General features: G+C 67.8%; 41 protein-coding genes (1 of these 41 cut by a window edge). 21 read left to right on the top strand and 20 right to left on the bottom strand.

Translation table 11 applies throughout. From position 1 onward, the window contains the following. Window positions 1-640: 640 nt before the first annotated feature. Genes GWI72_RS17015 through GWI72_RS16995 form a run of 5 tightly spaced genes read left to right on the top strand, consistent with a single transcriptional unit; the run spans window position 641 to window position 5,498 of the window. Entirely contained in the window at window positions 641-1,798 is a 1,158-nt protein-coding gene (locus GWI72_RS17015) for an extracellular solute-binding protein (RefSeq protein ID WP_161709432.1), read from the top strand. A gap of 4 nt (window positions 1,799-1,802) precedes the next feature. Next, a complete protein-coding gene (locus GWI72_RS17010; protein ID WP_161709431.1) occupies window positions 1,803-2,681 on the top strand; it encodes an ABC transporter permease in 879 nt (292 codons plus the stop codon). Next, a complete protein-coding gene (locus GWI72_RS17005) occupies window positions 2,681-3,511 on the top strand; it encodes an ABC transporter permease (protein ID WP_161709430.1) in 831 nt (276 codons plus the stop codon). The genes GWI72_RS17010 and GWI72_RS17005 overlap by 1 nt, the downstream gene beginning before the upstream one ends. A 13-nt stretch (window positions 3,512-3,524) precedes the next feature. Then, a complete protein-coding gene (locus GWI72_RS17000) occupies window positions 3,525-4,583 on the top strand; it encodes an ABC transporter ATP-binding protein (RefSeq protein ID WP_161677049.1) in 1,059 nt (352 codons plus the stop codon). A 27-nt stretch (window positions 4,584-4,610) separates the two neighbouring features. Then, window positions 4,611-5,498, top strand: coding sequence for a glycerophosphodiester phosphodiesterase (locus GWI72_RS16995; protein WP_348272706.1), 888 nt, complete (start codon window positions 4,611-4,613; stop codon window positions 5,496-5,498). A gap of 5 nt (window positions 5,499-5,503) precedes the next feature. On the opposite strand, the gene GWI72_RS16990 is transcribed toward GWI72_RS16995, so the two are convergent. Together GWI72_RS16990 and hydA are read right to left on the bottom strand one after the other, a co-directional pair. Continuing rightward, the gene (locus GWI72_RS16990; RefSeq protein ID WP_390806838.1) at window positions 5,504-6,349 is read right to left on the bottom strand and encodes an inositol monophosphatase family protein; all 846 of its coding nucleotides are present in this window, start codon (window positions 6,347-6,349) and stop codon (window positions 5,504-5,506) included. Between the two features lie 108 nt (window positions 6,350-6,457). Next, on the bottom strand, window positions 6,458-7,906 hold the full coding sequence (gene hydA / locus GWI72_RS16985) for a dihydropyrimidinase (protein ID WP_244314374.1): 1,449 nt from the start codon (window positions 7,904-7,906) through the stop codon (window positions 6,458-6,460). A 274-nt stretch (window positions 7,907-8,180) separates the two neighbouring features. Here hydA and GWI72_RS16980 point away from each other — a divergent pair, with 274 nt between their 5' ends. The 12 genes from GWI72_RS16980 to GWI72_RS16925 all read left to right on the top strand — a co-directional run bounded on the left by GWI72_RS16980 (window position 8,181) and on the right by GWI72_RS16925 (window position 20,332). Further along, complete coding sequence (locus tag GWI72_RS16980) at window positions 8,181-8,834, top strand: GntR family transcriptional regulator (protein ID WP_161709429.1); 654 nt, start codon at window positions 8,181-8,183, stop codon at window positions 8,832-8,834. 120 nt (window positions 8,835-8,954) lie between these two features. Continuing rightward, a complete protein-coding gene (locus tag GWI72_RS16975; protein WP_161677052.1) occupies window positions 8,955-9,353 on the top strand; it encodes a VOC family protein in 399 nt (132 codons plus the stop codon). Window positions 9,354-9,456: 103 nt separating this feature from the next. Next, a complete protein-coding gene (locus GWI72_RS16970) occupies window positions 9,457-11,004 on the top strand; it encodes an ABC transporter substrate-binding protein (RefSeq protein WP_161709428.1) in 1,548 nt (515 codons plus the stop codon). Between the two features lie 108 nt (window positions 11,005-11,112). Further along, window positions 11,113-12,078, top strand: coding sequence for an ABC transporter permease subunit (locus GWI72_RS16965; protein ID WP_161709427.1), 966 nt, complete (start codon window positions 11,113-11,115; stop codon window positions 12,076-12,078). A 1-nt stretch (window position 12,079) separates the two neighbouring features. After that, window positions 12,080-12,955: an ABC transporter permease gene (locus GWI72_RS16960; protein WP_161677055.1), complete on the top strand. Its 876-nt coding sequence runs from the start codon at window positions 12,080-12,082 to the stop codon at window positions 12,953-12,955. Next, window positions 12,952-13,998 carry an ABC transporter ATP-binding protein gene (locus GWI72_RS16955; RefSeq protein WP_161709426.1) on the top strand — a complete coding sequence of 349 codons (1,047 nt, stop codon included), beginning with the start codon at window positions 12,952-12,954 and terminating at the stop codon, window positions 13,996-13,998. The genes GWI72_RS16960 and GWI72_RS16955 overlap by 4 nt, the downstream gene beginning before the upstream one ends. After that, window positions 13,995-15,017: an ABC transporter ATP-binding protein gene (locus tag GWI72_RS16950; RefSeq protein WP_161677057.1), complete on the top strand. Its 1,023-nt coding sequence runs from the start codon at window positions 13,995-13,997 to the stop codon at window positions 15,015-15,017. The genes GWI72_RS16955 and GWI72_RS16950 overlap by 4 nt, the downstream gene beginning before the upstream one ends. Before the next feature lies 1 nt (window position 15,018). Then, window positions 15,019-16,470 carry an ABC transporter substrate-binding protein gene (locus GWI72_RS16945; protein ID WP_161709425.1) on the top strand — a complete coding sequence of 484 codons (1,452 nt, stop codon included), beginning with the start codon at window positions 15,019-15,021 and terminating at the stop codon, window positions 16,468-16,470. Beyond that, window positions 16,467-17,942, top strand: coding sequence for an amidohydrolase family protein (locus GWI72_RS16940; RefSeq protein ID WP_244314373.1), 1,476 nt, complete (start codon window positions 16,467-16,469; stop codon window positions 17,940-17,942). Before GWI72_RS16945 ends, GWI72_RS16940 begins: the two co-directional genes overlap by 4 nt. Beyond that, window positions 17,939-18,598 carry an aspartate/glutamate racemase family protein gene (locus tag GWI72_RS16935; protein WP_161677059.1) on the top strand — a complete coding sequence of 220 codons (660 nt, stop codon included), beginning with the start codon at window positions 17,939-17,941 and terminating at the stop codon, window positions 18,596-18,598. The genes GWI72_RS16940 and GWI72_RS16935 overlap by 4 nt, the downstream gene beginning before the upstream one ends. Before the next feature lie 21 nt (window positions 18,599-18,619). Beyond that, on the top strand, window positions 18,620-19,543 hold the full coding sequence (locus GWI72_RS16930) for a dihydrodipicolinate synthase family protein (protein ID WP_161709424.1): 924 nt from the start codon (window positions 18,620-18,622) through the stop codon (window positions 19,541-19,543). A gap of 12 nt (window positions 19,544-19,555) precedes the next feature. Continuing rightward, window positions 19,556-20,332 carry an SDR family oxidoreductase gene (locus GWI72_RS16925; protein ID WP_161709423.1) on the top strand — a complete coding sequence of 259 codons (777 nt, stop codon included), beginning with the start codon at window positions 19,556-19,558 and terminating at the stop codon, window positions 20,330-20,332. 346 nt (window positions 20,333-20,678) lie between these two features. On the opposite strand, the gene GWI72_RS16920 is transcribed toward GWI72_RS16925, so the two are convergent. From GWI72_RS16920 to GWI72_RS16900, 5 genes are all read right to left on the bottom strand, one after another. Continuing rightward, entirely contained in the window at window positions 20,679-21,668 is a 990-nt protein-coding gene (locus GWI72_RS16920; RefSeq protein ID WP_161677062.1) for an ABC transporter ATP-binding protein, read from the bottom strand. Then, window positions 21,661-22,644, bottom strand: coding sequence for an ABC transporter ATP-binding protein (locus GWI72_RS16915; protein ID WP_161677063.1), 984 nt, complete (start codon window positions 22,642-22,644; stop codon window positions 21,661-21,663). Before GWI72_RS16915 ends, GWI72_RS16920 begins: the two co-directional genes overlap by 8 nt. A 3-nt stretch (window positions 22,645-22,647) precedes the next feature. Then, window positions 22,648-23,562 (bottom strand): ABC transporter permease, encoded by a 915-nt coding sequence (locus tag GWI72_RS16910; protein WP_161709422.1) that lies wholly within the window; start codon window positions 23,560-23,562, stop codon window positions 22,648-22,650. A 128-nt stretch (window positions 23,563-23,690) separates the two neighbouring features. Continuing rightward, a complete protein-coding gene (locus GWI72_RS16905) occupies window positions 23,691-24,674 on the bottom strand; it encodes an ABC transporter permease (RefSeq protein WP_161677065.1) in 984 nt (327 codons plus the stop codon). A 68-nt stretch (window positions 24,675-24,742) separates the two neighbouring features. After that, entirely contained in the window at window positions 24,743-26,344 is a 1,602-nt protein-coding gene (locus GWI72_RS16900; RefSeq protein WP_244314372.1) for an ABC transporter substrate-binding protein, read from the bottom strand. A 485-nt stretch (window positions 26,345-26,829) separates the two neighbouring features. Between GWI72_RS16900 and GWI72_RS16895 the strand changes: the two genes are divergently transcribed. Continuing rightward, window positions 26,830-27,423: a histidine phosphatase family protein gene (locus tag GWI72_RS16895; protein WP_161709421.1), complete on the top strand. Its 594-nt coding sequence runs from the start codon at window positions 26,830-26,832 to the stop codon at window positions 27,421-27,423. Here GWI72_RS16895 and GWI72_RS16890 read toward each other — a convergent pair. Continuing rightward, the gene (locus GWI72_RS16890) at window positions 27,377-28,327 is read right to left on the bottom strand and encodes a LysR substrate-binding domain-containing protein (protein ID WP_179956203.1); all 951 of its coding nucleotides are present in this window, start codon (window positions 28,325-28,327) and stop codon (window positions 27,377-27,379) included. The two genes, GWI72_RS16895 and GWI72_RS16890, sit on opposite strands and share 47 nt — an antisense overlap. Before the next feature lie 97 nt (window positions 28,328-28,424). Here GWI72_RS16890 and GWI72_RS20030 point away from each other — a divergent pair, with 97 nt between their 5' ends. Further along, window positions 28,425-28,622 carry a hypothetical protein gene (locus tag GWI72_RS20030; protein WP_161677067.1) on the top strand — a complete coding sequence of 66 codons (198 nt, stop codon included), beginning with the start codon at window positions 28,425-28,427 and terminating at the stop codon, window positions 28,620-28,622. A 370-nt stretch (window positions 28,623-28,992) separates the two neighbouring features. On the opposite strand, the gene GWI72_RS16885 is transcribed toward GWI72_RS20030, so the two are convergent. The 7 genes from GWI72_RS16885 to GWI72_RS16855 are packed head-to-tail and all read right to left on the bottom strand — an operon-like array spanning window position 28,993 to window position 35,188. Beyond that, window positions 28,993-30,258: an ABC transporter substrate-binding protein gene (locus GWI72_RS16885; protein WP_161677068.1), complete on the bottom strand. Its 1,266-nt coding sequence runs from the start codon at window positions 30,256-30,258 to the stop codon at window positions 28,993-28,995. 23 nt (window positions 30,259-30,281) lie between these two features. Next, window positions 30,282-31,235: a branched-chain amino acid ABC transporter permease gene (locus tag GWI72_RS16880; RefSeq protein ID WP_161709420.1), complete on the bottom strand. Its 954-nt coding sequence runs from the start codon at window positions 31,233-31,235 to the stop codon at window positions 30,282-30,284. Further along, window positions 31,232-32,146: a branched-chain amino acid ABC transporter permease gene (locus GWI72_RS16875; RefSeq protein WP_161709419.1), complete on the bottom strand. Its 915-nt coding sequence runs from the start codon at window positions 32,144-32,146 to the stop codon at window positions 31,232-31,234. Before GWI72_RS16875 ends, GWI72_RS16880 begins: the two co-directional genes overlap by 4 nt. Then, window positions 32,143-32,889, bottom strand: a complete 747-nt coding sequence (locus GWI72_RS16870; RefSeq protein WP_161709418.1) for an ABC transporter ATP-binding protein — start codon at window positions 32,887-32,889, stop codon at window positions 32,143-32,145. The genes GWI72_RS16875 and GWI72_RS16870 overlap by 4 nt, the downstream gene beginning before the upstream one ends. Continuing rightward, complete coding sequence (locus GWI72_RS16865; RefSeq protein ID WP_106751243.1) at window positions 32,882-33,655, bottom strand: ABC transporter ATP-binding protein; 774 nt, start codon at window positions 33,653-33,655, stop codon at window positions 32,882-32,884. Before GWI72_RS16865 ends, GWI72_RS16870 begins: the two co-directional genes overlap by 8 nt. Beyond that, window positions 33,648-34,736, bottom strand: coding sequence for an aldo/keto reductase (locus GWI72_RS16860; RefSeq protein WP_161709417.1), 1,089 nt, complete (start codon window positions 34,734-34,736; stop codon window positions 33,648-33,650). Before GWI72_RS16860 ends, GWI72_RS16865 begins: the two co-directional genes overlap by 8 nt. After that, entirely contained in the window at window positions 34,733-35,188 is a 456-nt protein-coding gene (locus tag GWI72_RS16855) for a TIGR04076 family protein (protein ID WP_161709416.1), read from the bottom strand. The genes GWI72_RS16860 and GWI72_RS16855 overlap by 4 nt, the downstream gene beginning before the upstream one ends. Before the next feature lie 176 nt (window positions 35,189-35,364). On the opposite strand from GWI72_RS16855, the gene GWI72_RS16850 reads away from it, so the two are divergent. Beyond that, the gene (locus GWI72_RS16850; protein ID WP_161709415.1) at window positions 35,365-36,018 is read left to right on the top strand and encodes a GntR family transcriptional regulator; all 654 of its coding nucleotides are present in this window, start codon (window positions 35,365-35,367) and stop codon (window positions 36,016-36,018) included. Between the two features lie 44 nt (window positions 36,019-36,062). Beyond that, window positions 36,063-37,559 carry an aldo/keto reductase gene (locus GWI72_RS16845; RefSeq protein ID WP_161709414.1) on the top strand — a complete coding sequence of 499 codons (1,497 nt, stop codon included), beginning with the start codon at window positions 36,063-36,065 and terminating at the stop codon, window positions 37,557-37,559. Between the two features lie 255 nt (window positions 37,560-37,814). Here the strand turns inward: GWI72_RS16845 and GWI72_RS16840 are convergent, their stop codons facing one another. The 5 genes from GWI72_RS16840 to GWI72_RS16820 form a co-directional block, all read right to left on the bottom strand. Beyond that, window positions 37,815-39,545 carry an ABC transporter ATP-binding protein gene (locus tag GWI72_RS16840; protein ID WP_161709413.1) on the bottom strand — a complete coding sequence of 577 codons (1,731 nt, stop codon included), beginning with the start codon at window positions 39,543-39,545 and terminating at the stop codon, window positions 37,815-37,817. Between the two features lie 314 nt (window positions 39,546-39,859). Continuing rightward, window positions 39,860-40,384, bottom strand: a complete 525-nt coding sequence (locus GWI72_RS16835; RefSeq protein WP_161677077.1) for a cyclic nucleotide-binding domain-containing protein — start codon at window positions 40,382-40,384, stop codon at window positions 39,860-39,862. Between the two features lie 21 nt (window positions 40,385-40,405). Then, a complete protein-coding gene (locus GWI72_RS16830) occupies window positions 40,406-43,060 on the bottom strand; it encodes an NHLP bacteriocin export ABC transporter permease/ATPase subunit (protein ID WP_161709412.1) in 2,655 nt (884 codons plus the stop codon). An 11-nt stretch (window positions 43,061-43,071) separates the two neighbouring features. Further along, window positions 43,072-45,258: an NHLP family bacteriocin export ABC transporter peptidase/permease/ATPase subunit gene (locus GWI72_RS16825; RefSeq protein ID WP_161677079.1), complete on the bottom strand. Its 2,187-nt coding sequence runs from the start codon at window positions 45,256-45,258 to the stop codon at window positions 43,072-43,074. An 8-nt stretch (window positions 45,259-45,266) separates the two neighbouring features. Further along, window positions 45,267-45,898, bottom strand: the 3' portion of a protein-coding gene (locus GWI72_RS16820; protein WP_161709411.1) for an NHLP bacteriocin system secretion protein. The gene runs 691 nt beyond the window's last position; the window shows 632 of its 1,323 coding nt (coding positions 692-1,323); the start codon falls outside the window, past its right edge; it ends in the stop codon at window positions 45,267-45,269.

The following is a 45,898-nucleotide window of genomic DNA, read 5'->3' as shown; positions in this document are numbered from 1 at the left end:
AGAAAGTAGCGTACCTGCCGTAACTCTTGCTCCGCGCCAGGCCCCTCTCGAGACCCAGCCGCGCAAGAACAACGCCGGCCACGCTTCCCTTCCTTCAAAATCCTAATTGTCAAAGAACCTAACCAATCTCTCGGTTAGCCGTCCGAAGAACGAGGCCGCCTTATCCGGGTTTTCACGCCGGCAGTCAAGCCGCATTTTCCAGAAATTTCGGAGCGCAAGGCCCCGTCGCCAGCGACGTTGCCGCCGTCGATGAGCCAGCTTATAGGGGGCCAAACCCCAATCCGTCAATCGACAATTTTGAAAAAGTTCGACTTTCGACGGGCCTGCTCCCGCCCCTCTGTGGATAAGCTTGAGGCAAGCTCCGCAGACGCCGCAGAATTCCGCCGGTTTTTTCAATTCTTCAATATCAACAGGGTGTTAGGATGAATTTTCGTTAACCATGTTTGGTTGGCCGGCTCAGGTGATCACCCCCTCCTGGCTGATGTTTGGGCAGGCTTTGCCCATTTGCGCGGCAGCCGAATGCCGTCCGTCCACGCCGCCGTCACCCAAGCGTCACGGCACGTCCACAAAACTGCAGCGCAGTCAGACTAAGACCCCGGCATCTCGAACCGCCGTGCACCGGCAACCGGGGAGCAGCACCATGAACCGCCGCGAATTCCTGTCTCTGAGCAGCCTTACCCTCGGCACGACGCTTCTGGGCGGCCTCGCCCTGCCGCGTCTCGCCCTCGCCGCCGATGGCACCGTCTTCGTCTACACCGGCTCCGACCAGAACATCTCCGACTTCTGGACCAACATCGTCTTCCCGCGCTTCACTGCCGCCCATGGCGGCCTGGTGAAGATGGTCGACGCCGGCGACAATGCGGGCCTGCGCGCCATTGCCGACCGCACGCTGGCCGCGCTTGCCACCGGCACGGATCCGCAGATCGAGATCTTCGAGGCCTTTGACCCGCGCTTCCCCGCAGACGGCATCGCCCGCAACCTCTGGGTCAACTTCAAGGAAGCCGGCCTTGCCAACTATGGCAAGATCAACCCGGCCGCGATCGACAGCGACTTCTCCCTGCCCTATCGCGGCAGCCAGGTGCTGCTCGCCTATGATGCGACCAAGCTGAAGGCCGCTGACGCTCCCACCACCTGGGCCGACCTCGTCACCTGGATCAAGGCCAACCCGGGCCAGTTCATCTACAACCGTCCCGACAAGGGCGGGTCGGGCGGCAATTTCGTCCGCCGCGCCATCCATGAGGTGAACGGCCGCGACCCCAAGGCCTTCACCATCTCCAACTACACCGCCGAAGCGGGCGACAGGATGCTGCTGCCGGCCTGGGAGGTGCTGAAGGATCTCGCCCCGTATCTCTATGACAAGGGCGCCTACACCGGCGGCAACAGCCAGTCGTTGCAGATGCTCGGCCAGGGCGTCGTCACCATGGTCCCGGTCTGGTCCGACCAGGTGCTGCAGGCCATGGCCCAGGGCGTGCTGCCGGAGACCACCGGTCTGGTCCAGCTCAAGGACCTGGCCTTCTGCGGCGGCTTCTCCGCCATGACCATCCCGACCAACGCCGCCCAGCGCGACCGCGCCCTGCTGCTCGCCAACTTCATGCTGTCGGAAGAGATCCAGTCGCTGATCATTTCCGACCTCGGCGGCTTCCCGGGCGTGTCCTGGGACCATGTGGCCCCGGCGCTGCGCGAGAAATACGCCGCCGTCGTTCCGAACGAGATCCCGGTGTTCCCGTCGGGCGACTGGGCAACCGCCATCAACGATGGCTGGTACCGCAATGTGGCCCCGACGCTGACGCGCGGCTGACCGGATGACCGTCGCCGGTGCCACGGTGCCTGCCCGCCTGTCCGTCCAGAGGAAGAGGCCAACCGGCCTCCTCCTCGTCCTCTTTCCGGTCGGACTGCTGGGCTGGCTGATTGTCTATCCGATCCTCAATGCGCTGGTGACGACGCTGACGCTTCGGACCGACGAGGGGCTCGTGCTCTCGCTCGACAGCTATGTCGCGTTCTTCTCCGATCCCTACAGCCTCAACAACCTGGCCCTCACCTTCTGGACCACGGCGGTCTGCGCCGTGCTCCTCCTGGTGATCTGCCTGCCGATCGCCCTCTATCTGCGCTTCTCGCGCGGACCGCTCTCGGCCTATGTGCAGGCGCTGGCCATCTTCCCGCTGTTCGTGCCCTCGGTCATTCTCGCCTATGCACTCATCCGCACGCTGGGGCCGAACGGCATGGTCGACATCCTGCTCAACGCCGCCGGTCTGCCGAAACTGCCGAGCCCCTACCTGACCCCGTGGGGGCCGGTCATCGGCCTCGTCTGGGACAACATTCCGCTGACAGTGCTGATGCTGACGGCCGGTCTTGGCCAGGTCTCGGACAATGCGGTCGAGGCCGCGCGCGATGCAGGGGCAAGACCCCGCCACCTGCTCCTGCACATCATCCTGCCGCAGATCGTCAATGCGCTGCTCGTCGCGCTGGCGTTTGCGGTCCTCGGGATCTTCTCGTCCTTCACCCTGCCCTATGTGCTCGGCCCCGCTTCGCCGGAGCTGATGGGCCCCTACATGCAGCGCACCTTTGCCGACCTGATGCAGCCGCGCATGGCCATCACCCAGGCGGTCATCACCTTTGCCATCTGTGCCGTGTTCGGCGCCTTCTACGTGCGCTCCGTCATCCGCAGCCGGGAGGTGCGCTGATGCAGCCCCAGCCCGTCTCCCGGCCGCGGCCGCACACGGACTGGACCGGCATCGGCCTTGCCGTGCTCCTGTCCCTCGTCATCCTGGTGCCGCTGATCGTCGTGGCCATCTGGGCCTTCGCCGAGGTCTGGCGCTACCCCGCTTTGCTGCCGCAGAGCGTGGGCCTGCGCTACTGGGAGGCAACGCTGGCCCGCCAGGATGTCTGGAACGCCCTGTTCCTGTCCCTGCGCCTCTCGGCAACGGTCACGTTCCTGTCCGCGCTGATCTGCCTGCCGGCCGCCTATGCCTTCGCCCGCATGGACTTCCCCGGCCGCCAGGTGCTGCTCCTGTCCTTCCTCGCCACCCAGGCCTTCCCGAAGTTCGGCCTCCTGATCGCCGTCGCCGGCATCTTCCTCAGCCTCGGGCTGATCGCCACCTTCTGGGGCGTGGTGCTGATCCAGCTGGTCAACACCCTGATGCTGATGATCTGGGTGCCCGTCGCCGCGTTCCAGGCGGTCGACCGGCGGATGGAGGAGGCCGCGCGCGATGCCGGTGCCGGACCCTTGCGCGTGTTCTGGTCGATCACCCTGCCCCAGGCGGGACCGACGCTCTTTGCCGCGATCCTGCTCACCTTCATCAACACCTTCTACGAGACCGAGGGCGCCTGGCTGATCGGCGCGCCGATGCTCCAGACCATGCCGGTGCTGATGATCATCTTCATCAACAACCAGATGGTGATCCAGTATGGCGCGGTGCTGTCCGTGCTGCTCTGGGTCCCCTCCTTCCTTGTGCTGCTGTTCTCGCGCCGCCTGATCGGCTCGCAGAGCTTCGCCAGGGGCTTCGGCGTTTGACAGGAGACGGTGCATGGCACGACTGACGTTGTCCGGACTGACCAAGTCCTTTGGCGGGCTCGACGTGGTGAAGGCGGTGGACCTTGAGGTCACCGACGGCGAACTGGTCTGCCTTCTCGGCCCCTCCGGCTCGGGCAAGTCCACGATCCTGCGCATGATTGGCGGCTTCGAGGGTCCGAGCGGCGGCGCGATCCGCATCGACGGCGAGGACGTCACCGCCGTGCCGCCGGAACGCCGGCCCACCGGCATGGTGTTCCAGTCCCATGCGCTGTGGTCGCATATGGATGTCTTCGCCAACATCGCCTTCGGCCTGAAGCTGCGGCACCTGCCGCGCGCCGAGATCCGCAGCAAGGTCGAGGCCGTGCTGGAGCTGGTCGGCCTTGCCGGCTACGGCAGCCGGCGGGTCTGGCAGCTCTCGGGCGGTCAGCAGCAGCGCGTCGCCATCGCCCGCTCGCTGGTGCTGGAGCCGAAGATCCTGCTCCTCGACGAACCCTTCGCCAGCCTCGACCAGCATCTGCGCGAAAGGCTGCGCGAGGAAGTCCGCGACATCCAGCAGCGCCTCGGCATCACCACCCTCTTCGTCACCCACGGCCAGGACGAGGCACTGGCGCTCGCCGACCGCATCGTGGTGCTGAAGGACGGCGCCATCGAACAGACCGACCGCCCGTCCGCGCTCTACCGCCGCCCGGCGACGCGCTTCGTTGCCGGCTTCATCGGCCACATGAACCTGGTGCCGACCGAGTTCCGCGCCGGCCGCTCGACCCGGCCGGAGTTCGCCCTTGCCGCCGAGGTCAGCGACGGACCGGCGGAGATTGCCTTCCGCCCCGAGGCGACCGGCGTGCGGCCTGCGCAAGGGGCTGGCCATGCGGTGGTCTACCGCGTCACCGATTTCGGCACCCACCTGACCCTCGACCTGGACCTTGAGGACGGCACACGGATCAAGGCGCATGGCGCGGGCTCCATCGCCTGGTCGCCCGGACAGCGGGTGGAGGTGACCCCGGCCGAAGTGCTGCTCTACCGCGACGGCGTGCTGCTCTCCACCGAACCCCGAACGGCAGCGGCCGCCGCCTGACTGCTCAGCTGAAAGAAGACATCCATCGTGACTGACGACACACACGACACCCTCGATACGGGCATCAGCCTCACCGCCGCACGGGCGGCCGTGGCGCTGGAGCGGAACGGACACCGCACCTGGCTGAAGTGGCACCGCGGCCGCATCCAGCCGCTCGACGCCGAGTTCGGCCCGGCGCGCATCAGCCTCGGCATGCGGCTCGGGGCGAGCGTGGAGATCGACCTCACCGCCCATGCCGGCGGCGGCTTTGCCGTGCTGCATGACGAGACGCTGGAGCGCAGCACCACCGGCTCCGGCCGCGTCCGCGACACGCAACCCGACGCCCTGCGGCAGCTGTTCCTGCGCGATGGCAGCGGAGCAGCCACCGACCAGAACGTCATGCTGCTGTCGGACCTTGCGGCGCTGGTCGCCGGCGAAACGGCGCATCCCGACGCGGTGCTGCAGCTGGACATGAAGGACACCTCGGCAACGATCACGCCCGCCGACATCGACGCCTTCGTGCGCGACGTGGCCCCTGTTGCGAGGCACATGCTTCTGTCTGGCGGCGATCCGGTTGCCATTGCCGCGCTGAGCGAGGCGATCCCGGAGCTCGGCATCGGCCACGACCCCTGCCATGACGCGGTCATGCTGGATCTGCTTCGGGGCGGCGACTATCGCCGCTTCGTGGCTGACGCGCTCGCCGCCAGCCCGCGCTCGACCATGATCTATCTGGACCACCGTCTGGTGCTGGCCGCCGCCGACCGGGGCGAGAACCTCGCCGCCCGGTTCCAGGACGCCGGCCGCAAGGTCGATGCCTACACGATCCGCGAGATCGGCCCGGACACCCGTCCGCTGGTGGAGCGGCTGCTGGCCCTCAAGGTGGACCAGGTCACCACCGACGACGCGCTTGCCCTGTCGGCGGCCTTTGCCGGCTGAACCGGCTACTCGGCCAGCCCCTCGCGCAGCCAGCCGGCCAGCCACGGCGTTGCCACCAGCACATCGCCGGCCGGGCCGACAGGCCCGCCGGCAAAGCCGCCGATCACGCCGCCGGCCTCCCGCACCAGCAGGGCGGCCGCGCCATAGTCATGCAGCGACAGGCCGTCCTCGAAGAACCCGTCGAGCCGGCCGCAGGCGACGTAGCTGACAGACAGGGACGCGGAACCCAGGCGGCGCACGCCGGCCGTCGTCGCCATCGCCCGGCGCAGCGCGGCGTGGTAGGTCTCCTCGCGCACGCTCTTCACCTGTCCCGGCACGGGAAGGCCCGCGCCGATCAGCGCGTTTTCAAGCTCCGCCGCCGGGGCCACCGCCAGCCGCTCGCCGTTGAGATAGGCGCCCTGCCCGGCCTCGCCCGCGAAGAGTTCCCCCTGCATGCAGTCGAAAACGACACCGCAGGTCACCTCACCCGCCTCGACAATCGACAGCGCGATGCCGAAATGCGGGATGCCCCAGGCATAGTTGGTGGTGCCGTCGATGGGATCGATGAGGATGCGCGGCCGTCCCTCGACGCCGGCCCGGTCGGCAGCCTGTTCCTCTCCGGAGATGGCGTGGTCGGGGAAACTGGCAGCCAGACGCCCGGCGATCTCGGCCTCCACGGCCACATCAACCTCGGTCTGGTAATCACGCGGCCCCTTCAGCACCATTTCAGCGGCCGACCGCCGGCGCAGGCGCGTCCGGGCAATCACCCCGCCGGCAAGGGCGGCCATCGCCAGCGCGCGCAGGCGGGGCGAGGCCATTCCCGGCAACAGGGCATCAAGCGACGCATCGGTGGCATCAAACGAAAGGGACATGGCTGGCTCCGGACCTGACTGGACGCCTGCCTAGTCCCGTTTCATGAGCCGGACATGACAGTCGGGCGAAACACCCGGATTTTTCACCGGACCTGAGCCCATGGCCCTTCAGGCCTTCGGCGTCCAGGTCGCGGGTGCGACCGGGCGCATCGCCGGGCTGACGTCCATCACCACCCGGCGCCCGCGCCCCGGCGTGCCGACAAGCTGGCCCTCGTCGACGATCACCTCGCCGCGCGCGATCACCGTCTTCGGCCAGCCGACGACCTCCCGGCCGGCGAAAGGGTTGTAGCCGCAGTTGTCGTGCAGGTCGTTGGTCCCGAACACCCGCCGCGCCGCCGGGTCCCACAGCACCACGTCGGCATCGGCCCCCGGATCGAGCCGGCCCTTGCCCGTCAGGCCGAACAGCCGCGCGGGCGCGGTCGAGGTGACCTCGACGAACTTCTCCGGTCCCAGCCGCCCCTTCGACACCATGGCGTCGAACATCAGCGGCAGCCGCACCTCCAGCCCCGGCAGGCCATTGGCGATGCGGTTGAAGGGCGCGGTCTCGCCATTGGCGAACTTGCCGCTCGCGTCCATGCGATAGGGGGCGTGGTCCGAGGTGACGAGCTGCAGGTCGCCGCGCTGCAGGCCGGCCCAGAGCGCCTCCTGATCAGCCGGCTGGCGCTGCGGCGGGCTGCACATCACGGCGGCCCCTGCCATGCCCGGCTGGTCCAGCACCTCTTCGGTCATGAACAGGTAATGCGTGCAGGTCTCGGCAAAGACCGGCGCCCCACGTCCCCGCGCCGCGCGCACGATCTCGACGCCCTCGCGGGTGGAGATGTGGAACAGCATCACCGGCTGGCCGGTCGCCTCGGCGAAGCGGCACATGCGCTCCAGCGCCTCCAGCTCGGCAAGGCGCGGATGCGACGGCGCATGGTAGCGCGGCGCGGTCAGCCCGGCGGCCAGCAGCTTTTCTACCGACCAGCGGATCAGCCCGTCGTTCTCGGCGTGGAAGCAGACCAGCGCGCCATTGTCGCGCGCCGTGTCCAGCACCTTCAGGATCGACAGGTCGTCGAGGCGCACCTTGTCATAGGTCGTGAAGATCTTGGCCGAGCGGTGCCCGGCGCGCATCAGCGCCGCCAGCTCGTCGAGGTTCGTGCCGGAAATGTCGGCGACGATGATGTGATAGGCGTGGTCGATCAGCGCTCCGCGGTCGGCCAGCACCGTGTAGTCGGCCATGACCCTGGCGAGCGACATGCCCGGATGCTGCGCGGCGAAGGACACGGTCGTGGTGGTGCCGCCGAAGGCCGCCGAGCGGGTGGCCGTCTCGAACGTGTCGGCGTTCATGATGCCGGCGCCCGACAGCTGCTCGATGTGGCAGTGGGTGTCGACGCCGCCCGGCATGACCAGAAGCCCGCTGGCGTCGATTTCCTTGCGCCCTTGCGCCAGGCCGCTGCCCAGCGCGGCGATGCGGCCGTCCCGGATGGCGATGTCGCCGGAGAAGCGCGCCTGCGCCGTGACGATCTCCCCGCCGCGAATGACAAGATCAAAGCCCGTGCCGGTGCCCATATCGGTCATGCCTCATGTCCCCGTTTGTTGTCGATCTGATATACACAGTGTATACCGTAGATGACAACGGCGCGTTTGCCTGCGCATCACCCCGGACCGGAGCCGCAGCCGCAGGCGGTCCGATCCGCGACACCCGGATCCATGACGGCCGGTGAAACGTATGAAAACGCGACGGAAAGTCACGTTCCGCCTTCAACAGCGGGCGCGCTTGACGTAAACACTTGGGCGCGTCCGGCAGCCGGACGCAAGGCCGAACTTGGGCAAGCAAGCCGGAAGGCGACGAATGACACTGCAGGACCAGACCCAGACGCTTGGCGAAAGCACCTACGAGCAACTGCGCCGCATGATCGTCAGCGGCGAGCTGTCGGCAGGCACCCGGCTGCAGGAAAAGCCCTTTGCCGACCGTCTCGGCGTGTCGCGCACGCCGGTGCGCGAGGCAATCGCCCGGCTGGTCTCGGAAGGCCTCGTCACGCGCGCCCAGGGCGGCGTGCCGGTCGTCAACAAGATCTCCATCTCGGAAATCATTGAAATCCTTCACGTTCGCCGCCTGCTCGAGTGCGAGACCGCCCGTCAGGCTGCCTCGGTCCACGTGCCGGTCGAGGCCATCCTGTCGCTGCGCGCCCGCACCGAACAGCTGTTGCAGCGCGGCCGCTCGTCGATCTCCGAACACGCGGATCTGGACGAGGAGTTCCACACCACGATCGCCCGGATTGCCGGGTCCAAGCTGCTCGCCGACCTGGTGCAGAACCTGAAGCAGAAGACCCGGATCTTCGACAAGGGCTTCATCCCGGACCGGTTCGAGCCCGGCCTCAACGAGCATATCGAGATCCTGGACGCCATCCTCGCCCGCGACCCTGCCCGGGCCGAGGCCGGCATGCGCCGCCATCTCGACAATGTGCGCGAGTCGATTCTCGCCTCGATCCACCGCCTCTACTGATCCCGCCGCAACCCCAGACCCTGAGCCGGCGCATTTCGGCGCTGTGATCACAGTTGCCCGTTGACTCTGCATTCTGACGGTATACCATCGGCATGCATTCAAGCGGGAGACTTCCCCTCCATGACCGAACCGACTGCCGTGCGGCGCCCCGAGGGCGACCCGCTGCTGACCGTGACCTTTCTGTATTACCGCGACCTGCCCCGGGCGATGGCCTTCTACGAGCATGTGCTCGGCGTCGAGCTGGCCATTGATCAGGGCTGGTCGAAGATCTACCGCCTCGGCGGAACCGCCCATGTCGGCCTCGTCGACGAGACCCGCGGCTCGCATCGCGCCGCCGACCCGAAGCCGGTGCAGGTCTGCCTGCGGGTGAGCGATGTCGACGCCTGGCATGCCTGGGCCGCGAGCTGCAACGTCACCGGCCTCAGCGCCCCGAAGGACAGCCCCTCGCTCGGCATCCGCGCCTTCGTCTTCAACGATCCGGAAGGTTACCAGATCGAGATCCAGTCGGTTCTCGCCTGACGCCTTGCGTTTGCCCCGGCCCCGCGCGGGCCGGGCACCTGGCCCCCGCCAGACCCAGAACGAGGGCACCAACCGCCCCGCACCCACCAGTGGAGATCAGCCAATGACCATCAATGCCAACATCCGGAGGCTGCTTGCCTCCGCCGCCATGATCGCGCTCGCCAGCTCGGGCGCCCTCGCCAAGGACATCACCATCGGCCTGACGTCGGACGCCGTCCACATGGACCCGCAGGCCGGCGAGGAGCTCAGCTCCAACATCATGTACTACCACCTCTACGATCCGCTGGTGCGCCGCAGCGCGGATCTGGAGTTCGGTCCGGGCCTCGCCGAGAGCTGGAAGCTGGCCGATGACACGACCTGGGTCTTCACCCTGCGCGACGGCGTGAAGTTCCATGACGGTGACACGCTGAAGGCCTCCGACGTGGTCTTCACGCTCGAGCGCCTGAAGAAGTCGCTGATGGCGAACCTTGCCGCCAACATCGAGAGCTTCCGCGCCATCGACGACCGCACGGTCGAGATCAAGACCTTCCGCCCCTATGCGGCCCTGCCCAATGATCTGGCCGCGATCCTGATCATGTCGGAAGACCATGTGAAGAAGGTCGGCGACGCCATCGACATCCAGCCCGTCGGCACCGGCCCCTACAAGCTCGGCGAGTGGGTCAAGGAAGACCGCATCGTCCTGGAAGCCTTCGACGGCTACTACATGGGCGAAGCCAAGGTCGACAAGGTCACCTTCCGTCCGATCACCAACCCGGCCACCCGCACGGCGGCGCTCCTGACCGGCGAGCTGGACATCGTGCAGGATCTGGCCGTGCGCGACGTCGCCCGCGTCAAGGAAACCGAAGGCTTCGAGGTCGTGACCCGTCCGAGCCTCCTGAACCTGGTGCTGGCCCTCGACATGCGCGAGAAGAGCCCGACCATCGAGGGCAAGAACCCGATGACGGACCAGCGCGTGCGCGAGGCGATGGCCCGCGCCATCGACGTCACCACCCTGTCGCGCGCCATCATGAACGGCCTGTCGACGCCCTCGGCCCAGTATGTGCCGGCGAGCCACATCGGCCATCTCGACGGCGCCGACTTCCGCCAGATGTATCCCTTCGACGTGGAGAAGGCCAAGGCGCTGATGGCCGAGGCCGGCTACCCGAACGGCTTCACGCTGACGCTGGACGCCACCAACAACCGCTATGTCAACGATGCCCAGATCGCCCAGGCGCTGGCCTCGATGCTCGCCAAGATCAACGTCACGGTGAAGCTGAACCTGATGCCGAAGTCCAACTTCTTCGGCTACATCCGCGTGCCGTCCGACAACTCCAGCTTCATCATGTCCGGCTGGGACGTGCCCTCGGGCGACGCCGGTTCCATGTACAGCGTCATGTTCTACAGCCGCGGCAAGAAGGAAGGCTACGGCCAGGTCAACCGCGGCTCCTACTCCAATCCGGAGGTGGATGCCCTCATCGACAAGGCCGACAGCACCCCGCGCGTCGAGGAGCGTGACGCCCACCTGCAGAAGGTGACCGAGCTTCTCCTCAAGGACATCCCGATGATCCCGGTCCACTACGAGCAGGACATCTACGCCGTCCGCAACGGCGTCGACTTCAAGCCCCGGACCGACAAGTTCATCTGGGCCTACGAGCTCGACGTGAAGGACTAAGCCGCGTCAGGCTTGTCCGGTCCGGCAGGAGGCGGCTCCACACGCCTCCTGCCCCCTTCCTGCCCTTCCCTGCCCTCCCGGCGCCCTGCCGGATGAAGGAACTGGCGCGTGCTTGGCTACACCATCAAACGTCTGTTGCAGATGATCTTCGTGCTGTGGATCGTCTCGGTGATCGTGTTCCTGATGATGAGCTTCACCGGTGATCCGGTGTTCATGGTCATCCCGATCGACTCCACCGAAGCCGAGATTGCCCAGGCGCGGGAAATCCTCGGTCTGAACCGCTCGCTGCTCGAGCAATATCTCATCTTCCTGAAAGGCATCCTGCAGGGGGACTTCGGCCGCTCCTATGTCTATCGCCAGCCCGCGCTGGACCTGATCCTCGAGCGTCTGCCGGCCACCTTCGAGATCGTGCTGGTCGCCATCGTCCTGGCTGCCGTCGTCGCCATTCCGCTCGGCGTCTACGCCGGGGCCAATCCGAACCGCGCCAGCTCGCGGGCGATCATGTCGGCCTCGCTCCTCGGCATCTCGCTGCCCAGCTTCTGGGTCGGCATGATGCTGATCTTCCTGCTCGCCGTGCAGTGGCAGATGTTCCCCTCCTCCGGCCGGGGCGACACGGTCGATCTCGGCTGGTTCCGCACCTCGCTCCTGACCGGTGACGGCTGGCATCACATCCTTCTGCCCGCCCTCACCCTGTCGCTCGGCACCATGGCCATCATCCTGCGCATGACGCGCGCCGGCATGATGGAGGTGATGCGCCAGGACTATATCAAGTTCGCAAGGGCCAAGGGCGTGTCGCGGCGCGGCATGCTCTACGGCCACGGCCTGCGCAATGCCATGATCCCGGTCGTCACCATCTTCGGCCTGCAGCTCGGCGACCTGATCGCCTTCGCCACCATCACGGAAACGATCTTCGCCTGGCCGGGCCTCGGCAAGCTGCTGATCGATTCCATCTACCGCGCCGACCGGCCCGTCATCGTCGTCTACCTGATGCTCGTGGCCGTGCTCTTCGTCGTCATCAACTTCCTGGTCGACATCATCTACACGTGGATCGACCCGCGCATCACGGTGAAATGACATGGCAGCGGGCTTCCTCTCCTCCGAATTCGTTCACAACTACAAGCGCAATGCCTCCGCCATCGCCGGCAGCCTGATCCTGGTCGTCTTCGCGCTGATCGTCGTCGCCGGACCGCTGATGGTGGCGCAGAACCCCTACGACATCGCCCAGCTCGACCTGATGGATGCCTTCAAGCCGCCCATGTGGCTGGAGGGCGGCGAGGCCCGCTTTCCCTTCGGCACCGACGGCCAGGGCCGCGACGTGCTGGCCGGCATCCTCTATGGCACCCGCGTGTCGGTGCTGATCGGCCTCAGCGCCATGGCCATGTCCTGCGTCATCGGCACCACCCTGGGGCTGCTCGCCGGCTTCTACGGCGGCCGGCTCGATGCGGTCATCATGCGCATCGCCGACATCCAGCTGTCGTTTCCCTCGATGCTCATCGCCCTGTTCCTGATGTCGGCCTTCGGCACGGGCATCGACAAGGTGCTGATCTCGCTCACCGCCGTCGGCTGGGTCGTCTATGCCCGCACGGTTCGCGGCTCGACCCTGTCCGAGGTGCAGAAGGAATACATCCAGGCCGCCCGCGTCGCCGGCCTGCGCGACGGCAAGATCATCCGCCGCCACATCCTGCCCAATGTCATGACGCCGCTGATCGTGGTGGCAACCGTCCAGGTCGGCACCTTCATCCTGATCGAGGCCAGCCTGTCCTTCCTCGGCGTCGGCGTGCCGATCACCGAACCCTCGCTCGGCCTCCTGATCAAGAACGGCTTCGACGTGCTGTTCTCCGGCCTGTGGTGGACCTCCGTCTTCCCCGGCATCGTCATCATGGCCCTTGTCTTCGGCATCAACCTGTTCGGCGACTTCCTGCGCGACGAGCTCAATCCGAGGCTGAAATGACCGCAACACCTGCACTTGAAGCGGTCTCCCCCAAAGAGACACATGGCGAGATCCCCGCAAGGACCGGCGCCCCGCTGCTGGCCGTCGAAGGGCTGCGCACCTGGTTCCACACCTTCTCCGGCACGGTGAAGGCCGTCGATGGCGTCAGCTTTGCCCTCCGCCCCGGCGAGATCATGGGGCTCGTCGGCGAGAGCGGCGGCGGCAAGTCGGTCGTCGGCTTCTCGATCCTCGGCCTGATCGACCCGCCGGGCCGCATCGAGGATGGCCGCATCCTGTTCGAGGGCCGCAACCTTGCCGGCCTGTCCGAGGCCGAGCTGCGCCAGATCCGGGGCCGGGACATCGCCATGGTGTTCCAGGACCCGATGACCTCGCTCAATCCGCTGCACACGGTCGGCCGGCAGATGGACGAGATGCTGCAGCTGCACACCGGTCTGGACGCGGCCGCGCGCCGCGCCCGCTGCATCGAGATGCTGGAAAGCGTCGGCATTTCCCGTGCGGCCGACCGTCTGTCGGCCTATCCGCACCAGTTCTCCGGCGGCATGCGCCAGCGCGTCGTCATTGCCATCGCCATGCTGGCCCGGCCGAAGCTTGTCATCGCCGACGAGCCGACCACGGCGCTCGACGTCACGATCCAGGCGCAGATCCTGAAGCTCATGCGCCGGCAGATCCGCGACAACGGCACGGCGATGATCCTCGTCACCCATGACCTTGCCGTCGTTTCCGAGATGGCGGACCACATCACGGTCCTCTACTGCGGCAAGGTGGTGGAACGCGGCCCGACCGATGACGTCATCCGCCGGCCGGCGCATCCCTACACGCGCGGCCTGATCGATTCCATTCCCGACCCGGCCCATCGCCAGCCGCGGCTGAAGCAGATCCCCGGCGCGGTGCCGGACATCCGCAAGCTGCCGAAGGGCTGCAGCTTCAAGGACCGCTGCTTCCGCGCTGAGGCCCTGTGCGGCGAGCGGGTGCCGGAGCTGGTCGTTCAGGGCGACCGCGCCCATGCCTGCCACTTTCCCCTGACCGAGGGAGACAGCCGATGACGGCGATGCTCGAGGTCGAGAACCTCACCCAGGAATTCCGGCTCGGCGGCTCGCTGCTAGAGCGCATGCGCTTCGACAAGGGGCGCCTCTCCTTCCCCGACAAGCGGGTGAAGGCCGTCAACGGCGTCAGCTTCCGCATCGCCAGGGGCGAGGTGATGGCGCTGGTGGGCGAGTCCGGTTGCGGCAAGTCCACCGTCGCCAAGACCATCGCCCGCATCTACCGCCCGACCGGCGGCACGATCCGCATCGAGGGCGAGGACATCGCCGGCTATGGCGTCCGCGAGCTTTTGCCCGTGCGCTCGCGCATGCAGATGATCTTCCAGGACCCTTACGCCTCGCTGAACCCGCGCCAGCGCGTCCGCGACATCGTCGCCGAACCGCTTCTGGAACAGACGACCGGCGCCGCGGCCCGCCGCGAGGTGGCCGAGCGCACGCTGGCGCTGCTGGCCAAGGTCGGCCTCAACACCGAACACGCCGGCCGCTATCCGCACCAGTTCTCCGGCGGCCAGCGCCAGCGCATCGGCATCGCCCGGGCGCTGTCGGTCAACCCGGGCCTCATCATCGCCGACGAGCCGGTCTCCGCCCTCGACGTGTCGATCCAGGCGCAGATCCTCAACCTGATGATGGACCTGCGCGACGAGTTCGGGCTCGCCTATCTCTTCATCAGCCATGACCTGTCGGTGGTGCATCACATCGCCGACCGCGTCGGCGTCATGTATCTTGGCTTCCTCGTCGAGACCGGCCCGCGCGAGCACATCTTCTCCGCCCCGCGCCATCCCTACACGCGGGCGCTGCTCTCGGCCGCGCCCTCCATCGAGAAGACCCGCAGCCGGCCGGAGATCGAGCTGAAGGGCGAGGTGCCCTCGGCCCTCGACCTGCCCTCGGGCTGCTGCTTCCGCACCCGCTGCCCGCTCGCCTTCGAGCGCTGCCGCCTCGAGCGGCCAACCCTGAAGCCCGTCGGCGGGGGCGCCGAGGTTGCCTGCCATCTCACCGACGAACCGGATCGCGACAGAGCCTGACATGACCACGACCATCGCCCTTCCCCGCCTGCCGCTCGGCGACCCGCACGACTGCACCGATGCCAACGACGAGCTGACCCTCTATCAGGCCTTCTACGACACGCTGGTCCGCCGCACGGACACAGGCTATGTCCCGCATCTGGCCGAGACCTGGTCCGTGGAGCCGGATGCGCGCACCTGGACCTTCATCATCCGCCCCGGCGTCCGCTTTCACGATGGCAGCCCCTGCGACGCGGCGGTCGTCGCCGCCTCGCTGGACCGCATGGCCCGCGAGGACAAGGGCTACACGCTGGGCTCGCCCGCTGTCTGGCGGCAATATCTCGGCGGGGCACGCCTTCACGCCGAGGGCCAGATCCTGACCGTGCATCTTGCGCGCCCGATGGCCGACCTTCTCGATGTGCTGGTGCAGGGCTTCATCGTCGCGCCTTCGGCCTTCCCGCGTCTGGATGCCGGGGACCGCACCGCGATCTGCGGCACCGGCGCCTACATCTGCGAGAGCATCGGCGAGGGCGAGGTGATCGCCCGCCGCAATCCCGACTGGTTCGGAACGCCGGCGAAAAACGCGACCCTGCGCTTCCGGCTGGAGGCGGATCCCGTGCGCCGGCTGGCCATGGTGGCCGATGGCCGGGCCGCGCTCGCCAATTCCATTCCGCAGCCGCTGGTCAATGCCAGGCCTCCGGCGGGCGTGCAGTTCAAGCGCTTCACGATCCCCGTCTGCATCATCTATCTGCTCAATGCCGCCAAAGGCCCGCTGGCCGACGCAAGGGTGCGGCGCGCCCTGTCGCTGGCCATCGACCGCACCCGCATCATCCGCGAGGTGGTGCCCGATGCGGCCACGCCCCTCAACGGCTTCGTCAGTCCCCTGCATTTCGGCGCCGGGCGCGCGCCGGTCGAGGGGCCGGATCTGGCAAGGGCCCAGGCGCTGCTGGCGGAGGCCGGCCACGCCGACGGGCTGACGCTCGCCGTCGATTGCCCGACGCGCCTGCCCGATGAAGCCGAGCGGCTGACCGCGATCCTGGGAAGTGAACTGGCCCCGCTCGGCGTGCGGCTTGACGTCCACTACCACACCGACCGCGAGGCCTATGCCCACATGGTGCGGCGCAAGGAGATCCGTGATCTCTGCGTCTTCGATTCCAGTCCCCTCTCCACCTTCCGCATCCTCTACGAGAAGATCGACAGCCGCGTTGCCGGCGCCTGGTGGGAGGGCTACCGCAACCCGGCCGTGGAGCGCCTGATCGACGCCGCGCGCACCGAGACCGATGATCGCCGCCGCCAGCACATCCTCGAAGAGGCCTATGCCGAGCTGCAGCGCGACCCGCCCTGGCTCACGCTCTACAACCCGATCCGCACCATAGCGCTGCGCGGCGCGCACCCCGGCTTCATCATGCCCGAGGACGGCGTGATCGACCCGGCCACCCTGCCGCTGCTGCCGGAAGACGGAGCGCCGGCATGAGCAGGACCATGACCGGGGGCAGCGAGGCCGACCTGATCCTGACCGGCGGCTGGGTCATCCCGATGGACCCGGCCCGCCAGATCATCGAGAACGGTGCCGTCGCGATCAAGGATGGCCGGATCCTGGCCGTCGGTCCAGCGGCGGACATCGCCGCGACCTGGACGGCGGAGCGGATCATCGACACCGCGGGCAAGGCCGTCCTGCCCGGCTTCATCGACGCCCACGCCCATGCCGGCCACGGCCTGATCAAGACCATGGCCATGGATGGCGGCGACCGCTGGGAGGAGATCTGCGGCGAGGTCTACACCACGGGCTCGACGCCGGAATTCTGGTATGCCGAGGCGCGGCTGGCCGCGCTCGAGCGACTGCGCTTCGGCGTCACCACCGGCGTCTCGCTGCTGGGCGGCGGTGACACGATCCTGCGCAGCGACGATCCCGTCTATGGCAGCGCCCACATCGAGGGCGTGCTGGAGGTCGGCACCCGCTCCATCGTCGCCGTCGGGCCGACCCGCGCCCCGCATCCGCGCCTCTATGCCAACGGCGACCGGGATCCGAAATCCATCGACTTCGCCACCCAGCTCGCCACCTCGCAAACCTTGCTGGCCCGCTGGCACGGCGCGGGTGACGGCCGCATCCGGCTGGCCCTGATCTATCCGGTGCTGCGCGACGAGCATGCGGACAAGATGTCAGCGGCCGACTTTGCGGACGCCTGCGCTCAGGCACAGCGCACCCGGGCCCTGTCGCGCGAGGCCGGGGTTCTCTTCACCCAGGATGGCTACACCCGGGGCGCGGTCCTGCGCGCCGAGGCACTTGGCCTCCTCGGCCCGGATGCGCTGCTGTCCCACGCCACCAACCTGACGGACGAGGAAATCGCCATCGTCGCGGCGACCGACAGCCGGATCGCCCACAATCCCTCGGCCATTGCCTCGATCCTTGGCCGCTGCCCTGCCATCGAACTGATGCAGGCCGGTGCTACGGTTGCCATCGCGTCGGATGCGACCGCCCCGGACCGCTCCGGCGACATGTTCCGCCACATGCAGCAGGCCATGCACTATCATCGCCGCCATTTCCGTGATCCGCTCGTCCTGCCGCAGGGCAAGGCGCTGGAGATGGTCACCATCGACGCCGCGCGCGCCGTCGGCATGGAGGCCGAGATCGGCTCGCTCGAGCCCGGCAAGCGCGCCGACATCATCACCGTCAACCTCGACCGCCCGCATCTGGCCCCCGCCAACATGGTTGTTCACCGCCTCGTGTGCTTCGCCAATGGCAATGATGTGGACACGGTCATCGTCGGTGGTGAACTCTGCCTTTCGGGTGGCAAGCCGCTGAAGGTGAGCGAGGACGCGATCATCGCTGACGCCAACCGCGAGGCCGAGGCCATGATCGACCGCATCGGCGCCCGCGCCGATCTGGCCCTGCCCGCCCATTTCTGGGGCACCCCGCGCCCCGCCATGCCGGAGACCGTCGCATGACGCTGCATATCCTCAATCCCAACTCGTCGCGCGTGGTCACCGACGGAATCGATGCCGCCATCGACCCGATGCGCGCCGTCAGCCCGGTGGAGATCCGCTGCCACCTGCTCGCCGAAGGCCCGGCCGGCATCGAGACCCAGGCGCATGTCGACGGGGTCGTGCTGCCGCTGCTCGCCCAGGCCCGCGCGCTGGAAGACGGCGCCTCCGCCTTCGTCGTTGCCTGCTTCTCCGATCCCGGCCTTGCCGCCCTGCGCGAGCAGAGCCGCAAGCCCGTGCTCGGCATCGGCGAGAGCGCCTATCTGACCGCGCTGACGCTCGGCCAGCGCTTCGGCATCCTGTCGATCAAGCGCGGTTCCGTGGCCCGCCACATCAAGACCCTCGGCGCGATGGGCCTTCTCGACCGGCTGGCGGCCGACCGTCCCATTGACCTCGGCGTTGCCGAGCTCTCCGACAGGGCCCGCACCTTTGCCCGGCTCACCGAGATCGGCACGCGTCTGCGCGACGATGACAGCGCCGATGTGCTGATCCTCGGCTGTGCCGGCATGGCAAGCTATCGCCTTGACCTTGAAAACACCCTCGGGATACCGGTGGTCGACCCGTGCCAGGCGGCCACCGCCATGGCCATTGGCCGCATCGCCCTTGCCCGTTGTTCCTGATCCTGAACCGGAAGCCTGAAAATGACCCGACTGACTGAAACGGCCCGTGGCGTCTATGTCATTGCCGCCACCCCCTTCACCGACAGCGGCGAGATCGACTTCGACAGCTGCGACCGCATGGTCGACTTCTACCTCGACGCCGGCGCGACGGGCCTCACCGTCCTCGGCATCATGGGCGAAGCCCCGAAGCTGACGACGGACGAGTCCTCGACCATCGTCGCCCGCATCCTGAAGCGCGTGAACGGCCGCGTGCCGGTCGTCGTCGGCGCCTCCGCGCCGGGCTTCGCCCAGATGCAGGACCTCACCCGCCGGGTGATGGATGCCGGCGCGGCCGGCGTCATGGTCGCCCCTCCAGGCTCCCTGCGCACCGACGACCAGATCGTCACCTACTACACCCAGGTGGCCGAATTCCTCGGCGACACGCCCTTCGTCGTGCAGGACTTCCCGCTGACCACCGGCGTGCAGATGGCCGTTCCCGCGCTTGCCCGCATCTTCAACAGCCTGCCCACCGCCGTCTGCCTGAAGCACGAGGACTGGCCGGGCCTGGCCAAGATCACGGCGCTGCGCAAGGACGGCACGCTGAACCGCCGCATCTCGATCCTCTGCGGCAACGGCGGCGTCTTCCTGCCGGAGGAGATGGAACGCGGCGCCGATGGCGCGATGACCGGCTTTGCCTATCCGGAGATGATGGTCTCCGTGGTCGAGCACCACGCCAAGGGGGACATGGAGCGCGCCCGCGACCTGTTCGATGCCTATCTGCCGCTCGCCCGCATGGAACAGCAGCCCGGCGCCGGCCTTGCCATCCGCAAGTACATCATGTTCAGGCGCGGCATCATCGCGAGCCCGGCGCAGCGCAAGCCCGGTGCCAACCTCGATGCCCTGTCCCGCGCTGAAATCGACACGCTGATGGCCCGTCTCGACCGCCGTCTCAAGGAACTCGCATAAGGAACCGCTCCCATGGATCTCGGACTGAATGGCAAGCGCGCCCTCGTGCTGGGCGCGAGCCGCGGCCTCGGCCGCGCCATTGCCGAAGTGCTGGCGCGTGAAGGCGCGCATGTCATCGCCGCCGCCCGCACGGCCTCGGCCATCGACGAATGGGCCGCGGCCCTGCCCGGCGCGAAGGTCACCGCCCTGCCGCTCGACCTGACCGACCTCGCTGCCATCGACGCGGCGCTCGACAAGCTGCTCGCGGAAGGCGGCGTCGACATCCTCGTCAACAACATCGGCGGCCCGCCCCCGGGCCCCGCACTCACCACCGACCGCGCGCTCTGGATCGCCCAGTTCGAGGCAATGGCCGCCAACCTCTTCCACCTGAGCGGCCGGCTGATCCCGGCGATGCAGGCAAGGAAATGGGGCCGCGTCATCACCATTGCCTCGTCGGGCGTCGAACTGCCGATCCCCAATCTGGCGCTGTCGAACGGCATCCGCTCCGCCGTCGTCGGCTGGTCAAAGACGCTGGCGTCCGAGGTTGCCCGCGACGGCGTCACCGTCAACGTGGTCCTGCCCGGCCGCATCCACACCACCCGCATCGACGAACTGGACGCCGCCGCCGCCAGGCGCAGCGGCAAGACCGTCGAGGAAACCGCAAAGGCCTCGGCCGAGTCGATCCCGATGGGCCGTTACGGCCGCCCGGAGGAATTCGCCGACATGGTCGCTTTCCTCGCCTCGGAACGGGCCGGCTACGTCACCGGCAGCATGATCCGCATCGACGGCGGCGCCACCCGCAGCCACTGACGGCTGACCGGTCCAGAAGGCCCTCCCTTGCCGCCGTCCCCTCTCCCCCCTTGAGGGGGAGATGCCCCCGTCAGGGGGCAGAGTGGGGTAACCGACCTCTCGGATCACAAGAAAGCGGTTCCCTTGCCGCGATGCTGCACACCCCCCTCTGTCTGCTGACGCAGACATCTCCCCCTCAAGGGGGAGAGGCGTGCAAGCTGCATGGCACAGCACAGACCGTGCTCACCCTCGTCATGTCGGCCAAGGCGTAGTGCCGCACCGAACACTGGAACCCGCTTCGGTCAAAGAAAAAAGGCCCCGCCGGTTCGCCCGGCGGGGCCTTTCGTGTTCAGCAATCAGCCGCCGGTCAGGCCGGCTGCATCTCGAGGGCGAAGCAGGCGGCGCGGCCGATCGGCGTGTCGCGATCCTTCGGCGCCTCGACCTTGCAGCGGTCCATGGCGACCGGGCAGCGCGGATGGAAGGCGCAGCCGGAGGGCGGGTTGATCGGGTTCGGGATCTCGCCCTCCACCGGCTTGCGCCGCCGGCCCGACATGGCAAGGTCCGGCACCGCGTCGAGCAGCATGCGCGTGTAGGGATGCTGCGGCTGGCGGAACAGCGACTTGCCCTCCGACACCTCGACGAGGCGGCCGAGATAGAGCACGCCGATCCGGTTGGCCATGTGGCGGACCACCGACAGGTCGTGGCTGATGAACAGGTAGGTCAGCCCCAGCTCATCCTGCAGGTCGCGCATCAGGTTGAGGATCTGCGCCTGCACGGACACGTCCAGCGCCGAGGTCGGCTCGTCGCAGACGATGAACTCCGGCCGCGACGACAGCGCGCGCGCGATGGCGATGCGCTGGCGCTGGCCACCGGAGAACTCGTGCGGATACTTCTCCGCATCCTTCGCCGACAGGCCCACCGTGTCGAGCAGCTTGCCGACCTGGTTGGCCGCATCCGCCCCGCTCGCCAGGCCGAAGGTATGGATCGGCTCGGCGATGATGTCGCCCACGCGCCAGCGCGGGTTGAGGCTGGCGAAGGGATCCTGGAAGATCATCTGGAACCGCCGGCGAATGGCGCGCATGTCGGCGCCCGTCGTTCCCGTGACGGGGGTGCCGTCGAACAGGATGCGGCCGGAGGACACCGGGATCAGCCCCACCACCATCTTGGCGATGGTGGACTTGCCCGAGCCGGATTCGCCCACGAGCGCAAAGGTCTCGCCCTTGCGGATCTCGAAGTTCACATCGGCCACGGCGGTCAGGAACTGACGCTCCTCCCGCTCGATGACGCGGTTCAGCCAGGGCTTGGAGACGTCGAAGCGCCGCCACAGGTTCTCGACGCGGATCAGGGCGTCAGACATGGCTCATCTCCTTCTTGTACAGCCAGCAGGCCACCTGCCGTCCGCCGGGGCGGTCGATCGGATCAGGCCGTTCGGTGTGGCAGCGGCCGAACACGTCCGCGCAGCGCGGGTTGAAGGCGCAGCCCTTCGGGATGGCGTTGAGACGCGGCATCGCACCGGGGATCTGCACCAGCCGGTCGGTTTCCTGCGTCAGGGTCGGGATCGACCCCATCAGGCCGCGGGTGTAGGGGTGCTCGGCGCGGGTGATCACGTCATGCACCGGGCCGATCTCGGCCAGGCGCCCGGCGTAGAGCACCGCCACCCGGTCGGCCGTCTCGGCGATCACGCCCATGTCGTGGGTGATCAGCATGACGGCTGCCCCGCGCTCGCTGCACATCTCCTTGATGAGATCGATGATCTGCGCCTGCACCGACACATCCAGCGCCGTTGTCGGCTCGTCGGCGATGACGAGTTCCGGCTCGGCCGCAAGCGCCAGGGCAATCACCACGCGCTGGCGCATGCCGCCGGAGAAGTGATGCGGATAGTCGTCGATGCGGCGGGACGCGGCCGGAATGCCGACCCGGTCGAGCAGGGCGATCGCCCGCTGGCGTGCCTCCGCCTTCGACACCGGCATGTGCGTCAGGATGGTCTCCGTCAGCTGCTGCGCGATGGTGTAGAGCGGGTTGAGGCTGGTCAGCGGATCCTGGAACACCATGCCGATGCGGCGGCCGCGAACCTTGCGCATGCCTTCGGGCGACAGGTTGTCGATGCGCTCGCCTTTCAGGCGGATCTCGCCGCCGGCCACACGGCCCGGCGGTTCGAGCAGGCCGATGATGGCGGCGCCGGTCAGCGACTTGCCGGCCCCGGATTCACCCACGACTCCGAGGACTTCGCCGGCGTGGATGTCGAAGGAGACCTTGTTGATGGCGGTCAGGGTGCCGCGACGGGTGGGAAACTCCACGACCAGATCGCGGACGGACAGGAGAACGTCAGCCATGGCTCACCTCAGGCGCGGGTTGAGCGCGTCGCGCAGCCAGTCACCGAGCAGGTTGACCGAGAGCGCCAGCGCCAGGAGGGCAATCGACGGGAACAGCAGGATCCACCACTCGCCGGAGAACAGGAAGCCCTGGCCGATGCGGATCAGGGTGCCCAGCGAGGGCTGGGTCGGCGGCACGCCGACGCCGAGGAAGGACAGGGTCGCCTCGGCGATGATCGCCAGCGCCAGGTGGATGGTCGCGATGACAAGCACCGGTCCCAGCACGTTCGGCAGGATGTGGGAGACCACGATGCGGGTCGGATGCACGCCGATGACGCGCGCGGCCTGCACGTATTCCTTGTTCTTCTCCACCATGGTGGAGCCGCGCACGACGCGGGCGAAGGGCACCCACTCCGACAGGCCGATCGAGACGATCAGCACCCAGATCGCCAGATCCTCGCGCATGTCCTGCGGGATGAAGCCGCGGGCGACACCGAAGATGAGCAGCGCGATCAGGATCGAGGGGAAGGACATCTGCACGTCGGCAATGCGCATCAGCAGGCTGTCGACCCAGCCGCCGCGCCAGCCGGCGAGGAGACCGAGGCTGATGCCGAGGATCATGCCGAACAGCACCGCCGAGAAGCCGACGAACAGCGAGATCCGCGCGCCGTAGAGGATTGCGGACAGGATGTCACGGCCCTGGTTGTCGGTGCCGAGCAGATAGACATTGCCGGTGAAGGCATTGGGCTCGCCCGGCGGCGTGAAGCCGTCCATCAGGTTCAGGCTGGCCGGATTGAACGGGTCATAGGGGGCGATCCAGGGGGCAAGGACCGCCGGAATGATGATGGCAAGGGACACGATCGTTGCCAGGATGGCAACGGGCGAGCGGCGGAAGGAATAGGCAATGTCGCTATCCCACGCGCGGGCGAAGCTGTTCATCGGTTACCTCCCAACGGGGTGGCCACGGCCGGCTCCAGGCCCGGACGGGACCGGAGCGGGCGGGCATCGCTGGAAAAAGGGATCTCGGGGGTGGCGTTCGGGCAGCCGTCCATGACGCGGGCCTCGTCTCAGTGACGGGCCGACGCGCGGTCGACGCGCAGCCGGGGATCAACGACGTAGTAGAGCAGGTCCACGATGAGGTTGATCACCACGAAGATGAAGGAGATCAGCAGCAGGTAGGCCGCCATCACCGGAACATCCACGAACTGGACCGAGTTGATGAACAGCGCACCGACGCCCGGCCACTGGAACACGGTCTCGGTGACGATCGCGAAGGCGATGATCGAGCCGAGCTGCAGGCCGGCGATGGTGATCACCGGAACCAGCGTGTTCTTCAGCGCATGGCCGAAGTTGACGGCGCGGTTGGTCAGGCCGCGGGCCCGCGCGAACTTGATGTAGTCCGTGCGCAGGACTTCAAGCATTTCCGCCCGCACCAGCCGCATGATCAGCGTCATCTGGTAGAGGCCGAGCGTGATCACCGGCAGCACCAGCGAGGCCCGGCCGGACTCGGTCAGGAAGCCGGACGTCCAGCCCCCCAGGTCCACGGTCTCGCCGCGCCCGAAGCTCGGCAGCCACTGCAGCTCGACGGCGAACACCCAGATGAGGAAGACGCCGATGAGGAAGGTCGGGAGGGACACGCCGATCAGCGAGGTCGACATGATGGTTGCGGAGGCGAGGCCGCGGCGGTTGAGCGCGGTGTAGACGCCGAGCCCGACGCCGGCCGCGAAGGCCACGATCCCCGAGACGAAGGCCAGCTCGAGGGTGGCCGGCAGCCGCGACAGGATCAGCTCCATGACAGGCTGCTGCAGACGGTAGGAAATGCCGAAATCGCCCTGCACCGCACGGCCGACAAAGCCGAGGAACTGAACCAGGACTGGATCGTTGAGGCCAAGCTGCTCGCGAAGCGCCTCGCGGTCGGCGATGGAGGTTTCCTGCCCGACGATCGCGGCAATCGGATCGCCGACGTACCGGAACATGGTGAAGGAAACCAGTGAGACGACGAGCATCACGAGAACGGACTGGACCAGCCGCCTCAGAATGAATGCAATCATGATGAGTCCCCGGAAAAAGCAGCCGGAGCCCCCTTCTTCGTGGGGCTCCGGCATCATTCAGGTCAAGATCACTTGAACTTGACGGTCGTCAGCTTCGGCTGGTTTTCCGGATGGACCTCAATGCTGATGTTGTCACGCGTCGCATAGGCGAGGAGCTGGTTGTGCACCGGCAGGAGGACGCGGTCCTTCTGCACCTGGTCCCAGATCTTTGCGATGGTGGCGTTGCGGGCATTGTTGTCGATCTCGGTCGCCAGCGACTTGATCATCGCATCGACTTCCGGGTTCAGGTACTTGGTCGCGTTCCAGCCGCCACGCGCGCCTTCCGGCGAGTGGATCAGGAAGTCGAACACGTAGGCGCTGTCGAAGGTCGGGACGCCCCAGCCGAGCATGTAGAAGTCGGTCTCGAACTTCTGGATCAGCGGGAAGTGCAGCGTGCGCGACTGCGACACGAGGTTGGCCTTGATGCCGATGCGGCCGAGCATGCCGACATAGGCCTGGCAGATGGCCTCGTCGTTCAGGTAGCGGTCGTTCGGGCAGTTCAGGTCAACCGAGAAGCCTTCCGGATACCCGGCTTCGGCGAGCAGCGCCTTGGCCTTGTCGTAGTCCGGCTTCGGATAGGCGTCGAGTTCCGGCGACCAGCCGTTCACGAAGGGCGGCATGGCGACGCCGGCCGGCAGGGACTGGCCGCGCATCACGACCTTCATGATCGCGTCGCGGTCCATGGCGAGGTGAAGCGCCTCACGCACCTGCGGCTTCTTGAAGGGGTTGTCCGGCGTGTTGGCCGAACGCAGCTTGTCCGAACCCTGGTCGTAACCGAAGAAGATCGAACGGTTTTCCGGGCCGGTGGTGACGGCAACGCCCGCCGTGCTCTGCAGGCGCGAGATGTCCTGCACCGGCACGTCCTGGACGAAGTCCACCTCACCCGACAGCAGGGCGGCGACGCGCGTCGCGGCTTCCTTGATCGGGGTGTAGACGATTTCGGTCACTTCCGGCTTGGTGTCCCAGTGGCCGTCGAAGTACTGCAGCACGGTGCGCACTTCCGGATCGCGCGACACGACCTTGTAGGGGCCGGTGCCGTTGGCGTTGCGGACGGTGTACTTCTCTTCCGCGTTCTTGCGGTCCTGCGGCATCTCGACGCCATGCGTCGCGATCCAGCCCTTGTCCATGATGAAGAAGTTGGTCAGGTTCTGGACGTAGAGCGGGGACGGGCCGCTCATCTTCACGCGCACGGTGTAGTCGCCGACGGCTTCCGCGCTGACGACTTCGGTATGCAGGCCCTTGAAGTCCGAGGTTTCCTTGCGGACGCGCTCGAGCGAGGCAACCACGTCCTCGGCCGTCATCGCGGCGCCGTCGTGGAACTTCACGCCCTCACGCAGCTTGAACACCCAGACGGTCGGGTCGAGCGGGTCGATGCTCCACTCGGTGGCCAGACCGGGCTGCAGGCTGCCGTCGTTGGCGCGGGTGACCAGCGTCTCGTAGATGTGATGCAGCAGGGTCGAGGTGGGGCCTTCGTTGGCCGAATGCGGATCCAGTGTCAGCGCGTCGCCGACACGCGCCCAGCGCAAGGTCTTGGCCTCAGCCGGCGCAAACGTCAGCGCCAGCGCAGCGCTGGCGAGCAAGGCGGCAGTCGTCCGGCGCAGCAGCGCCGACCGCATCAATCCGAAACCCATGGAATGCTCCTTCCACTTTTCCTGTTGTTGCTGTCCTCGGGATCAGGCAGCCGTATTTTTATTCCCCTTAGCTGACCCAGGAGGAATTTCCTTCCTCTCTCAGCGGACACTCAACAAAGAGCACCCCCGCCAGAGCCAAACTTAGGTGATATTACTTATCAGGAGGGGAACTTCAAGCTTCAATCAACGGAATGGATTGGAGTTCAAGCTGTTGCGCCGCACCCAGGGGGACAGGGGCAGGAGAAGGCTCCGAAAGCGGCGGTCGTCCTCGCTTTCATCTTGATGGACGCAGCGTAATTCAGTTTGCACGCCAAGTGTATACCTGTCAAAAATAACAGAGATTTCGCGGGCGCGACCCGCCTCCCCGCCGCGCTGGCGGATTGAATTTTTTCTCGCTTTTTCCCGCAAGCGACGGCTGCGACGGTGATCCGCGTCGCATTCCGGCGCGTTTGTCTGGCGAATCGCCCTCGTTGCGGAGCCTCGCCATGCCCCTCTCCCGCCGCGCCGTCCTTGCCCTGTCCCTGGCCCCTGCGCTCGCAGCCCTCGCCGGGCCTGGTCCGGCCCCCGTCCGGGCCGCGCCCGCCCATCCCTGGGTGCCGCAGCTGAAGGACGGAACGGTGGTGGGGCTGCTGCGGCACGCGCTTGCCCCCGGCACCGGGGACCCGGCCGGTTTCCGGCTTGGCGACTGCAGCACCCAGCGCAACCTCTCGGCTGAAGGGCGCGCCCAGGCGCAGGCCATCGGCGCCGCCCTGCGCGGGCTTGGCCTTGACGGGGCACGGGTCTACTCCAGCCAGTGGTGCCGCTGCCTCGACACGGCGCGTCTGCTGGCGCTTGGACCGGTGGAGGAACTGCCCGCCCTCAACTCCTTCTTTGCCGACCGGGACCGGGAGGGCGAACAGACGCGGGCCCTTGAGGACTGGCTCGCCGGCCAGACGGCGGCGGGGCCACTGATCCTCGTCACCCATCAGGTCAACATCACGGCGCTCACGGGGATTGTCCCGGCCAGCGGCGAACTTGTCCTCGCCACCCGCCTCAGGACGTCCGCCCCCCGGCTGGTGGCGCGGGCGACCCTGGGCTGACGGCCGGCGCATCGGTGCCCGGCTCGGTCTGGAGCGCTGCGAGGATCCACTGCCGGAAGGCCCGGATCTTCGGGCTGTTGCGCCGTGCGGGCGGGTAGCACAGCCAGTAGCCGCTGCCGTCGTCGCAGGTCAGGGCAAAGGGCTGGTAAAGCCGCCCCCGCTCGATCTCGTCGCGGTAGAACCACGGCGTCAGGATGGCGACGCCCTGGCCGGCGGCCGCGGCATTCGCCTCCAGGATCTGGGCCCCGAGCCGGGTCTGCGTCCGGCTGTCGAGATCGGTGCAGGTGACACCGGCCATGGCAAACCATTGCGGCCACCAGGGGTCGGACGGATCGATGATCTTGAGCTTCAGCAGGTCGGCCGGCTCGCGCACGCCGCCGATGCTGGCGGCCAGGTCCGGATGCAGCATGGGCGTGAAGCGGGCCGGCAGCAGCAGATGCGCCGTCAGGCCCGGCCACTGCCCCTTGCCCGAGCGGATGGAGATGTCGACGGTGTCCCGGGCGAAGTCGACCAGCTGTCCCGATGTCTCCACCCGCACGGCCAGCCTCGGCTGCAACAGCTGGAACGCGCCCAGATGCCGGGCCAGCCACTGGGTGGCAAAGGTCGCCACACAGCTGATCGTCAGGGCACCTTCCGCCTGCGCCCGCACGCCGGCAAAGGCGTCGCGGATCAGGTCGAAGGCCTCATGCACGGCTGGCGCCAGCTGACGGCCCAGATCCGTCAGCTCCACGTGCCGCGCGGCCCGCCGGAACAGGGGCCCGCCGCTGCGCTCCTCCAGCAGCCTGATCTGATAGCTCACCGCAGCCTGGGTCATGCCCAGCTCCTCGGCCGCGCGTGTGAAATTGCCGAGCCGGGCAGCGGCGTCAAAGACCCGGAGGGCGGCGAGCGGCGGCAGGTCAGACATCAGCGCTCCTTATGCCTTGGCCGGCACGTTTGATTGGTTTCAGGTCCCGATGTCGGACTAGCTTGGCCTCAGACACAGCAACATGAAATGCCCCGCCATGACAAGCCTCGCTGCATCCTTCTGGAAACGTGGAGTTTTCTCCCTGTTCAGAGCCGTTCCGGAAACACCTGCCCGCAAGCCGGAGATCGCGCCCCACCACGACAGGCTCCGCGCGATCGATACAAGGAGCTTATCGGTCTCGCTGCAACACGACATCGGCCTGCGCGACGGCCGTCCTGTGCGCAAGGGCTCCTGACGCCCCGCCACCACCCACCATCGCTCCGGGAGCGGCCGAGAGCTTGCAGACTGGTCATGGAGGTTCGACGGTTCTCCGTCATTCCGGACAAGGTGAGCGCCAGCGAACCACAGATCCGGAACCGAGCGCATCTGTGCGAGCGCGAGCGAGCCCATTACCAGACCAGTCCGACACCGCTCGCGCCTGATCCCGTGTGTCGCGCTTCGCGCGGCTGATATCTGGATCCCGGGTCAGGCCCGGGACAGGCCCCGGCTCTGCGCTTCGCTGAACGCTCAGCCTGGCCGGGCTGACTTCGGGTCACCATCCGGACACGCAAACGGCCGCCCCCTTTGCCCGGGGGGCGGCCGTGTGTCATGGCCTGTCGGACTGCCTATTTCATCGAGGCAACGAACGCATCCACCTCTTCCAGCGGAATGTAGGTGTCTTCCTTGGTGCCCTCGTTGGTGAAGCTCCACACCACGGCCGGAGCCGAGACATCGCCGTTGGCATCGAACTTCACGTTGCCGGTCGCGCCCTGGTAGAGCACGGTGCCGCCGCCCGCGAGGATCTTGGCGGCTTCGGCAAAGCCGGCCGCGTCCGCCGTCACCGGCGTGCCCTTGGGATCGGTCACCTTGGCCACCATCGCGGCAATCTGCGGACCCTTGGCGTCCTTGCCGGCCGCCTGCATCGCCAGGAGCGCGATCATGGTCGCGTCATAGCTGTTGGCGAGGCCCGGGCCGTTCGGCTGGCTGCCGAACTTCTCGACATAGCGCGTCACGAAGGCTTCTGCCGACGGCGTGCGCGGCGAGGCGGTGTCGGTGCCGACTGCGTTGCCGAGATACTCGATGCCGACATTCTTGCGGAAGTCGTCGGACTTCAGCGAGTTGGTCAGGATCATGTTCTGCGTGCCGCCGAGCGACAGCCATTCGCGCACGGCCGCCGTCCCTTCGGTCGGGTAAAGCGCCAGGTAGACGGCGTCCGGCTGGCCGGCCAGCGCCTCGGTCACTTCCGCCCGGTAGGAGGGCTGGGCGTCGTTCAGCGCCACCTGCGCGGTCACCTTGATGCCGAGCTTCTCCAGGTTGGCGGCAACGATCTTGCCGATGTCCTGGCCCCAGTCGTCGTTCTTGTAGAGGATGGCGACCGACTTGTAGCCCTTGTCGCGCGCCACCATGGCGCCGACGGCCGCCTGCACGCGCGAGGTGGCGAAGGTGCGGAACCACAGGCCTTCGGTCTTGCCCTGTTCGGCGAGCTTGGTGAAGGCGGTCGAGGACGAGCAGCAGGACATCTGCATCACCTTGCCCGGCACGGTCACCGAGGTCAGGATCGGCATCGACACGCCGCTCGACACCGATCCGAGCAGCACCGGCACCTGGTCGATGTCGACGAGCGCCTTGGCCGCGTCCACGCCCACCTTCGGATCGGTCTGGTCATCGCGCAGCACCAGCTCGATGTTGCAGCCGGCAACGCCGCCGGCGGAATTGACCTGCTCGACCACGAATTTCGCCGTCTCGGCGATGGGACGGCCCCAGTCGACCGAGATCGGCAGCACCGCGCCGATCTTCTGCGTGCAGGACTGTGCCATGGCCTCTCCCGCCACGGGCACCAGCCCCAGTCCGAGAACCAGCCCAAGCCCGGCTGTCTGGACACTCCGCTTCATCGTCATCTTCTAGTCCCCTCTGCTCAATGTCCGGGTTTTCCCGATTGCGATACGACCAGCCGTTCCGGAAACAGTCCTTGCGGACGCCAGAGCAGCATGCCGACGATGACCAGACCGATCAGGATGAACTGGATCGAACCGGTATAGAGTTGCGCCTCGACGGGCGCGAAACGGGAGAGGGCCCAGCCGCTGGCGGTCCAGGCGCCCCAGATCAGGAAGGCCCCCGCAATGGCGCCCCGGTTGTTGCCCGCGCCGCCGACGATCAGCATGGCCCAGATCTGGAAGGTCAGCGTGGGGAGCACGTCCTGCGGGCTGACGAAGGCATAGAAGGTGCCATAAAGGCCACCGGCCAGCCCCATGATCGCCGAGCCGGTGACAAAGGCGGTGAGACGGATCCGCGCCGGGATCTTGCCAAGCGAGCGGGCCGCGTCCTCGTCCTCGCGGATCGCCCGGAGCAGCCGGCCGAAGGGCGAGGCCGCCAGCCGCTGCAGCACCCCGTAGACCAGCACGAGAGCCACCAGCACCACCGTCAGGAACGCGATGTTGTAGGTCAGCCCGTCGCCGAGCAGGTCCCGCAAGGGCCGCTCGAAGCCGCGCAGGCCCTTGGCCCCGCCGGTCAGCCACTCCGCATTGCGCATGACGTTCTCGAAGGCGACCGCAACGCCGAAGGTGGCGATCGCCAGATAGTCATGCCTGAGTTTCAGCGTCAGCCGGCCGACGATCCAGGCGAGCAGCCCCGCCGCCGCGATGCCGCCGGCCAGCGCCAGCAGATAGGGCAAGGCAAAGCCGCCCAGATGCTCGTCCTGCGGCTGGCCGCCGAGGATCAGCGTGACATAGGCCCCGGCCCCGAAGAAGGCCGCGACGCCGCCGTTGAAGAGGCCCGTGTTGCCCCACTGCAGGTTCAGCCCCAGCACGGCGATGGCCAGGATCGAGGCCAGCGTGGCGAAAAAGACCAGATAGGACAGCACCCCGATCATGCGCGCACCTCGCCGAAGAGACCGTTCGGGCGCACCAGGAGCACCGCGAGAATGATGAGGAAGGGAACCGAGGGCGAGTAGCCGGAGGGCAGGATCAGCAGCGCGAGGCTCGAGGCGATGCCGACGATCATGCCGCCCAGCGCCGCGCCGTAGATGCTGCCGATGCCGCCGACGATGGCCGCGGCAAAGATCGGCAGCACCAGGTCGCGGCCCATCACCGGCGACAGGTGGTTGGTCATGCCGTAGAAGATGCCGGCCGTAGCCGCCAGGCCACCGCCGATCACCCAGATCAGCACGATCATCCGCTGCAGCGGAATGCCGTTGACCTGCGCCAGCGAGGGGTTCTCCGCCACGGCGCGCAACGCATAGCCGAGCGTCGTGCGCGACAGCACCAGATGCAGCACCAGCATGATGACCAGCGTTGCCGCCAGCACGAACACCTGATCCGGCTTGATCAGCAGCAGCGGATCGCGGCTGACCACCACCGCAAAGGCGATGCTCTTGGAGTAGAGCTCCGTATGCAGCCCGAAGACCAGACCGATGACATTGCGCACGATCAGCGCGACACCGAAGGAGGCAAAGACCATCGACAGTTCGCCGCCCTTCTCCCGCACCCGGCGAAAGACGAGCCGGTCGATCAGCACGGCGGAAGCACCGGTGATCGCCATGGCAATGACCATCGCCACGATGAGCGATCCGGTCAGGGTCAGCGGCGCGAGCTTCACCCCCAGCGTGGCATTCACGCCCTGGAACACCCGGTCGAACACCAGCGCCGCATAGGCGCCGATGGTCAGGAGCTCCGCATGGGCGAAATTGGCAAAGCGCAGCATGTGCATGACCATCGTCAGCCCGATGGCGCCCAGCGACAGGACCGCCCCCACGAGAATACCGTCGGCAAGCGATTGGATCATGATGCCCTCAGCCTCTTGCCGCCCAGATAGATCTCGCCCACCACCGGATCGGCGATCAGCGCGGCGGCCGATCCGTCGATCTGGTTGCGCCCGTCGGCGAGGATGTAGCAGTGGTCGGCGATGCGCAGCGCCTGCTTCACGTTCTGCTCGACCAGCAGGATGGTGGTGCCCTGTGCCGTCAGCCCGCGCGCGAGCGCCAGCACTTCTTCCGCCGCCTTCGGCGACAGGCCGGCGGAGGGTTCGTCCATCAGGATCAGCGACGGCTTCACGGCCAGCGCCATGGCAACCGCCAGGAACTGCCGCTGGCCGCCCGACAGCGCCCCGGCCTTTTCCTTCTGCTTGGCCGCCAGCGGCGGAAACCGGTTGAACAGCTCGTCGAGCCGCGCCCTCGCCTCGCCGCCCGCCTTGCGCAAGGCCAGGTCCAGGTTCTGGCGGATGGTCAGCGTGCGGAAGATGTTGTCGGTCTGCGGCACATAGGCGATGCCCTCGCCCGCCATCTTGTCCGGTGCGATACCGGTGATAGCCCGGCCCGCCAGCGTCACCGATCCCCCGCTCACCGGCACCAGCCCGGCAATCGCCTTGATCAGCGTCGACTTGCCGGCGCCGTTCGGACCGATGATGACGGTCACGCTCCGCGGCGCGACCGTCACCGACACGTCCTTCAGGATCGGCAGGTCCGGGATGTAGCCGGCCACCAGCCCGCGCACCTCAAGTCCCGCCCCGGCGGGTCCCGTCTCAGGCATCGGCCATGCTCCCCAGATAGGCATCCAGCAGCACCGGATTGGCCTGGGCCTCGGCGGCGCTGCCCTCGAAGACGACGCGGCCTTCGGCGAGCGCGATCACCGGGTCGCAGTGGCGCATAACGAAATCCATGTCGTGTTCGATGATGACGAAGGTCTTGCCCTGCCGGTTCAGCTCCTCGATCTTCTCGATCAGGATGCCCGTCAGCGTCGGGTTGACGCCGGCCGCCGGCTCGTCGAGCAGGATGATCGCCGGATCGCCCATCAAGACGCGCGCCAGCTCCAGCAGTTTCATCTGCCCGCCGGAGATCTTGCCGGCCGGATGGTCGGCCAGCTTGGCGAGGGTCACGAACTCCAGCACCGCCATGGCGCGCTCGCGGTTGCGCTTTTCCTCGGCGGCGACCCGCGCGGGGAACAGCAGCGGCCCGAGGAGGCTTTCCCCGGACTGCGCCACCGGCGCCATCATCACGTTTTCCAGCACGCTCATCCGGGCAAAGGGCCGCGGGATCTGGAATGTCCGCCCCAGCCCCTTGCGGAACAGCGCATCCGGCGCAAGTCCGGTCACGTCGGCCCCCTTCAGGGTGACACGGCCGGAACTCGGCCGCAGCATGCCGGTGAGCAGGTTGAACAGCGTCGACTTGCCGGCGCCGTTCGGACCGATGAGGCCGGTGATGGTGCCGGCGCGGATGTCCAGCGACACGTCGTCGACGGCCCGGAAGCCGTTGAAGTCGCGCGACAGGCCTCGGGTCGACAGCAGGATCTCAGCCATGGCTTGCCGCCGCCAGCACCGGGTCGTCAGGCCGGGTGTTGAGGTTGTATTTCATGATGCGCCCGTGCCGGCTGGTGCGGTCGCCTTCAAGGCCGTAGACGGGGCCGTTCGGGCCCTTCGCCTGCGCGATCACGGTGGCAATCCGCGCCCGGTCGTCCTCATCCAGCGTCAGGCGGAACACCTCGAGCGTCTTCGGCAGATGCCGGGCGTAGCGCGCGCCGACGATGGCCGCGGCGACCTGCGGCTGGTCCAGCACCCAGCGCGTCGCCACGCTGGACAGCGACACGCCGTGCCGGTCGCCGACGGCCTTCAGCGTCGCCAGCAGGGTCTGGAACAGGTCCCAGGAGCCGAACTCGTCGATGATCAGCCGGTACTTGACCAGCGACCGGTTGTCGAAGGCAAAGCCCGGATCGGGCTGGCCGAGCCAAGCCTCGGTCAGGAAGCCGCCGGCCAGGGTGCCGTAGCACAGCAGCTGCATGTCCTGCGCCTTTGCCCAGGGGGCGAGGCCCGTGGCCGGACGCCGGTCGAGGATCGAATACTGCACCTGCGCCGAGACCACGTCGAAGCCCGCATCCGTGAAGCGGGCCATCTGCCTCTCGTTCCAGTTGGTCGTGCCGAGACTGCCGATCTTGCCCTTCTCCTGGCAGCGCTTCAGCACCTCGAAGGCAGAGACCGCATCGCCGATGCCGAGATCCCACCAGAAGAACTGCACCAGATGCAGCCGGTCGATCTTCAGCCGCTTCAGCGACCGGTCGACAATGGCTTCCACCTCGTCGGGGCGGATGTCGGCCAGCCGCGACAGGTCCGGCACCAGCTTGGTGTGCACGACCGCGCGCTCGGCCACCGCAGCCCCCCGGCGCTTGCGCACATCCTCGATGAAGCTGCCGATCATCTCCTCCACGCCGGTGTAGATGTCGGCGCAGTCAAAGGTCGTGATGCCCGCATCGAGGAAGGCTTCCATGTCGGCGATCGCGGCCTCGCGCTCGACCGAGCCATGGTCGCCGGCCAGTTGCCAGCCGCCCTTGATGACGCGGGAAATCCTGTGGCCGGGACGCAGGTCCGCGGTTTCGACTTGGGTCATTCGTCAGGGCCTCCCTCGGCCTTCTTCCAGTAGGGTGTGTCGCGCGCCTCCGGCAGGCCGGTGGTCTCGCTATGGCTGAACCGGCGCTTGCCCGTCCGGGTGATGCGGAAACGGCCGCCGCAATGGGGATCGGGACAGGCCACTTCCGCGTCCGTGGACATCCAGTCATGCGGCGAGGTCTCGCGCTGCTTGGCCGGCAACAGCGGCAGCACGGCGGCGAGCGCATACATCGACACGCGCTGCCCGGGCTCGAACACCAGCGCCTCGCCCTCGACGCGGAAACTCTCGCCCTCGATGTGGCGACAGACCGGCGTGCGGCCGTCCAGGACCGTCTCGACCTTCAGGTCATAGAGCCAGAAGCCGTCGTCGGCTGCCGCCCGAGCCGGTCCGGCTCCTGCTGTCCCGCCGTCGCGCTCTGGATCCCCAGCTGCCCCTGCCTTGTTGTCGGCCACTCCGTGAGCCCTCCCCTATCGGCGTCCGGATATCTGTGATATTTGATCTTAGGTACGGGATCTTGAGATTGTCAATCGACCGTGCATGGTTAAACTTCAGGCAGGTCGGCCGGTGGCTGGACCGGCCCTGAACCGAGGCAGACCGGCAGCCGGGCGAGACATTCGGGGAGCAGCACATGAGCGCACCGCGCATCGCGAGGATCGACCAGTCGAAACTCAGGGAGAACGTCTATTTCGCGCTGCGCGACGCCTTTACACGCGGCGAGTTCGCCCCCGGCGACACGGTCAGCCTGCGCGATCTGGCCGAACAGCTCGGCACCTCGATGACCCCGGTGCGCGAGGCCGTCCGCCGTCTCGTGGCCGAAGGCGCGCTCATCGACACGCCAAGCCGCACCCTGCAGGTGCCCGCCTTTGATGCACGCCGGATGCAGGATCTGAAGCAGGCGCGGCTGGCGCTCGAGGCCCTCGTGCTCGATCTCGCCATGGACCGCATGTGCCCCGAGACCATCGCCGCGATGGAGGCGGTCCTGACCACGCATTCGGATCCCGAAATCACCGGCCCCGACTTGCAGCAGAACTACGATTTCCACTTCACGCTCTACCGCGCCAGCGAGTCCGAGGTGCTGCTGCCGCTCGTCGAAGCGCTCTGGCTGCAGTACGGCGCCTATCTCAACCTCATCATCAAGCATGAGGAAGCCCTGCGCATGCCGGAGCACAAGCATCACCAGGAGATCATCGCCGCCCTGAAGTCCGGCGACCGGGCCGCCGCCCATGCCGCACTCGCCAATGACATCGAGCGCAGCTTCCGCGTGCTGGTGCCCACCCCCTGACCCTTTCCCTTCGCCGTTTTCGACATCGACACAAGAGACATTTCATGACCCGTCACCCGGCTTCGCCGCTCACGCCCGCTCGTCCCGACCGTTTCCCGCTGGCTCCGGGGCTGGAGATCAGCCGCGCCCTCACGGGCCTGTGGCAGGTGGCCGACATCGAACGCAAGTCTGGCCCGATCGACCCGGATCTCGGCGCGGACTGGCTGGAGGCCTATGTCCGCGACGGCTTCACCACTTTCGACATGGCCGACCATTACGGCACCTCCGAGCTGATCACCGGCCGCCTGCTGGCGCGCTGTGCAAACGGCAGCGCCGACAGGCCGCTCGCCTTCACCAAGTGGTGCCCCGAACCCGGCCCGATGACCGCCGACGTGGTGCGGGCGGGCGTCGAGGAGCGGCTGGCGCGCCTCGGCACCGACCGCATCGACCTGCTGCAGTTCCACTGGTGGAGCTTCGAGCATCCGGGCTGGCTCGACGCCCTGCACGAGCTGGCGCGCCTGCGGGCCGAGGGACTGATCCGCGAGATCGGCGTCACCAATTTCGATGCCGCCCACCTGCATCTGGCACTGGCCGACGGCATTCCGCTCGCCACCAACCAGGTCTCCTTCTCGCTGGTGGACCGGCGCGCGGCAGGCCAGCTCGCCGAGGTCTGCAGCGCCCACGGCGTGCATCTGCTGGCCTATGGCACGCTCTGCGGCGGCTTCCTGTCCGGCCGCTGGCTTGGCCAGCCGGAGCCGCATGACATCGAGGACTGGAGCAAGATGAAGTACAAGCGCTTCATCGACACCATCGGTGGCTGGACTGCCTTCCAGGGCATCCTGACGGCCGCTGGCAGCATCGCCGCGAAGCACGGCGTCTCGATCTCCAACGTCGCCACCCGCTGGGTCCTCGAGCAGAAAGCAGTCGCCGGCGTCATCATCGGCGCACGCCTCGGCGAGGCCATGCACACCGCCGACAACCTCAAGCTCTTCGGCTTCAGGCTGGACGCGGAGGATCACGCCCGCCTCGAGGCGGCCTTTGCCGCGACACAGCCCGTGCCGGGCGACTGCGGCGATGAATACCGCAAGCCCCCCTTCCTCACCGCCTCGGGGGATCTCAGCCATCACTTGAGCGAGATGCCGCGCGCCAGCACCACCGAACTGACGCCGCATCGCCCGGGCGGCTTGCGCGTGCTGACCGGCTCGGAGTGGGAGGACATCGCCGGCTATTGCCGCGCCCAGCGCATCGGCGACCGCATCCTCGTCTCCGGCACCACGGCCACGGCCGGCGCCAGCCGCCCCGTCGCCCCGCAGGATGCCGCCGCCCAGACCACCTACATCCTCGACAAGATCCAGTCGGCCCTGACCGCGCTCGGCGCCAGCGCCGAGGACGTGGTCCGCACCCGCGTCTATCTTACTGACCCGGACGATGCCTTGCCGGTGTCGCGCGCCCATGGCCGCGTCTTCGGCGAGATCAAGCCCGCCAACACCCTCCTCGCCGTCGCCCGCCTGATCGGCGACTACAAGGTGGAAATCGAGGCCGAGGCGATCATCCGGCCGTAAGTCCGCTCGATCCCGAACAGGACGCCGGACGCCTCACGCGTCCAGCGTCTCAGACTGCTGACAAACCGACTCACGGTCATTCCGGACAAGGTGAGCGTTCAGCGAACCGCAGATCCGGAATCCAGCGCGTCTGTGCGAGCGCCAGCGAGCCCATAGACAAATCGATGCAACAAGACCTGTGACATCACTTCGCTGACGCTCGGCCGGGCCGGGGTGACCCTGAGTAGGTGTCAGCAGTCTTGGACGCCGGACGCCTCACGCGTCCAGCGTCTGGGCCGCGTGCAGGTCGGCATAGAGGCCGCCGCGTGCCAGCAGCTCGGCATGGGTGCCGCTCTCGGCGATGCCGCCCTCGGCCACGACGACGATGCGGTCGGCGTTGCGGATGGTGGCGAGCCGGTGGGCGATCACCAGCGTCGTGCGCCCGTGCGACAGGCTGGCGAGGGACCGCTGGATCTCCCGTTCCGTCTGGCTGTCGAGCGCCGAGGTCGCCTCGTCCAGGATCAGGATCGGCGGGTTCTTGAGGAAGATCCGTGCGATCGACAGGCGCTGCTTCTGCCCGCCGGAGAGCTTCACCCCGCGCTCGCCGATGATCGTGTCGAGCCCGTCCGGCATCGAGGTGATGAGGTCGGCCAGATGCGCCCGCCGGGCCGCGTCCCTGATCTCGTGCTCGCTCGCCCCCAGCCGCCCGTAGGCGATGTTCTCGCGGATCGTGCCGCCGAACAGGAACACGTCCTGCTGCACGATGCCGATCTGGCTGCGCAGCGAGGCAAGCGTCAGGTCGCGGATGTCGGTGCCATCGACAAGGATGGCCCCCCGTGTCGGCTCGTAGAAGCGCGGCAGCAAGGACAGGAGCGTCGTCTTGCCGGCCCCCGACGGCCCGACAAAGGCGATGGTCTGTCCGGCACGGATCTCCAGGGTCACATGGCTCAGCACCGCCCTTTCGCGGGCGTGGGCGCCGGAATAGCCGAACGAGACATCCTCGAAGCGGATGTCGCCCTTCAGCGGCGGGGCGACACGGGCCGTCGGCGCATCGGTGATGTCCGGAGCGGTGCCGATCAGGTCGAGATAGCGGCGGAAGCCGGCGATGCCCTTCGGATAGGTCTCGATCACCGAATTGATCTTCTCGATCGGCCGGAAGAACACGTTGACCAGCAGCAGGAAACCGACGAAGCCGCCATAGGTCAGCTCGCCGCGCAGCACCAGATAGCTGCCCGCCAGCATGACAAGAAGCTGCACGATGCGCATGCTCATGTAGCTGAGCGTCGTCGAGGCCGCCATGATCTTGTAGGCCTCCAGCTTGGTGGTGCGGTACTTCTGGTTATCCGCCTCGAACAGGCGCTTCTCGTGCGCCTCGTTGGCAAAGGCCTGCACCGCGCGCATGCCGCCGACATTTTCCTCGATGCGCACGTTGAAGTCGCCGATGCGGCCATAGATGCGGCGCCAGTTCTGCGTCATCTGCCCGCCGTAGCGGCTCGTCACCCACATCACCAGCGGCACGATGAGCCCGGTCATCAGCGCCAGATGCACATTCACCCAGAGCATCAGCGCAAAGGCACCGAGGAAGGTCATCACCGCGATGAACAGATCCTCCGGCCCGTGATGCGCCACCTCGCCGATTTCTTCCAGATCCTTGGTCACGCGGGCGATCAGGTGGCCGGTCTTGGTGTTGTCGTAGAAGCGGAACGAGAGCTTCTGCAGATGCTCGAAGGCCTTGCGCCGCATGTCGGTCTCGATGTTGATCCCGAGCATGTGGCCCCAGTAGACCACCACCGCGTTGAGGCCGGCCGTCACCAGATACATGCCGAAGAGCCCGACGCCGGCCAGCAGGATCAGCGAGACACTCTGCTGCGGCAGCAGCTGGTCCACGAACAGCTTCACCGCAATCGGAAACGCCAGTTCCAGCAGGCCGGCGACGATGGCGCAGCCGAAGTCGAGCAGGAACAGGCCGCGATAGGGCGCGTAATAGGCAAAGAACCGGGACAGCATGGCGATCCACGCAAGTTGGGGCCGAGGGGCGACACGGCACGGCCGCGCGAGCGCCGGGCCTGCCACGGCCGCGCTCGGTCACTCCCTGGCTCGGATGTCTTGGCTTGGTCCGGGGCGCGCCCCCGAAAGGGGGCATCCGCTCCGGCTTGGCTGGCGGAGCCCGACCTTAGTGCGTCGCAGCCGGCCTGTCCCGTCTCGCGGGGCTCCGGCGCGGATTTGGTCAGCCGCCTGTGGCAGGAAGGCCGCAAGGCACAGGGGACATGCCCGCGGCCGCACGTCCGGTCCGGGCCGAGCGGGGCGAAGTTGGGCCTGCCTCAGCGAACCTCCGGCCGATCCAGCATCTCCAGCAGCTGCTGGAAGCGCAGGCCGGCCATCGACACGCCGTCCAGCACCATGTCGTCCAGCTCGTCCTCCGCCGGCCCGCTGCCGCCCTTGCCGCGCTGCGTCGTGGTGCGCAGGCGGTCGGCCAGGAAGATGGCGAGCGCCTTGTAGAAGCGGGCGGCAAAGGCCGGGTTTTCGGCAAGCCGCTTCTCCACCAGCGCCTTCTCGAGCGCCAGCACCCGCGTGTCGCGGGCAGCCTCCACCGTCGCGGACGGCGGCGCCTTGTCGACAAAGGACATCTCGCCGAGGATCTCGCCGCTCGACAGGCTGGCGACCACCCCGACGCCGGCGACCCGCACATCCACCTGGCCATCGAGGACGATGAAGAGATGCGCCGTCGCGCGCCCCTCCTCGATCAGCACCTCGCCCGGCTTCAGGCTGCGGCGATGGCCGCTCTGCCCCATCCAGACGATGTCGGCATCATCGAGCTGACCAAGGATGTAAAGCACCTTGCGCATGAAAGGACTCCCTTGAAAATCTCAGACGAGCTGCCGCCGGGCATGGGCCGCAAACACCCCGCCCTTCTGCATCAGCTCGGAAAATGTCCCCGTCTCCACGACCTTGCCGCGCTCCAGCATGACGATCCGGTCCACCTTCTCGATTGTGCTGAGCCGGTGCGCGATGACGAGCCGGGTGACCGGCAGGCTGGCCAGGGTCTCGGTGACGATGGCCTGCGTGCGGTTGTCCAGCGCGCTGGTCGCCTCGTCGAGCATCAGCACCGCCGGCTTCTGCACCAGCGCCCGGGCAATCAGGATGCGCTGGCGCTGGCCGCCGGACAGGGTGCCGCCGCCGTCCAGCAGCACGGTGTGCATGCCCATCGGCATCTGCTCGATATCCCGGTCCAGCCCCACCAGCCGCGCCGCCTCCAGCGCCTCGTCCAGCCCGAGGCCGCTTTCCCCGGCGATGTTGGCATGGATGCTGCCGGCCATGATCCGGCCGTGCTGCAGCACCACGCCGATCTGGCGGCGCAGGTCCGACAGGTCCAGCCGGCTCAGCGAATGCCCGTCGTAGAAGATGTCGCCCAGCTCCGGACGGTCGAAGCCCAGCAGCAGGCGCAGCAGCGTCGACTTGCCCGAGCCCGAGGCCCCGACGATGGCGACGAACTCGCCGCGGGTGATCCTGAGCGAGAGTTCGTTCAGCGCCAGCGGCGCGGTCTCGGTGTAGCGGAACGACACGTTGCGGATGTCGATCGTGCCCTCGAGCGTCACCGGGCGGCTGTCGACCGGCGGCGTGTCGGGGACGGAGGCGATGATCGGCTCGGCCCGTTCGATCAGCGGGATGGCGGTCAGCGACTGGGTCAGGGCCCCGGCCAGCGCCGAGATCGCCGCCAGCACCTGGGCAAAGGCCGTGGTGACGGTCACGAAATCGGCCAGCGAGAAGCTCGGCGCGGTGCCGCCCTTCAGCGCATCCGCCTTCATCAGATAGACGATGGTGGCATAGAGCGTCAGCGTCGCCAGCTGCGGCAGCAGGGCATCCAGCGTCGCCTGCCAGTTGGCCCAGCGTCCTGCGGCCACGGTGTGGCCGATGTTGCGGGCAAAGAGCTGCGACCAGCGGGCAAAGCCCATGCGCTCGCTGGCAGCGGCGCGCAGCTTGCCCACGCCCATCAGCATCTGCACGACGAAGCTGTCCAGCCGCCCCTTTTCCGCCAGCCGCCGGCGCTCGTGGATGAGGCCGCGATAGGACACGAAGGCGTTGACACCGCCGAGCACCAGCGCCAGCGCCAGCGCCAGCAGGGCGAGGCGCCAGTCGACGGTCAGGATGGGGATCAGGCTGATCAGGCTGAACACGCTGCTTGCCGCCGCGCTGGAAAAGGCCTCGGTAATGACCTGCCGCGCGCTCTGGATGCCGAGCACCCGGTCGGTGATGTCGCCCACCGCGAAGCCCCGGAAGAAGGCCGGTGGCAGGCGCAGGAGGCGCAGCAGCAGCGCCGGCTGCAGCCGGCCCTCGAAGCCGAGTTCCGCCCGCAGCATGGTCAGCGCCTTGCCGGCCTCGAACACGGTCCGCGCCAGCGCCGCCGCAATCAGCCCGCCGATGATGACCCCGGTCAGGCCGATGTCGCCGTAGGGGATGGCATTGCTGATCAGGAAGCGCGAGCCATAAGGCACCAGCATCGCCAGCACGGCGGTTGCCAGCATCAAGAGGACAAGCCGCACCCGGTCGGCGGCGAGGGTTGCGAAGCCGAAGACGAACAGGTCGCGGAAGCGCAGCGGCCGCGCCGGCAGCGCCGGATAGAGCTGCAGCGCATCGGAGGCGAGGCCGCCGTCGCCGCTGCCTTCCATCGCGTCGCTGGCAATCGGCCGCACCTCGGCGCCGTCGCGGATGACCCAGCGCCCGCCGGCATGCAGCAGCGCCACCGGCCGCCGCTCGGGCCCCAGATAGCCGAGCATCGGCGGCCCCGGCTGGCGGGTCCAGCCCGGACGCAGCAGCACCGGCCGCGAGATCATCTCGTGCCGCGCGAGCACGGCCTGCAGGCGGCTCGCCACGGTCGCGTCCGGAGCGGGAGCCTCGAAGGCCTCGATCCGGGGCGTCACCGCCTGGGCCGACATCAGGGCCAGGAGCGCCGCCTTCAGCGGATCACCTGCGGTCGGGATCGCGCCCCGCGCCAGCGCCGCACCGCCGCCCGACGCCACAAGCCCGGCCAGCGCATCCGCCGTCAGCGCCTCGCCATGCCGTCGCCGGCGTTCGCGCCAGTCATCGGCTCCGGGCATCCGCCGGCTGGCCAGCGCCCGGGCTGCGAGCAGCGGGGCCAGCTCTGCCGTCGCAGCGGCCGCATCCTGCAGGCCGCCTGTGCGCGGCGCATTGACCGCCTGCCGCAAGGCCTCGCACCAGCCGTCGGCCAGGGCCCGCGTGACGGTGCTGCCGGCCGCAAGCGGCTCGACCTCGCTGTCGGGGCCGCCGGCGGCGAAGAAGCGCACGGTCGTGCCGTCGTCCGTGACCACCGCACCGATGCCGCACAGGAGCGCGCCGGTCTCCAGCCGCAGCAGCGCGGTCCGGCGCTGCGTCCGCGGATCCCCCGCGACGGCAAAGACGTCGACATAGCTGCGGCTGACCCGGTACCAGGCGGAGGGATCGCCGAGGTCGAGCGGATGCGCGCTGGTGACGGACAGGGACGCGCGGATGTCGGTCTCGCTCATGGCCCGCCTCCTCAGTGTCCGCCCGAGCGGATCAGGTCGGCATAGTCGCCGCCCGCCGCCATGAGGCTGTCGTGGTCGCCCCGCTCGACGATGCGGCCCTGATCCATGACGATGATCTCGGAACAGTCGCGCACGGTGCTGAGCCGGTGGGCGATGATGATCGCGGTGCAGCCGCGCCGGCGCAGGTTCTCGTCGATGATCTTCTCGGTCTGCGGGTCGAGTGCGGCGGTGGCCTCGTCAAGCACCAGCACGGCCGGATCGCCGACCAGGGCGCGCGCGATCTCCAGACGCTGGCGCTGGCCGCCGGAGAAATTGCGGCCGCCTTCCTCGACGCGGGCATCCAGCTCGCCCGGCCTTGCGACGATGTCGTCGAGGATCGCGGCATCTTCCAGGGCCCGGGTGATGGCGTCGTCCGGCACATCCGGATTCCACAGGGTCAGGTTTTCCCGCACCGTGCCCTCGAACAGGAAGATTTCCTGGTCCACATAGGCGATGTTGGCCGCCCGGCGGTACTGGTCGAGGTCGCTGAGCGGGATGCCGTCAATGCGCACCTCTCCCGACCAGGGCGCCACAAGACCGCAGATGATGCGCCCGAGCGAGGACTTGCCGCAGCCCGAGCGGCCGACCAGCGCGATGCGCTCGCCCGGCCGGGCCCGCAAGGAAATGCCGTCGAACAGCGGCTCGTCCAGCGGATTGTAGCCATAGCGGATGGTGTCCAGCTCCAGCGCCCCGTTGAGCAGCGTCGGGCCACGCGCCAGCTCCGGCGCGGGCGGCTGCGTCAGCGGATCGGGCGGATTGCGCATGGCGTCATCCACCCGGTTCAGGTCGGCGCGGATCGCCGCCAGCTTCGGCGACAGCTGCACGAGGCTGACGAGCGGCGCGGTAAAGCTCGCCGCCAGCAGCTGGAAGGCCACCAGGTCGCCGATGGTCAGCCCGCCCTGCATCACCCGCAGCGCGCCGACGCCCAGGATGGCCGCGTCGATCAGGCCGCTCAGCAGCGTCGGGCCGAGCGAGGTGATCATGGATTTCTGGCCCACGTCCTGCGAGGTGTTGAGCATGCGGGCATGCACGCCCGCCCAGCGCCCGAAGGAACTGGTCTCGAGGCCGGACGCCTTGATCGTCTCGATGTTGTAGATGATGCCGACGGTTGCCCCGCCGAGCTTGCCCTGCTCGACGGCAAAACGGATGGAATCCTGCCGCAACCGCTTCTGCACGAAGCGCAGGAGCAGCAGGTTGGGCAGGCCCAGCGCCACCGTCATCAGCCCGAGCAGCGGATCGTAGCCGATCAGGACCAGCGCGAAGAAGATCAGCGTGCCCCAGTTGAGCAGGGCATTGGCCATGTCGGCCGAGATCACCTCCGCCACGCGCCCGCTCGCCTCGATCCGTTCGGCCACCTCGCCGGGACTGCGTTGCGAGAAGAAGGCCATCGGCAGGTGCAGCACCCGCCAGATGAAGGCGCTGGCCCCCGTGATGGTGAGTTTCGTCTGCAGCCTCAGGATCAGCGAGGCGCGCAGATGCGTCAGCACGGCCCGGATCAGGGCCGTCGCCGCCAGCGCGAGGAACAGCGGCGTCACCCAGTGTTGCTGCTGCATCATCAGCACGCCGTCGACGAACAGCTTGGCATAGACCGGCAGCACGACCCCGGGGATGACCAGCGCCAGGCTCAGGATGGCAATGAGGGCCAGGCCCTTGTGCGACTGCGTCACCCGGGCCCGGAAGGCGGCCATGAGCCCGGAGGGCTTGGCGGTGCGCCGGAACTCCGGCGTGCGCTCGAAGGTCAGCACCACGCCGGTAAAGGCCTCCGACAGCTCCTCGCGCGTGATCACCCGCGGGCCGCTGGCCGGATCATTGATGAAGGCATGGGTCTCGGTCATGCCTTCAAACACGACGTAGTGGTTGAAGTTCCAGTGCAGGATCGCCGGCCAGGGCAGGTCGACGAGCCCCTCCGGCTCCTTGCGGTAGCCTTTCGCCGTCAGGCCGTAGCGGCGGGCGGCCTTCAGCACGTTGCTGGCCTTGGAGCCGTCGCGCGAGACGCCGCAGGCAATGCGCAGTTCCTCGAGCGGGATCCAGGCACCATGGTGGGCGAGGATCATCGCCAGACTGGCCGCGCCGCATTCCACCGCCTCCATCTGCAGGATGGTGGGGGTCTGCATGCGACGCCGGCGCTTGCGCGCCACGGCAGGCTTGTCTTTGCTCATGGCCCCGCTCACCCGGCCAGACCCGTGATCTTGCGCAGCCACGGGATGACGTAGCTGATCGGCCGCCGCCAGGCGACGGTCACCTCGGCTTCGGCCAGCGAGCCGCTGGTGAACTGCTGCTCGGGGCCGGAGCCGCCGGACCAGGCAAACCCGCTCGCCGTGCGCGGATCCCGGGTCAGCGAGATCCGCGCCGCGTAGGGCGCCCCTTTTTCGGAGAAGCTCTGCACGAGCTGGTCGTTGCGCAGCACCGCCTGCATCGCCTGGGCCGTCGAGGGGAAGTCGGACACGTCGCTGACGCGCCCTTCCATCATGCCGAACTCTTCCCGCCGCACGGTCGAGGGGGCGATCTGCACATCCATGCCGGGCTTCACCCGCTTGCCCTGGTTGGGCGGCAGGTACAGCAGCAGCTCAAGGCCGGTCGCCCCGCTCTCGACGCTCAGAAGCGGCTGCCCGGGCGCGATCCGGGTTCCCGGAATGGCCTTCCATTCCGTCACGCGCCCGTCGGCCGGGCTCAGGATCGTCTCCTGCTGGCGGAGCTGGATCTCGATCTCCGCCAGCTGGCGGCGGGCATCGGCCAGCCGCTCCTCGGCGCCGCGAATGTCGCGCTGGTTGGCGTTGCGCTGGGAAATGTCCTCGGTCT

This window comes from Pannonibacter sp. XCT-53 (genome assembly GCF_009915765.1).
GTDB lineage: Bacteria > Pseudomonadota > Alphaproteobacteria > Rhizobiales > Stappiaceae > Pannonibacter > Pannonibacter tanglangensis.
The sequence above is the reverse complement of the archived record's forward strand: the minus strand, read 5'-3'. Positions and strand labels throughout refer to the sequence as shown.

Coding starts and splice junctions, on each gene's coding strand:
- GWI72_RS17015 (WP_161709432.1), top strand. CDS start 641: ATGAACCGCCGCGAATTCCTGTCTCTGAGCAGCCTTACCCTCGGCACG.
- GWI72_RS17010 (WP_161709431.1), top strand. CDS start 1,803: ATGACCGTCGCCGGTGCCACGGTGCCTGCCCGCCTGTCCGTCCAGAGG.
- GWI72_RS17005 (WP_161709430.1), top strand. CDS start 2,681: ATGCAGCCCCAGCCCGTCTCCCGGCCGCGGCCGCACACGGACTGGACC.
- GWI72_RS17000 (WP_161677049.1), top strand. CDS start 3,525: ATGGCACGACTGACGTTGTCCGGACTGACCAAGTCCTTTGGCGGGCTC.
- GWI72_RS16990 (WP_390806838.1), bottom strand. CDS start 6,349: ATGTCCCTTTCGTTTGATGCCACCGATGCGTCGCTTGATGCCCTGTTG.
- hydA (WP_244314374.1), bottom strand. CDS start 7,906: ATGACCGATATGGGCACCGGCACGGGCTTTGATCTTGTCATTCGCGGC.
- GWI72_RS16980 (WP_161709429.1), top strand. CDS start 8,181: ATGACACTGCAGGACCAGACCCAGACGCTTGGCGAAAGCACCTACGAG.
- GWI72_RS16975 (WP_161677052.1), top strand. CDS start 8,955: ATGACCGAACCGACTGCCGTGCGGCGCCCCGAGGGCGACCCGCTGCTG.
- GWI72_RS16970 (WP_161709428.1), top strand. CDS start 9,457: ATGACCATCAATGCCAACATCCGGAGGCTGCTTGCCTCCGCCGCCATG.
- GWI72_RS16960 (WP_161677055.1), top strand. CDS start 12,080: ATGGCAGCGGGCTTCCTCTCCTCCGAATTCGTTCACAACTACAAGCGC.
- GWI72_RS16955 (WP_161709426.1), top strand. CDS start 12,952: ATGACCGCAACACCTGCACTTGAAGCGGTCTCCCCCAAAGAGACACAT.
- GWI72_RS16950 (WP_161677057.1), top strand. CDS start 13,995: ATGACGGCGATGCTCGAGGTCGAGAACCTCACCCAGGAATTCCGGCTC.
- GWI72_RS16945 (WP_161709425.1), top strand. CDS start 15,019: ATGACCACGACCATCGCCCTTCCCCGCCTGCCGCTCGGCGACCCGCAC.
- GWI72_RS16940 (WP_244314373.1), top strand. CDS start 16,467: ATGAGCAGGACCATGACCGGGGGCAGCGAGGCCGACCTGATCCTGACC.
- GWI72_RS16935 (WP_161677059.1), top strand. CDS start 17,939: ATGACGCTGCATATCCTCAATCCCAACTCGTCGCGCGTGGTCACCGAC.
- GWI72_RS16930 (WP_161709424.1), top strand. CDS start 18,620: ATGACCCGACTGACTGAAACGGCCCGTGGCGTCTATGTCATTGCCGCC.
- GWI72_RS16925 (WP_161709423.1), top strand. CDS start 19,556: ATGGATCTCGGACTGAATGGCAAGCGCGCCCTCGTGCTGGGCGCGAGC.
- GWI72_RS16920 (WP_161677062.1), bottom strand. CDS start 21,668: ATGTCTGACGCCCTGATCCGCGTCGAGAACCTGTGGCGGCGCTTCGAC.
- GWI72_RS16915 (WP_161677063.1), bottom strand. CDS start 22,644: ATGGCTGACGTTCTCCTGTCCGTCCGCGATCTGGTCGTGGAGTTTCCC.
- GWI72_RS16910 (WP_161709422.1), bottom strand. CDS start 23,562: ATGAACAGCTTCGCCCGCGCGTGGGATAGCGACATTGCCTATTCCTTC.
- GWI72_RS16905 (WP_161677065.1), bottom strand. CDS start 24,674: ATGATTGCATTCATTCTGAGGCGGCTGGTCCAGTCCGTTCTCGTGATG.
- GWI72_RS16900 (WP_244314372.1), bottom strand. CDS start 26,344: ATGGGTTTCGGATTGATGCGGTCGGCGCTGCTGCGCCGGACGACTGCC.
- GWI72_RS16895 (WP_161709421.1), top strand. CDS start 26,830: ATGCCCCTCTCCCGCCGCGCCGTCCTTGCCCTGTCCCTGGCCCCTGCG.
- GWI72_RS16890 (WP_179956203.1), bottom strand. CDS start 28,327: ATGTCTGACCTGCCGCCGCTCGCCGCCCTCCGGGTCTTTGACGCCGCT.
- GWI72_RS20030 (WP_161677067.1), top strand. CDS start 28,425: ATGACAAGCCTCGCTGCATCCTTCTGGAAACGTGGAGTTTTCTCCCTG.
- GWI72_RS16885 (WP_161677068.1), bottom strand. CDS start 30,258: ATGAAGCGGAGTGTCCAGACAGCCGGGCTTGGGCTGGTTCTCGGACTG.
- GWI72_RS16880 (WP_161709420.1), bottom strand. CDS start 31,235: ATGATCGGGGTGCTGTCCTATCTGGTCTTTTTCGCCACGCTGGCCTCG.
- GWI72_RS16875 (WP_161709419.1), bottom strand. CDS start 32,146: ATGATCCAATCGCTTGCCGACGGTATTCTCGTGGGGGCGGTCCTGTCG.
- GWI72_RS16870 (WP_161709418.1), bottom strand. CDS start 32,889: ATGCCTGAGACGGGACCCGCCGGGGCGGGACTTGAGGTGCGCGGGCTG.
- GWI72_RS16865 (WP_106751243.1), bottom strand. CDS start 33,655: ATGGCTGAGATCCTGCTGTCGACCCGAGGCCTGTCGCGCGACTTCAAC.
- GWI72_RS16860 (WP_161709417.1), bottom strand. CDS start 34,736: ATGACCCAAGTCGAAACCGCGGACCTGCGTCCCGGCCACAGGATTTCC.
- GWI72_RS16850 (WP_161709415.1), top strand. CDS start 35,365: ATGAGCGCACCGCGCATCGCGAGGATCGACCAGTCGAAACTCAGGGAG.
- GWI72_RS16845 (WP_161709414.1), top strand. CDS start 36,063: ATGACCCGTCACCCGGCTTCGCCGCTCACGCCCGCTCGTCCCGACCGT.
- GWI72_RS16840 (WP_161709413.1), bottom strand. CDS start 39,545: ATGCTGTCCCGGTTCTTTGCCTATTACGCGCCCTATCGCGGCCTGTTC.
- GWI72_RS16835 (WP_161677077.1), bottom strand. CDS start 40,384: ATGCGCAAGGTGCTTTACATCCTTGGTCAGCTCGATGATGCCGACATC.
- GWI72_RS16830 (WP_161709412.1), bottom strand. CDS start 43,060: ATGAGCGAGACCGACATCCGCGCGTCCCTGTCCGTCACCAGCGCGCAT.
- GWI72_RS16825 (WP_161677079.1), bottom strand. CDS start 45,258: ATGAGCAAAGACAAGCCTGCCGTGGCGCGCAAGCGCCGGCGTCGCATG.